The sequence below is a fragment of the Methanolapillus millepedarum genome, assembly GCF_032594115.1.
Classification (GTDB): Archaea; Halobacteriota; Methanosarcinia; order Methanosarcinales; family Methanosarcinaceae; genus Methanolapillus; species Methanolapillus millepedarum.
The window spans coordinates 1324201-1381871 of sequence record NZ_CP131060.1 but is presented as its reverse complement, the minus strand read 5'-3'; the positions used below and the strand labels follow the sequence as shown (position 1 = coordinate 1381871).

General features: G+C 41.1%; 44 protein-coding genes (1 of these 44 running past the window's edge). 32 read left to right on the top strand and 12 right to left on the bottom strand.

The window, feature by feature from the left end; translation table 11 throughout:
• On the bottom strand, nucleotides 1-1064 hold the 5' end (the start) of the coding sequence (mutS, locus tag MsAc7_RS06370) for a DNA mismatch repair protein MutS (RefSeq protein WP_338102088.1). Its footprint begins 1813 nt before the window's first position; 1064 of the gene's 2877 nt are visible here — the first part of the coding sequence; it begins with the start codon at nucleotides 1062-1064; its stop codon lies beyond the left edge, outside the window.
• A gap of 177 nt (nucleotides 1065-1241) precedes the next feature.
• Between mutS and MsAc7_RS06365 the strand changes: the two genes are divergently transcribed.
• Nucleotides 1242-1421: a hypothetical protein gene (locus tag MsAc7_RS06365; RefSeq protein ID WP_338102087.1), complete on the top strand. Its 180-nt coding sequence runs from the start codon at nucleotides 1242-1244 to the stop codon at nucleotides 1419-1421.
• A gap of 52 nt (nucleotides 1422-1473) precedes the next feature.
• Here the strand turns inward: MsAc7_RS06365 and MsAc7_RS06360 are convergent, their stop codons facing one another.
• Entirely contained in the window at nucleotides 1474-3084 is a 1611-nt protein-coding gene (locus MsAc7_RS06360; RefSeq protein WP_338102086.1) for a hypothetical protein, read from the bottom strand.
• Nucleotides 3085-3842: 758 nt separating this feature from the next.
• On the opposite strand from MsAc7_RS06360, the gene mfnA reads away from it, so the two are divergent.
• The 5 genes from mfnA (at nucleotide 3843) to MsAc7_RS06335 (ending at nucleotide 9536) form a co-directional block, all read left to right on the top strand.
• Entirely contained in the window at nucleotides 3843-5042 is a 1200-nt protein-coding gene (gene mfnA / locus MsAc7_RS06355; protein ID WP_338102085.1) for a tyrosine decarboxylase MfnA, read from the top strand.
• 165 nt (nucleotides 5043-5207) lie between these two features.
• A complete protein-coding gene (locus MsAc7_RS06350; RefSeq protein ID WP_338102084.1) occupies nucleotides 5208-6650 on the top strand; it encodes a hypothetical protein in 1443 nt (480 codons plus the stop codon).
• Between the two features lie 63 nt (nucleotides 6651-6713).
• Nucleotides 6714-8261: an ankyrin repeat domain-containing protein gene (locus MsAc7_RS06345; protein ID WP_338102083.1), complete on the top strand. Its 1548-nt coding sequence runs from the start codon at nucleotides 6714-6716 to the stop codon at nucleotides 8259-8261.
• A 35-nt stretch (nucleotides 8262-8296) separates the two neighbouring features.
• Entirely contained in the window at nucleotides 8297-9151 is an 855-nt protein-coding gene (locus MsAc7_RS06340) for a tetratricopeptide repeat protein (protein ID WP_338102082.1), read from the top strand.
• A gap of 1 nt (nucleotide 9152) precedes the next feature.
• Complete coding sequence (locus tag MsAc7_RS06335) at nucleotides 9153-9536, top strand: hypothetical protein (protein ID WP_338102081.1); 384 nt, start codon at nucleotides 9153-9155, stop codon at nucleotides 9534-9536.
• Between the two features lie 12 nt (nucleotides 9537-9548).
• On the opposite strand, the gene MsAc7_RS06330 is transcribed toward MsAc7_RS06335, so the two are convergent.
• Both MsAc7_RS06330 and MsAc7_RS06325 read right to left on the bottom strand, forming a co-directional pair.
• On the bottom strand, nucleotides 9549-10286 hold the full coding sequence (locus MsAc7_RS06330) for a hypothetical protein (RefSeq protein WP_338102080.1): 738 nt from the start codon (nucleotides 10284-10286) through the stop codon (nucleotides 9549-9551).
• A 765-nt stretch (nucleotides 10287-11051) separates the two neighbouring features.
• The gene (locus MsAc7_RS06325; protein ID WP_338102079.1) at nucleotides 11052-18602 is read right to left on the bottom strand and encodes an FG-GAP-like repeat-containing protein; all 7551 of its coding nucleotides are present in this window, start codon (nucleotides 18600-18602) and stop codon (nucleotides 11052-11054) included.
• Between the two features lie 432 nt (nucleotides 18603-19034).
• Between MsAc7_RS06325 and MsAc7_RS06320 the strand changes: the two genes are divergently transcribed.
• Nucleotides 19035-20078: a radical SAM protein gene (locus MsAc7_RS06320; protein ID WP_338102078.1), complete on the top strand. Its 1044-nt coding sequence runs from the start codon at nucleotides 19035-19037 to the stop codon at nucleotides 20076-20078.
• 126 nt (nucleotides 20079-20204) lie between these two features.
• Here MsAc7_RS06320 and dnaG read toward each other — a convergent pair whose 3' ends face one another.
• On the bottom strand, nucleotides 20205-21827 hold the full coding sequence (gene dnaG, locus MsAc7_RS06315) for a DNA primase DnaG (protein ID WP_338102077.1): 1623 nt from the start codon (nucleotides 21825-21827) through the stop codon (nucleotides 20205-20207).
• A gap of 1067 nt (nucleotides 21828-22894) precedes the next feature.
• Nucleotides 22895-23518: an RNA 2'-phosphotransferase gene (locus tag MsAc7_RS06310; RefSeq protein ID WP_338102076.1), complete on the bottom strand. Its 624-nt coding sequence runs from the start codon at nucleotides 23516-23518 to the stop codon at nucleotides 22895-22897.
• A gap of 332 nt (nucleotides 23519-23850) precedes the next feature.
• On the opposite strand from MsAc7_RS06310, the gene MsAc7_RS06305 reads away from it, so the two are divergent.
• The 3 genes from MsAc7_RS06305 (at nucleotide 23851) to MsAc7_RS06295 (ending at nucleotide 27816) form a co-directional block, all read left to right on the top strand.
• Complete coding sequence (locus MsAc7_RS06305) at nucleotides 23851-25305, top strand: OB-fold nucleic acid binding domain-containing protein (RefSeq protein WP_338102075.1); 1455 nt, start codon at nucleotides 23851-23853, stop codon at nucleotides 25303-25305.
• A 764-nt stretch (nucleotides 25306-26069) separates the two neighbouring features.
• Nucleotides 26070-26903 (top strand): CBS domain-containing protein, encoded by an 834-nt coding sequence (locus MsAc7_RS06300; RefSeq protein WP_338102074.1) that lies wholly within the window; start codon nucleotides 26070-26072, stop codon nucleotides 26901-26903.
• 130 nt (nucleotides 26904-27033) lie between these two features.
• Nucleotides 27034-27816: a CBS domain-containing protein gene (locus MsAc7_RS06295; protein WP_338102073.1), complete on the top strand. Its 783-nt coding sequence runs from the start codon at nucleotides 27034-27036 to the stop codon at nucleotides 27814-27816.
• A 160-nt stretch (nucleotides 27817-27976) separates the two neighbouring features.
• Here the strand turns inward: MsAc7_RS06295 and MsAc7_RS06290 are convergent, their stop codons facing one another.
• Nucleotides 27977-28495 carry a deoxyuridine 5'-triphosphate nucleotidohydrolase gene (locus tag MsAc7_RS06290; protein ID WP_338102072.1) on the bottom strand — a complete coding sequence of 173 codons (519 nt, stop codon included), beginning with the start codon at nucleotides 28493-28495 and terminating at the stop codon, nucleotides 27977-27979.
• 234 nt (nucleotides 28496-28729) lie between these two features.
• Between MsAc7_RS06290 and MsAc7_RS06285 the strand changes: the two genes are divergently transcribed.
• Together MsAc7_RS06285 and MsAc7_RS06280 are read left to right on the top strand one after the other, a co-directional pair.
• Nucleotides 28730-29401: a hypothetical protein gene (locus MsAc7_RS06285; RefSeq protein WP_338102071.1), complete on the top strand. Its 672-nt coding sequence runs from the start codon at nucleotides 28730-28732 to the stop codon at nucleotides 29399-29401.
• 249 nt (nucleotides 29402-29650) lie between these two features.
• The gene (locus MsAc7_RS06280; protein WP_338102070.1) at nucleotides 29651-31885 is read left to right on the top strand and encodes an ATP-dependent DNA helicase; all 2235 of its coding nucleotides are present in this window, start codon (nucleotides 29651-29653) and stop codon (nucleotides 31883-31885) included.
• 137 nt (nucleotides 31886-32022) lie between these two features.
• On the opposite strand, the gene MsAc7_RS06275 is transcribed toward MsAc7_RS06280, so the two are convergent.
• A complete protein-coding gene (locus MsAc7_RS06275) occupies nucleotides 32023-32739 on the bottom strand; it encodes a TIGR00266 family protein (protein WP_338102069.1) in 717 nt (238 codons plus the stop codon).
• 195 nt (nucleotides 32740-32934) lie between these two features.
• Here MsAc7_RS06275 and MsAc7_RS06270 point away from each other — a divergent pair, with 195 nt between their 5' ends.
• The 10 genes from MsAc7_RS06270 to pylD all read left to right on the top strand — a co-directional run bounded on the left by MsAc7_RS06270 (nucleotide 32935) and on the right by pylD (nucleotide 44429).
• Nucleotides 32935-33354, top strand: a complete 420-nt coding sequence (locus MsAc7_RS06270; protein ID WP_338102068.1) for a GerW family sporulation protein — start codon at nucleotides 32935-32937, stop codon at nucleotides 33352-33354.
• 126 nt (nucleotides 33355-33480) lie between these two features.
• On the top strand, nucleotides 33481-34857 hold the full coding sequence (locus tag MsAc7_RS06265) for a DUF2953 domain-containing protein (protein ID WP_338102067.1): 1377 nt from the start codon (nucleotides 33481-33483) through the stop codon (nucleotides 34855-34857).
• A 159-nt stretch (nucleotides 34858-35016) separates the two neighbouring features.
• Nucleotides 35017-35991: a beta-ribofuranosylaminobenzene 5'-phosphate synthase gene (locus tag MsAc7_RS06260; RefSeq protein WP_338102066.1), complete on the top strand. Its 975-nt coding sequence runs from the start codon at nucleotides 35017-35019 to the stop codon at nucleotides 35989-35991.
• A complete protein-coding gene (locus MsAc7_RS06255; RefSeq protein ID WP_338102065.1) occupies nucleotides 35984-36964 on the top strand; it encodes an NOP5/NOP56 family protein in 981 nt (326 codons plus the stop codon). Before MsAc7_RS06260 ends, MsAc7_RS06255 begins: the two co-directional genes overlap by 8 nt.
• On the top strand, nucleotides 36964-37704 hold the full coding sequence (locus tag MsAc7_RS06250) for a fibrillarin-like rRNA/tRNA 2'-O-methyltransferase (RefSeq protein ID WP_338102064.1): 741 nt from the start codon (nucleotides 36964-36966) through the stop codon (nucleotides 37702-37704). Before MsAc7_RS06255 ends, MsAc7_RS06250 begins: the two co-directional genes overlap by 1 nt.
• A gap of 44 nt (nucleotides 37705-37748) precedes the next feature.
• Nucleotides 37749-38402, top strand: a complete 654-nt coding sequence (locus MsAc7_RS06245) for an MBL fold metallo-hydrolase (protein ID WP_338102063.1) — start codon at nucleotides 37749-37751, stop codon at nucleotides 38400-38402.
• Nucleotides 38403-38420: 18 nt separating this feature from the next.
• On the top strand, nucleotides 38421-41108 hold the full coding sequence (locus MsAc7_RS06240) for a YgiQ family radical SAM protein (RefSeq protein WP_338102062.1): 2688 nt from the start codon (nucleotides 38421-38423) through the stop codon (nucleotides 41106-41108).
• 292 nt (nucleotides 41109-41400) lie between these two features.
• On the top strand, nucleotides 41401-42234 hold the full coding sequence (locus tag MsAc7_RS06235; protein WP_338102061.1) for a PAS domain-containing protein: 834 nt from the start codon (nucleotides 41401-41403) through the stop codon (nucleotides 42232-42234).
• A gap of 60 nt (nucleotides 42235-42294) precedes the next feature.
• On the top strand, nucleotides 42295-43506 hold the full coding sequence (gene pylC, locus MsAc7_RS06230) for a 3-methylornithine--L-lysine ligase PylC (RefSeq protein WP_338102060.1): 1212 nt from the start codon (nucleotides 42295-42297) through the stop codon (nucleotides 43504-43506).
• A gap of 107 nt (nucleotides 43507-43613) precedes the next feature.
• Complete coding sequence (pylD, locus tag MsAc7_RS06225; RefSeq protein ID WP_338102059.1) at nucleotides 43614-44429, top strand: 3-methylornithyl-N6-L-lysine dehydrogenase PylD; 816 nt, start codon at nucleotides 43614-43616, stop codon at nucleotides 44427-44429.
• A gap of 468 nt (nucleotides 44430-44897) precedes the next feature.
• On the opposite strand, the gene MsAc7_RS06220 is transcribed toward pylD, so the two are convergent.
• Nucleotides 44898-45683, bottom strand: coding sequence for a coenzyme F420-0:L-glutamate ligase (locus tag MsAc7_RS06220; RefSeq protein ID WP_338102058.1), 786 nt, complete (start codon nucleotides 45681-45683; stop codon nucleotides 44898-44900).
• A 284-nt stretch (nucleotides 45684-45967) separates the two neighbouring features.
• On the opposite strand from MsAc7_RS06220, the gene MsAc7_RS06215 reads away from it, so the two are divergent.
• Both MsAc7_RS06215 and MsAc7_RS08970 read left to right on the top strand, forming a co-directional pair.
• Nucleotides 45968-46315: an STAS-like domain-containing protein gene (locus tag MsAc7_RS06215; protein WP_338102057.1), complete on the top strand. Its 348-nt coding sequence runs from the start codon at nucleotides 45968-45970 to the stop codon at nucleotides 46313-46315.
• 38 nt (nucleotides 46316-46353) lie between these two features.
• A complete protein-coding gene (locus tag MsAc7_RS08970; protein WP_420847469.1) occupies nucleotides 46354-46911 on the top strand; it encodes a PIN domain-containing protein in 558 nt (185 codons plus the stop codon).
• 156 nt (nucleotides 46912-47067) lie between these two features.
• Here the strand turns inward: MsAc7_RS08970 and mutL are convergent, their stop codons facing one another.
• Together mutL and MsAc7_RS06205 are read right to left on the bottom strand one after the other, a co-directional pair.
• On the bottom strand, nucleotides 47068-49164 hold the full coding sequence (mutL, locus tag MsAc7_RS06210; protein WP_338102056.1) for a DNA mismatch repair endonuclease MutL: 2097 nt from the start codon (nucleotides 49162-49164) through the stop codon (nucleotides 47068-47070).
• Between the two features lie 143 nt (nucleotides 49165-49307).
• Complete coding sequence (locus MsAc7_RS06205; RefSeq protein WP_338102055.1) at nucleotides 49308-49862, bottom strand: hypothetical protein; 555 nt, start codon at nucleotides 49860-49862, stop codon at nucleotides 49308-49310.
• Nucleotides 49863-49929: 67 nt separating this feature from the next.
• On the opposite strand from MsAc7_RS06205, the gene MsAc7_RS06200 reads away from it, so the two are divergent.
• The 8 genes from MsAc7_RS06200 (at nucleotide 49930) to MsAc7_RS06165 (ending at nucleotide 57058) form a co-directional block, all read left to right on the top strand.
• Nucleotides 49930-50436: a PUA domain-containing protein gene (locus MsAc7_RS06200; RefSeq protein WP_338102054.1), complete on the top strand. Its 507-nt coding sequence runs from the start codon at nucleotides 49930-49932 to the stop codon at nucleotides 50434-50436.
• 312 nt (nucleotides 50437-50748) lie between these two features.
• Entirely contained in the window at nucleotides 50749-51189 is a 441-nt protein-coding gene (locus tag MsAc7_RS06195) for a hypothetical protein (protein ID WP_338102053.1), read from the top strand.
• Nucleotides 51155-51604 carry a HEPN domain-containing protein gene (locus tag MsAc7_RS06190; RefSeq protein ID WP_338102052.1) on the top strand — a complete coding sequence of 150 codons (450 nt, stop codon included), beginning with the start codon at nucleotides 51155-51157 and terminating at the stop codon, nucleotides 51602-51604. The genes MsAc7_RS06195 and MsAc7_RS06190 overlap by 35 nt, the downstream gene beginning before the upstream one ends.
• Before the next feature lie 770 nt (nucleotides 51605-52374).
• On the top strand, nucleotides 52375-53946 hold the full coding sequence (locus MsAc7_RS06185; protein WP_338102051.1) for a TraB/GumN family protein: 1572 nt from the start codon (nucleotides 52375-52377) through the stop codon (nucleotides 53944-53946).
• Nucleotides 53947-53974: 28 nt separating this feature from the next.
• Nucleotides 53975-54442, top strand: a complete 468-nt coding sequence (locus tag MsAc7_RS06180) for a gamma carbonic anhydrase family protein (RefSeq protein WP_338102050.1) — start codon at nucleotides 53975-53977, stop codon at nucleotides 54440-54442.
• Between the two features lie 262 nt (nucleotides 54443-54704).
• Nucleotides 54705-55268, top strand: a complete 564-nt coding sequence (locus MsAc7_RS06175; protein ID WP_338102049.1) for a hypothetical protein — start codon at nucleotides 54705-54707, stop codon at nucleotides 55266-55268.
• Nucleotides 55269-55290: 22 nt separating this feature from the next.
• Nucleotides 55291-55842 carry a GNAT family N-acetyltransferase gene (locus tag MsAc7_RS06170; RefSeq protein ID WP_338102048.1) on the top strand — a complete coding sequence of 184 codons (552 nt, stop codon included), beginning with the start codon at nucleotides 55291-55293 and terminating at the stop codon, nucleotides 55840-55842.
• Nucleotides 55843-56002: 160 nt separating this feature from the next.
• Entirely contained in the window at nucleotides 56003-57058 is a 1056-nt protein-coding gene (locus tag MsAc7_RS06165; RefSeq protein WP_338103477.1) for an EF-Tu/IF-2/RF-3 family GTPase, read from the top strand.
• Nucleotides 57059-57204: 146 nt separating this feature from the next.
• Here MsAc7_RS06165 and MsAc7_RS06160 read toward each other — a convergent pair whose 3' ends face one another.
• Nucleotides 57205-57498, bottom strand: coding sequence for a YgaP family membrane protein (locus tag MsAc7_RS06160; protein WP_338102047.1), 294 nt, complete (start codon nucleotides 57496-57498; stop codon nucleotides 57205-57207).
• Between the last annotated feature and the right edge of the window lie 173 nt (nucleotides 57499-57671).

Below are 57671 nucleotides of genomic sequence, written 5' to 3'. Positions count from 1 at the left end.
GAACCCATTGATGTCTTGGTTTTGTCTAAAATCCGAATGAGCGAATAGTTGGTTTCTTCGTCGCGGACGTTTTTGACAATTTCAAGATTTCGAAGCGCCATCGAATCCAAAACCATGGAATCCGATGTTGAATACGTTCGAACGGAATGAATGTGCTCAAGTTCCCGCATTTGCGTTTCCAAAGCGTAGGAAAGCGCCTTTCCGGCGGCCAGCACCGCGTAATCGTTTCCGCGAAGTCCCATTCCGTCAAGCGTGGATGTTTTGAACTGAACGTTGAGCTCTTCTTCCGCCAACTTGACTTCGGTCGCAAAGTTTTTGCTCATCAAAAACGCGTCCGTTTTGATTTTATGATCGGCAAGCCGGCTCGAAAGAACAGAATTTTTCAGGAGATTGGGTTGTAAAATGCATTCGGACGGCCGAAATTTGGCGACTTCGCTCATCACTTTTTCGTAAGGAGCGGCGTCTTCAAACTGCGCGGTTAAAAATTCCCCGGTGGAAATGTCTAAAAAAGCAATCCCGAAAGTTTCAGCAGCCGGTTCTGTTTTGCCGGTTTTCGAATCTTTCTTTTCGACTTTTTCTTTTCTTTCCGCTTCCTTTCCGTCGTCGTCTTTGTTTTCGTTTTCGCCTTTGCTTTCGCTTTTGTTTTCGTTTTTGTCTTTGAAAGATCCGGAAATCGCCATCAGATAATTGTTGGCCGAATCTGTAATAATCGATGTATCAATAGCGGTTCCGGGCGTCACAACGCGAACAATTCCTCTCTTAACAACGCCTTTTGCTTCTTTGGGATTTTCAAGCTGCTCGCAAATCGCCACTTTGTACCCTTTTTTAATCAAGCGGGGAAGGTAAGTGTCAATCGCATGATAAGGAATTCCCGCAAGAGGCATTTTTTGTCCTTCGATTGTTTTTCCACGGTTGGTCAAAGTGATTTCGAGTTCTTTTGAAATGATTTTGGCGTCGTCGCCAAACGATTCGTAAAAATCTCCCATGCGAAAGAAAACGAGCGCGTCCGGGCACTCTTTTTTCGCTTCATAATATTGGCGCATGGCCGGCGTTGATTGGTCCATTTTATCGGCCTGTTTTGTTTTGAATAATGTTCCCAATAAAATCAATAAATATTAATATTTTAAAAATAATAAATCTGTGAAAATTAAATTTAATTTTTAATGCATTCATTTTTGATTGCAGTAATTTATCTAATCTTATATTTAATTTCTGAAATGAATCCAAAAAAGGTGAAAAAAATGAAATACATTTGTCCGCAATGCGGAAGCACGGAACTTTATTTGGAAAGCGGCGGTATTATGGGAAACATTTACCACTGTAAAAAATGCAGTTATGTCGGAACCTTTGTGATAGAAGGAGAGGAAGACATGGTGAAAGAAATTCAGGAAGGGCACAAAGTCGAAACCGGAAAACCGTAAGTTTTCCGATTTTTTATTTTGGTTTTTTATTCATCTGAGGTTCGGAACTCATTTATCTTTTGCTTCTTTTCTTTTTCGCCCTGGAAATGCTGGCCGCTTCTCTTTTAGCGTCTTCCCGTTCTTTTTCGGTTTCAACTTCGCCTTTTTCCGCCGCGTCAAAAAAGCTTTTTTCGGCTTTGCTTGCATACTTTTCCAAAACCGGTTCGTTTTCCTTTGCGTCGCCGCCCACCGCCGCCACATCATCATCGCCGCCGACAGCATTTAAATAATCGTCCACAGCCGGGTCCGCCGTTTCGGACGAATCGGATTGAACATCAGCGTCGGGTTTTGGTTCCGGTTCAATTTCAATTTCAAAAATTTCAACATCAACTTCTGTTTCAACTTCGAGTTCCGATGTCGGCTCATTTTTCATTTCTTCACCGGAAAAAATATCCACGATCACTAAGTCGTCTTTCTTTGATCTCTTTTCAAAAGCAGCTCTACGATTTTGGTTCCGAGTTTTTCTTTTGGATGATTTTGAACCGGAAACACTGTCCGGAAGAGCATCATCCGTATTTGCCGCCGAGAGTTCCGATTCCGCACCGCCGGGTCCGGCATCTGCCCCAACAGCATCTGTTTCTTCAGCAATCTGTTCTTGTATTTCTGTTTCCGAATCCGATTCCGAATCCGCATCCGGTTCCGCATCAATTTGAAAGTCGTTTTCCGGTTCCGCCGGTTTTTCTTTTACGTTTGTTTTCATCCAATCAACCGATTCCGCTTTGGATAAAATTTTGGTTCCTTCCGCGTCCGGATTTTTCGGATCGAATTCGCCAAGCACGAAACGGACATTTCCGGAGGAAATTTTGCCTTCGACAAAGGAAGTTTCATGAATGAGAACGGACTTCGCCGTCAGGTTTCCGGAAACGGTAACGTTTTTATCCAAAATCAGCTTTCCGGATGTGCTGATGTTGCCGACCACTTTCGTTCCTTCCGACAAAACGACGTCGCCTCTGGCGCGAATGTCGCCGTTGAGGAGAAGATTTTTGCCGGACTCGAAATTCTTACAAATCAGTTTCCCGGACAAAACGCAATTGTTTCCGACGACTGTATTTTCCGGAACGTTAATACTGTCCGCCGAAATCTTAGATCCGATCGGAATAATCAGAAGGCGATCAAAACCGATCACTTTTGACAAATCCATCTCCGCCAGTTTTTCCAAATCAATTTCCTCGTCGTCCTCAAAAAGATCGGTGAGTGCTTTGTCGATTTCTTCACTGGTTTTCCCGAGACCGATCAGTTCGCGAATGTACAAAAAAATAAAAATCATTATCGGAAGCGGATTTCGAACGACAACCCAACCCCGAGATAAGAACCCGCCGTTTAATTTCACTTCTTTGCCGATGTCAAGATCGCCTTCAACAATGATTTTGCCGTTGATGGTTGTAAATTCGCCCAGATAAACGTCGCCGCCCGCATTGACGTCTTTTTCGAATTTGCACCAAACGTCCGCCCGGATGTCGGATTTCGAATCCACTTGACCCGAAACCTGGACGCCTTCACCGGCCATGAGCGTGTCCATTGATAAGTTGCAACCGATGACGGCGTGGTTCCCGATGACCATGCTTGCCGGCGTTTCCAATGTGCCGTTTTCAAACGTCGTGTGGTCGGGAACAATAAAAGTCATGAAGATATTTTCGGGCAGTGGCGTCAGCTCCTTTATAATGAGTGAATAAGTAAACGGATGAGTAATGGATGAAATGAATAAATTGAAATGAAAACATGTTATTTTAGTATTATTGAAACAAATAATTGAAAATATGGAATGAAATAATTCTCTGATTGACAATAAGGATGAGCATTTAGGGATTTAAAATTATTGTAAACTGTCGGAAAATTCCGTGGTTTGCCATAAAAATATTATTTTTTAATGAAAGCATTGCTGTCGCCTAATTAAGTCGGCTGTTGAAAATAAATTAATTAAGCCATTTGATCCGACAACAGCCCCACGCTATATGAAGTATATTCCAATATGGGGATAAATAATAATTTAACTTGCTTGTAACTTCCCATCAAGTTGAATAACTTTGCATATTTAATTATGTTCAACGTGAATGCCATTGTTTTTTAAAGGCTGATCTTTTGGATTTTAACTTGCTTGCAATTTGCTTATCAAGTTGAATAACTTTGTATATTTAATTATTTTCAGCGTTGTCGCCATTGTTTTTCAAAAGCTGGTTTTTGTATTATTAACTTGCTGGCAACTTGCATGCAACTTATATTGTTTGGTCAAAATCCAAATGCGTATTCTTTCAAAAACATTTTTATATGTGTATGAACCGAAAATTTTTAGAATTTTTTACACTAAGCCATTTTGCATAAAAATTCTTTATTTTTGACCTCAAGAACCAAATTTATAAATATTTCGTTTTGTTTTCTCCTGTCATGCAGGAAAAGGGAATTTCGGAAAAAGAGATCTTTTCGGAACTTGAAAAGTTCTCCGCCATGGACACCAACTTTAAAAAAGTGATGAGTTCCATGTGTACGATTCCCCATCCGATTGCGGTGAAAGCGCATCAAATGTTCATTCAATCCAACATGGGTGACCCCGGTCTGTTTCTCGGGACATGCGAAATGGAAAAGCAAGTCATTGAGATGGCCGCCTCTCTTTTGAAACATCCGAATCCAAGCGATGCGGCCGGACACTTAACCTCCGGCGGAACCGAATCTAATATCGAAGCGGTTTACCATATGAAAGCGCGCCACCCCGGCGACAAAGACACAAAACTCAATCTCGTCGTTCCGGCAACCGCTCACTTTTCTTTTGAGAAAATCGCCAATATGTTTAACATTCAACTTCGAAAAACGGATTTGGACTCCAGTTACCGTGCGCTTCCAAGATCCGTCGAATCCAAGATTGATGAAAACACCATCGGACTTATCGGAATCGCCGGCAACACGGAATTCGGCGAAATGGATCCGGTCGGCGCGCTGTCGGAAATCGCTCAAAAATATAATTTGCCGCTTCATATCGACGCCGCTTTCGGCGGTTTTGTTTATCCGTTTTTGAAAGACCAAAATGAACTCAACCAATTCGGATTCAATTTGCCGGGCGTCACTTCCGTTTCCATGGACCCGCATAAAATGGGTTTTTCCGTGATTCCGGCCGGAATTATTCTCTTTAAAGACGATTCGGTCTTGGACCATTCTTTGGACAAAATCAAAGTCAAAACGCCGTATTTGACCAGCAAGTTTCAATCCACGCTCACGGGAACACGTCCCGGATCAGCGGTCGCCGCCACCTATGCCGTGATGAAACATTTGGGACGGGAAGGTTACGAGAAAAACGTCGAGCATTGCCTGGGTTTGACGGAACATCTGTTCAAAAAATTGATCGGCATCAAACTCAAACCGAAATATCCCGCCATCAATATTTTAACCGTGGAAGTCGGCGGCGTCCAACAAACCACACACATCCGGCGGTGCCTGCGCGAGCAATTCGGCTGGTATGTGTCGGAAACCAAAACCAAAACGGCGCTTCGAATGGTTCTCATGCCGCATGTGACCATGGAAGACATCGACCAATTTGTTTTAGATTTGAAATATATTCTTGAAAACGAAGATTTGGAATGCACGTGTTGTTGACGGCGCCGCTGCGCGCACGTTATGCACCTGTTGTTGACGAATCGAGCAAAACCATTCACCGTTTTTTTCTCTGTTTTTCTATTTTTTCTATTCTTTCATTTTTATTCTATTCATGTTTATTTTTCATTGATGATATTTAAATAAGTAAAAGTGTTTTTATTAGTCATGACTGCCCAAACTTCTAAAATTCGTTTTTATCCCTCTTCCAATACTTACGTCATTCCGAAAGGCGCTTTTTTTGATGAAAGCGTCATCATTCACGGGAATATGATTGCGGGTCCCGGCGTTCACTTTTGGAAAAATGTTGCTGTGCAAGGAAACGCGCAACTCGGAAAAGGCTGTACGGTCGCCGGAACTTTAAAGGCCAAAACCGCGATTGTCGGCGCCAAATCAAAAGTGGACAAAATCAAAACGGAATGGAATGCTTCTGTTTTTCAAAACGCAACGGTTCAGTCGATCGATTGCGGCGGACATTTGGTGATTATGGACGGAAGTGTTGTCGGTTACGCCAACGCTGAAAAAACGCTTGAAATTCTCGGAAAAGCCGACATTAAAAAATTGGGACCGGTGACGAAAGTAACGGTTCGGACCGATGAAGTCCGCCTCTTTGAAGAACATGAGGAAGAAGAGGAAGACGAAAATCCGAAAAACGAAATAAAAAGTGAAGCGAAAACGGATGAAATCGCCGAAATGATTGAAATTGATGCCGTTGAAATTATCGCGGCTGAAATTGAAATCGAATCGGAAGAATCTTTTTTTGAATCGCCCGTAACGGCGGAAATAAAACCGGAAACAGAGATTGATTCCGTTTCTGCGCCGGCGGCGTCCGAAGAAGAAAAAGAAGAGGATGCTGAAATTATTGGTGACAACGCCGTGGAAACCGTCACTCAAACCGTTATTGAAACAGCTTTTGGTCCGGTTACCATTGAAGAATACAGCTATGACACCGAGTCCAAGTTTGATTTTGACATTGACGAGGAAAAAAGTGATGTAAATTCCGGCGGAGACGACGACAAAATTGAAAAACTATATGAAACCGGAACATCAAAACCCAAATTTTTAAAACACACTTCTTCTCCGAAAAAAACGATTGAACCGGAAGACGACGACGCTGAAGTCTATGAAGATGAAAAGAAAGAGAGTTCTTATGTGAATTTCAACCGGAAAAGAAAATTGGGCGGCGCTGAATTGATTTACGATATTGAACGGGACGGGGAATTTGACCCGACGATTCCGACGGACGCGGCGAAAATGTATGAGAAGAATAATTCAAACGCCTACGGAAAAAGAGACGACCCGTTTAAGAAAAATGAAAAAAGCGGAATGAAAGACGGCACGAATAAGGATGGTCCGGAAAGTGAAATGAAAAAACCGAAGGTTTATCCGGCTTACGATACCGAATTTTCGTCTCAAAAAGAAACTCGGAAGAGCTCAATAATGGTTAAAGAAGTTCAAATTTCAGAATTCATGATCAAAGAACCGGTTGTCAAAGAAAAAAGAAGGGCGATTCCGGAAAATAATGACCGGAGCGACGCAAAAAAGTGGTATGAGGAACGAGAGAGAAGCGTTTCCAAAATGAAGAAAAAAGAGTATCCGCCATACATTTGATACAACTTGCTTCATAAATAAATCGAATCAAAATAAACAATAAAAATAAAAGGGGCGTTAAAAATGGATTCGTTTAAAATTGAAAGCGCTTACCGTGACAATAACCCGAGGGATGAAATTTTAGATTTTTACCGGAATGGAAATCCGGATGATTTGGATCAAAGCGGAAACAACTTGCTTCATGTCGCCACCGAACACGCCGATTCGGAAGCCGTGGAAATTCTTCTGGCGGCCGGATTTGACCCGGCTGTCAAAAACCCGAATGAAGAAAACGCGCTGACATTGATGGCAAAAAAGCGCCCGTCTTACTTTTATCAGCCGACGCCCGGTGATGTTTACAAAACCACTGTCCGGCTTTTGGACGCCAATCCGAACCTGGCGCGCGGCAGCAAATGCTATCTGACCGCTTCCAAAGACGGAAACGGCGAATTCGTCAAGGCTCTTTATGACAAAGGCGTGAGAATCACCGGAACCGACGACAACGGAAATAACGGCCTTCATCTTGTGTTTTTCTCTCTTCAAAACCCGATGAGCGATGTCAGAAGTGCGCAAAAGCGGCTCGATGACGCCAAAACTTCCGGAAATGCGCCAAGCATCGAAATTGCCGAACGAAATTTGGCGGATTATCAGAAAAAATTGGAGACCGCACTTGAAGGGACATTCATGGCGGCAAAAGCCTTTTACGAAGCCGGCGTGGATCCGGAAGATCAAAATAATATGATGGAAAGCGCACACGTTCTGGCCAAACGTGCCGGCGCGAATAAAATCGGCGCTCTTTTGAAGGGCGAAATTACGGGTGATGAAGACGCTAATGATCCGGAAACGGAACTTAAAACACTGGCCGGCGGAAGAACGCTTCACCAAGCGATCGGCGATTTGGACGGGTTGCGCGCGATTGTGAAATTAGGCGCGGACATCAATGAAATCGCCGACATTTATGGATACGGCGAAGGAACGCCGCTCTCAGCCGCATGTTTTGCTTTTGATGCGGACTCCATCGATGTGCTTTTGGAATGCGGCGCCGACCCGAATGTCAAATCCGGAACCGGAAACACCGCGCTTTCGTGGCTCTTTTGGCGGGAAATTCCGATGAGCGTTCGCAAAGTTGAACCGGAAAGAATCATTAAAAGCATGACGGCTGCCGGACTTAATATCAACGACACGGTTGATGAGCATTACCACACGATTTTGAATTTGGCCTGTGCGACCGGCAACGGAAATTCCGATTTTGGAAACGGATCTTTCCGCCGCTTGGTGGCTGAAGCTGCTATTAAAAACGGTGCCGACGTGAACACAAAAAACAAATACGGACAAACGCCGCTCATGTTCTCCTGTATCGGCGACCGCACATTCCCGGAAGCTGAAAAGGTCCAACTCTTGTTGCTTGAAAAAGGCGCAGCACTTGACGCCAAAGACAATGCCGGAAACACGGTGCTTCATTATGCGGCGTCCAACGCGGACATGAAAAGGGCAAAAGAAATGGCGGAAATGCTCTTTGAATTCGGTGACGTGCTGCCGGACGCGGTGAACAATGCCGGCAAAACCGCGCTTGAAATCGCGACCGAGAAAAATAACGAAATGCTGGTGAAATTTTTACTCAAGAATATGTAATTTCGAAATAAAACATATTGGAGAGGAACAAATTTATGGATGAAATTTTTAAAGCGCAACTGGACCGGTGGCATGATGAGGACGATCACGTTCGAATCATTGATGCCATTCGAAAAATTCCGCCGTCGGATTGGGATTACGACTTGGTTGGCAAATTGGCCCGCGCGTACAACAATGTGGATGATTACGAGGCGGCGATTGATCTTTTGGAAAGCGTCCGCGACGAAGGAAAAGGCGATTTTTTGTGGCATTTCCGGCTCGGATACGCATACTATTATATGAGCAAATATGCCGACGCATTCCGAGAATTTGAAACGGCCAACCAAATCAATCCGGGCGATGAAGATACGGAAGTTTTCATGTATTTGTGCCTTTCCGGCATTGAAGAGCGGGTTTTTTTCAACAGCTCGTCGAACTTTATTTGTCTGAACCGGCGCAAGAACCGGACCGCAAAAACCTGGAAATTCCGGGACAACGGTTCTCAAGACATGATTCTTCTTTACGATTGCAAAATGACAAGCGTTACCGCCGCGGGAGAGGATTTGATTTTTGAATTTGAAGACGGATTTTTCGTGGATGAGGACCATTTGGAAAACCCGTATGATATGACATTAAGAACCGGAAAATCGCAGCTTATTTTGAAAAATGGAAAACTTCTGCGGGACGCCAAAACCCGGTCCGCCGATTGGGAAGATTTTGCCCGAAAGATCTCGGGAAAAAGCTTTGAAATCGTTGAAGAAAAGCGCGAATTTGAAAACGACGAAAGGATCGTCGTTTACAACGGCCGGGTTTGGTCCGGCGGCAAACCGGATTTTGAATCGGAACCGGTCTTTTCATACGAATCTTTGGTGTATGTTTGGGACGATATTCGGGAAGATGCGCCGTGGTAAAATGAAAAATTCTAATTTTTCAAATTATTTGAATCAAAAATACGAAAACGATGACAGTGAAATTCAAAAGAGAACGACCGTTATTGACGATTTTGAATCGTTTTTGAACAAAAGTCAAATTTTAAGTATTGAAGCGGCTTCCGACCGGAAAATAGAAGAATGTGCCCGACATTTTTTTTTGAATTCAAAGGAAACGGCTTATGAATCTTACCGTGTTTTGGCCGAATACGGAGAAATCACCGGAAATGAAGACCTGATGCTTTTGATGGTTTATTTTATTCATGCTGTTGGCGATGTTGATGATTATTTGATCCGGTTGAAAGAATTCAATTTTGATGTGTGGGAAAAGATTTCGTGGTCGCGGTTTTTCGGGGATGAGCGGTGAAGAAAGCTGTTTTTAATTCTTCAATATTGACTTGTGGCTTTCATTTTTGAATTTATTATTTTTATTATTGCTTGTTTTAATTTCCCCGTCTTCTGCCTTATCTGACAAAACGACCGGGACAAAATTCCATTGAGAAACACCAATTTTGTGAATGAGGACATGAACCGCTTTGTTTGACAAAATCCAATATTTTTGAGAAATGTAGGATGAATACAAAAACCGACTGTTTCCACCAAAAGATTCATGACTTCTGTTAAAATCAAGAGCGTTAGACAACACCTCTTTATCATAAAAAATGGTTCCGTCAAAAACAAGTTTTTTCGGCGAAAACTCCAATTTTAAAGTTGTTTTATTTGAAAACGGAGGCATTGTATGCATTGCCGAAAGACAATAAATTTCACTCTCATCGTTTTGAACCGGCGATACCTGAAAACCCGTTAAGTTGTTTTCATGAAACACATCAAGAGTGTCCTTTGTTATTAAAAAATCACCGAACCGTGTGAAAGCATAATCATCTATTTTTAAACGGTGTAACTTTCCGTATTTTTCTTCGGTTTCATCTCCTTCGGATTCAACGTCTCGAAGAAATCCGCTGCCAATGTCTATGTAAGGCGGAGAGAAAATATATAAATCATGTTTCATAAAATCCGGCTGAAGCTGAGGGATCGGGTCTTTTCTTAAAGCATATTTTTCGAGCAAAAGAATAGAAACGACGCTGACTAAAAAAGCTGAAATCAAATAAATATTCATGGAGCCGTTTTTAAAAAATGAACCAAGTATAACAGACAATATAAAAACATAAGAAGTAAACGGAAAAATAAAAATAAATCGAGAAACAAAGGAATTATATTTTAAATTCGGAATAACAATAAAATTTTTCTTTGTTGCCAAATAAACCGCCGGAAGCATACAGATTAAAAAATAAATCGGGTAAAAGTAGTCCATTAAATACCCTCCTTTTTTTGATATTTTCCGGAATCGGGTTCTGAAAATAAACGGTCAATCAAACCAAAAACCAGCAGAAAAACAAGACTTGAAATAAGAGTTGATAAAAAAATAAGCCATCCTCGGCCGGACATATCATTCAAAAAAGACGGGGCGATATAATCAAAAATTTCCGATAAAAGAACAAAAAAAACACCCATAAAAATAAAAGAATAAACGAAATAGACGATCAAAAAATTAATTTTAAATAACGGAATGAAAGAGCTCTTTGAATAAATATAAGCCGAGTTAAATTTGAAAAAGCAATAAACCGTCAAAAAAAGGACATAAAAAATAACCAAAGGAATCAGAAGTTCCAAGGACAAATATTCCGAAATTAAAAATGAAAGACAAAAAGTCCCAATAAGCAGGGGCAAAAACAATGCGGATCCTATTTTTCGAAGAGAGAGCATGATGAATTCCTCAATGGTAGATTAGAGAGATGATAGATATTAATTTTGATGTTTGAAAATCTTATAAGCCATGATTCAAGATAAGTTATTATGATTCTCATCATGGCTTACTTATTTTTCACTGCTTTTTTGTTCCTGTTGTTTTTTCCCACCATTTTTTAACTGAATTATATGCAGAAGCCGAATTATTTTCAACACTTTTCATTGTAGTTTTAGCAGGTTCTACAAAATTTTTGTTGACATAATCTATCCCTACACTTCGTATTTCACTAAATTTTATATCTTTCACCGAATCGGATATAGCATAACCCATAGCTGGGTCTTTGAAAGGATAAACAGCCACAGAGCTTTGCATAAAACTTGCTACAAGAGCATTTCCATCCAAAGCCGCCCCAATATTTTGGGTCGTGTTACCTCCGTTAATTAAGGACATTGAATACCGTTCATATGCAGAAGATATGACGGAAGTTGTAACATAAGTCAATCCTGTTGCAACTTCTACTTGTGCCAACGTTGCCCCAAGTACTGCCATGGTTTCAATACCAACAACTGCCGTTGCGGACCCAACAAATCCAATTCCTGACCCAAAAATAAAAGCTTCTTCCATTCGATTTGTAGAAACTTCCCAATCAAATTCGTGACCATAATAGGAATTATTTAAAGTATTGCCTATAAACATTGTTACTGAAGCCGCCGCTCCGCATAATGCGGAAACAGCTAAAACAAATAAAACCGGATGATGTCCATCCGGATCCGTATATTTCAAAGGATTATTCAAACAATATGAATACCGATTCAAAGCCTGTGGATTATAAACATTTGGAATTATCGAATCCGCCTGCGTAAACACAAACGTTTCGGGATTATAATACCGAGCGCCGTAATAATAAAGTCCGATTTCGGAATCAAACTCTTTGCCGGTGAAAGAATATTTCTCGGTTCCGCCTTCACGGTGGCTTCCAAACGGATAATAAAGCGTTCTTTCAACAAGTTCACCATTTTCGTCAATCATGACGCTCGTGGAACCCAAATGATCGTCCAAATACCAGAATTTGCCCTCAGAAGATTCCTTAGCGACACGTCTTCCGTCCGCGAAGTAATAAACCGTTTCAATATTATCTTCAACTTCATAATCGTCGGTCACATAATACGAAACAATTCCTTCCTCAATCTTTTTCACACGGTTTCCGGATTCGTCATAGAAGAATTCAGCAACGACTCTTTCTTCGGATTTTTTAACGACTTGCTTGAGATGATTGGCGTCATTGTAGACATAAACGAAAGTCTCGTCTTCGACAAGATTGCCGTTTGCATCGTAAAGAAGGTTTGAATTGCCGACTTTCGTCGGGGCGTGAATGCCGGCGCCGTTGCCGTATTCGAACAAGATGACGTCGGTGCCGTTTTTGTGACCCAAGATACTTCCGAGCGGGTTGTAAATAAATTGCTGCGAATATGTTTCGCTGCCTGCGGAAGTGAGTCGGTCTAAGTCATCGTAAGCAAACTGTTGCGTTTCACCAACGATATGATCTGCGATTGAAACGATGTTTCCTTTTTCATCAAAAGAATAATCAAGGTCTTGAAGATTCGGCGTGTTAATGTTTTGAAGACGTTTTGTCCAACCGTCGTAAGTGAGGTCGGTTGTGATGCCGTTTGCAAACTCTTTTTTGGTGATTAAATTCAGAGAGTTGTATTCAATGTTGTCAATGACTCCCGGAATCGAAGAGAGAAGGGCTTGGTTATTGTAATTGTATTGAATAACGTCGCCGTTAGGAAGAGTTTTTTGAATGACCCGGTCCATGGAATCGTAAACGTATGTTGTTGTAAAGGATGACGGATACTCAAACGGAACGTTCGGTTCCGGATCTTCGGGGTCCTCAGGATCTTGCGGGTCTTCAGGGTCTTGCGGATCTTCGGGGTCCTCAGGATTTTCAGGGTCCTCGGGATCCTCAGGGTCTTGTGGGTCTTCAGGATCCTCGGGATTTTGCGGGTCCTCGGGATCTTGCGGATCTTCTCCGTTATCAATCAGTTCGTAAAGGGCAATGTATTCGCCGCTAAGATAATTAACACCGGATTGATAACCGGCCAGATGAAGTTTCATTTCTGAAATTTCCTCTGTTGTTGCATAAGAATAGTTGTATGTCGCGTTTAAATTGCCTTTCCAATACTTTTGAACTTGAATCGACCGGTTGCCGGAATCTTCCGTGAAAGTAATGTTAAAGGTCATATTTTCATAGCCCGGATTTCCGTTAATTTTTGAAATGGTTCCGATTTGTGTGCCTTGCTCATTGTAAATGTACAAAGTGCCGCCGGCAGATGTGTCCACGAATTTGAACAATTCTTTGTTGTCGAAATAAATGCGGCCGACATCACCGGCACCCATTGAAACACGCAAATTTTTCAAATTCAATTCCTTCAATACGGCGTTTTCCTGTGCCAATGAAACGACAACTTCGTCCTCATTAACAAAATCTCCGGAGATGGTTTCCGTCGATGGTTCAGGTTCTTCCGGGTCCGGTTCATTTATTTCTTCATAGAGAACACTGTAACTGCTATTGATATAATTGGAGCCGGATTGATAGCCGATCATATAAGCCCGCATATTTGTAATCGGTGCGTTTGTCGCATAGGAATACTGATATGTTCCAAGAGATTGCCCGCTTCTTAATTTTTCGATATGAATCGTCCTCTCTGATGGATTGGACGTAAACGAAACATTGAAAACTGTGTTTTCATAACTCGGGTTTCCGTTCACACTTTGAATGATTCCGATTTGAGCACCGTTTTCATTCAAAATTTGCAGCGTTCCGCCGGAAGCAGAGTCTGTAAACCGCAGAACTTCCACACCGTTCAGATAAATAGACGCTTTATCGTTCGCATGCATCGAAACACGCAAATTCGTCAAGTTCAACTGTTTGACATTAAAACCTTCTTGTCCCAACTGAAGAGTGATGTTTTCCTCGTTGGAAAAAGAACCGGTGACCGGATTAGTCGGTAAAGTCGCTGAAGCCGGCGAATTCAAAACAACAGGGTTGGTGACTTCCAATTCAATTGTTTTTGAGCCGACAGGTTGTGAAATCAATATCGAATCAGTCTTTGATTTCAAATCCGAAATTTTGAAATCAAAAATACTGCCGCTCGTTGAATTAAACGACGACGGTTCAAAGGAAATCACTTCTTTTGTCATCGAGTCAATTTGAACAGTTTCCGCGGATTTCAAATTGACCGACACCGGATTAATCGGCGTCATTTCGATGGATTTTGAATAATAAGGCGTCGAATTAAACTCCGAAACAGCAAATGCAGAAGATTTGCCGGACATTGTCATCATCGACATCGGTTCAATTTCATTGCCAATACCATTTTCGATATCATTGTCGATGACGGTTTCTTCAATTGAAATGATTTCCTCAACCACTCTTAACCGCTGGTCATAAGAATAAGATTTAAGCGTAACGTCGGACGTGACAGACGATAAAGTTCCGATGGTTTCGGCGTCATATTCAAAAATAACGTCCAGATCATTCTCATAATCAATCTTTGTCCGCCGGTTCAGACTGTCGTATTCGTATTGTGTAACAGTTCCACGGTTGTCGGTTTGGGAGACAAGATTTCCGTTTTGATCATATTCATATGTCCAAACACCGATATCAGGGTCGTCGATTTCAACTTGCCGACCGAGAGAATCGTACTCAAAAGTTGTGTTTTGAACGCGGTAAGCATACGGATAAGAAACGGAGTCAGAAGATCCGGATTCACCCGAAAATGAAATGGACGACACCGCATAATTCTGCATCGGAATAATTTTGACCAAACGGTTCATCAAATCATATTCATATTTTGTTTCGTAAATTTCATTGCCGTTAAACTCTGTGACCTGAACAATGTTTCCATAAATGTCCTTATTGATTTGGATTTTGTTAGACCGCTCGTCAAAGTATGTTGTTTTCAACTGGTCATACGCCATTCTTCGGGTTGTGCCGTCCGGATTGGTCGTTTGAGTGATTCTTCCGAATGAGTCATAGACGTTCACCGTTTCCAAGGCCTGTTCGTTTGTTTTTCTTGGAGCGATAATCTTTGAAACGGCGCCGTAATTGTCGTAATATGTTTCTTGAATAATATTTTCGGAAACAACAGCAGATTCCGTTTCCGTTTTAATGACGCGGCCGAGACCGTCCAAGTATTTCCAAGAATCGAAATAGCCGCCATTTTCTTCTTCCTTGACAGACACCTTGATGTATTTCGGCATGGATTCGCCGATAAAATAAACATAACGAATCGTCGGCGAATCAAGCGTATCGTAAGGCCTGACAATTTTCGTCACCCGGCCAAGACCGTCATAATCCATAAACGTTTCAAATCCGTTCGGATCTGTCATCTTTTGAAGCTTTCCGAGAATCAGATTGAAATCAAAAGTTGTTGTTTGTCCGAGCGCATTTGTCGTCGAAATCGGATAAACGGCGCTGAAATCATAATCGTATTCAACGGCCTTGATATGACCTTCACCATCTTTTTGAGAAATCAAGTTTCCGTAGGAATCATAACTGAACTCATTTGTCACATCGGCTCCCAAGCTATTCCAAGCAACAGCTTTTGTGACCAAGCCTTTTGACGGTTCCGTCTCCAAATGCGCGTTTCCATCATAATAGAAAGTCTTCTCCGATAATTTTTCAAAATTCAGGCCTTCGATTTTTTCACGTTTGACGCAGTTTAAAATCCAAGCATCTGTGTTGTAAACATAATCCATAATGGCGGTTTTTTCATCTCCCATCACGGAAACGTCACCCATATTGAAAATACGAATAATGTTGCCGTAAAGATCATAAGAATACTCTGTTTCCGTTACAATCGGCGTTGTTTTCCCGTCGTACAAATATTTTGTTGACTTGTTCATGAAAACCGTGTAAACACCGGAATCGTTGACCGTGTCAAATACGTTCTCTGTTTTTGAATAAAGAACGCCACCAATCGATTTTTGGATGATCTGATATTCCTTTCCTTTCTTGGCTTCATCTTGGTGGAAATAATGGTCTGCAACAGAACGACCGTCACTGACAGTCACTTGTTTAAATCCTCTGAATTCGGATTCTCCTTTGGGTTTGATGACCATCAAACCGCCTTTGTAATCATAATTTATTGTTGAAACTGTACGTTGGTCTCCCGTCATCCCATTGTCGGTTTCAATCTTTTTAACGACACGAATCGGAACGGGAAGACCGGGTTTTCCGTCTTCTTTTGTGTTGTTGTATTTTGTGGAAACATCATATTCGATTTTTGTCGTTGCGCCAGCCGAATGATGAATTTGAGTGAGAAGATTGGGAGAAGATGGAGACATTGTTGAAGTAGACTTGTAAATGAAAGTGTGAGCGCTTTGAACATAACTGCTTTGGATAAAATCTGAAAGGCCATCGCCATTGATATCCGTAATTTCAACGCCGCTCTTCCAATTCGTATAAGATGGAGGATTTATATTTGGATCCTGAACAAAACCGGATCCTGTGTTTATAGAAATATATTTAAAATTTGTATATGAACTTGAACTTGTTGCATACCTATAGGAATGAATGACATCCGGAAGACCGTCACCATTCACATCTCCAAACCGAAATCCATAATCTTCCCCATAATGTACAATCCAGCTCGGAACTCTCCAATTTGGATCATATGTAAATCCGGTTCCATTGTTTATGTAGACGTTGTTGATTTGAGTTGTTGAGTAAGGTCCAGAATTGACATAAGAATGAACCAAATCCGACAAACCATCTCCGTTAATATCAACAAAACGGACGCCTTGATCATGTCCCCCAACTGAAAAATGAGGCAAAGATGTTGCCCAACTGTTGTCTGCTGTGAATCCATTGCCGTTATTAATCCAAGCTTTTTTTATGTTATAAGTATAATATGGAAGAGAAGCATAATAAGATTCAACAATGTCCGGAAGACCGTCACCATTTAAGTCAACGATTCGAACACCTTTGTCCTCTTCGTTGGAAACGAAGACTGTCGGAAGTGACCAATTATTGTCCAAAACAAATCCGGACCCGTTGTTGATCCATGTTTTTTTGGTCGGATTGGCATTATTTTTAAAATGGGCCGCTTGAACAATATCCGGAAGACCATCGCCGTTAATATCCACAATCTGAACACCTTGCCAATGATTAGCGCCATCATAATGAGTTGTAAAATATACCGGTGAATCCCATGTTGCATTCTTGACAAAGGTAGTGCCATTGTTTATCCAAGTGTTAACATCAATATAAGTCGGTCCGCCGGGAGGATAAAGATATGTGGATTGCATAATATCTGGAAGACCGTCACCGTTTATATCAGCAATTTGGACGCCCATGTCTCTGTTTTCATTAATAATCAAATATGTCGGAAGGATTAAATTAGAACTGACATAGCTTCGAGGTCCCGTACTATACTCAAAACTCGTCTCCGGCAAACTTTCTTCATCCATCCCAACCAATTGAATGGATTTCAAAAACACACGGCTATCGACTGTATTGTACTCAATATCATATGAATAAACAAGTTCTTCTTTGTTCCAAACCAAAACCTTAGAAAGCAAAGACTTTTCCAAAACTTGCGTTCCGTCTTTGAATTGATTAAATGTAATCGGTTTGGCGATTCTTTCAAAATCAATCACAACGTCGCCATTGTTGTAAGTGATATTTTTCAAGTAAGTTGCGCCGGCTTCGCCGGTTGCCGGATTTTCAACGTAATTGTAAACGATTAAATTACCGTTCACGTCCTCGATTTGGTCCAAACTCCATCGGACGGCATAGTCCCTCCCGGTTACGGAATTCATGAGTTCGGAATCGGCGGTATAACCGAAACGGTATGTTGTTCCACCTTTTGTTTTAAGAATCCAATAATCTCCTTTTTGATTGGATGCGCCGGTTTCTTTTTGGATGAAAAAGAAAGATTCGATTTCCGTGTGATAACGGTCTTGCGTCGCATTATAAATTAAATCGTAGCTTTGCCCGTCAAAAACCAATTTAAATTTGTCGTCGGTTGTGTTTAAGGGTGTAAAATTCACATCTCTTTGAATGTAATTGTCGTTGAGCTGCCAACCGTCCCCGAGCCATCCGTATGTGCGGCCGGCCCCCTGACTGTTGTACACCATTTCGATTTTGGGTTCAAAGCCGGCAATTCCTTTCGGAACTTGAACCGGATAAGAATAAACGGCGGCGCCGGAAAACAGGCTGGTCAAATAAGCGTCGTTGACAAAACCAAAGTCTGCAGAAGGTTTCGTATAAGTGGATAAGTTGATTTCGGGCGTCGTGTTGTTCGTCGCGGCGGCGGCCATGACCATATTTTGCTCTTGTTCCTCTTCCGTCAAAGATTGTTCTTCCAATTCGGATTCGTTCTCTTCGAGCTGACTTTGATCGGATTCATTCTCCAATTCGCTTTGATTGGACGAGTCCTTAAGATCTTTATTTTCAGACTGATTGGAATTTGACGCCGAATCTTTTCCGGACGAGTCTTTTGAATTTGAAGAGTCCGAAGGCGTGCCGGACGACTGCGTGTTGTCGCCGGAAGAATTGGAGCCGGAACCCGAACCGGAAGAGCCGGAATCGGATTCCGCAGCAAAGGCAAAAGAAGGCGTTAAAATCATCAAAGCAATGCAAACGATAATTATTTTTTTAAGGTTTCCTTTGAAATTCATTGTGTCAACTCATTCATATTAAGTATGAACCCGAATCAGTGGCGCTTATTTGAATGCCGAAAAATTATTCTTGAATTTTTATTTAAAATCTTTTATAGTAAACTGAATTTTTGAATGGAGTTTACAATACAGTGCCAACCGATATGACTTTTAAATTGTTAAACGATTATATATATTTTAAGTAGTGTAAAAATATTTGAAAAATGAATTGATTGGTTTGTCAAATATAAATTGTTTATAAAAATAATATAATTTATAAAATTTGAAAGAAAAATTAGATTGAATTAAAATCAATTGAATTTGTTTTGACTTTGCTCACTCTTTTGCTGCTACTTTTAAATACAACCAAAACGAAATTCCAAATCAAATTCAACCCATTAACAAATCCGATTCTTATCAAATCCAAAACTCAACCAATCAACGCCGAATACCATGACTCATAATTCTACGACAAAAACAGAAATCCGGCTTCCCATGACCGCCGAAAAAAAAGCGCTTTTGCTTTCCATCGGAACGGCCAACGCCGAACCCGGACTTATTCCGGTGACTCGAAAATCAACCGCCGGCCCAAGCGCGGGAAGCGGCGGTTCCGTTTTTATCAATTCGGGCGGACACCGGGTTCGTTTGTCTTTAGACGCGGATTCGCCGGTCAAAATTAAAAGAATTGAACCGATGGCAGATTCCGAACGAAACGCCGATATCATTGTCACTTATTTGGGTGAACCGATTGTGATCGGAAAAATTGAAAGCGTGCCGGCGCACTGTCCGGAACAAGCGTACATCAATCTGTCGGAAAAGTGCATTTTCAACTGCAAATACTGCACGGTTCCGCTTCTGCAAGGCCACACAAAATCCAAAAATGAAACACTCCAGATCATTCGCGAAGCGTTTGAAAAAGGAAATGTCTCCGCGATTTCAATCACGTCCGGCGTTGAAGAATCGCCGGAAGGAGAACTTGACCGCGTTCTTGAATTGATGCCGGAACTGATGAAATACGGCGTTCCGATCGGTGTTTCCATTTATGTGACAAAGGACGGCGCTCAAAAATTAAAAAATGCCGGCGTCTCCGAAGTCAAATTTAATGTAGAAGCGGCAAGCGCAAAAATCTTTGACGCGGTTTGTCCGGGACTTTCCTATGACGACATTTTCAAAGAACTGAAAAATTCGGTGTCGGTTTTTGGGAAAGGAAACGTTTACAGCAACTTGATTGTCGGCCTTGGAGAAACGAATGCGGACGTGGAAGAAACGGTGGAAAAACTGGCGAAAATCGGCGTCATTACTTGCTTGCGGCCGGTTTTTGAAAACAAACTCCGAAAAGGCAATTGTTTCATGCAAAGGCCGTCAAAAAACCGGCTGATGAAACTTTACGCGATGCAAAAGCGCATTTGTGAAAAATATGATTTGCATCCCGAAAAATCAAAAACCATGTGTTCCAAGTGCGGCGGTTGCGATTTGGTGCCGTTTGCTGACGATTGAAAAAAGCGAACCCTCTCTTTTTTAAAATCAGAAAAAATGATTGCTTTAACGCGCGCGGCGGCCGCCGAAAAAAACAAAAATGAAAAATAAATAAAAAAGAAAAGAATCAGACAAACATCTGAATCTTTACTTTTGAGCGACTAAAACTTCAATATTGGCCGGCATTTTCACAATGTTTCCGATTTTGAGCCCGACCACTTTTTCAATACCTTGTTCAGCCGCGATGTCAATAATTCTTTGCGTCACAACGCCGTCAAAAACAATCGTTTTTGCGCCATTGACTCCTTTTTTGAGCGTCGTCGCCAAATCCCGAACCGGAAGGTTGCAAAGAACGGCGTCGTTTTCATCCAAAACTTTGGAACCGAGCGTTCCGGAAAGTTCCGTCATATAATTTTCATATTGCGGCGGAAGAGAAGACTTCGGTTTCTCCTCTCTTTTTTCCCGTTCCGGCGGGCAAGAACATTCGGAATCGTCGGACGGGACATCCCGGTCTTCAAATCTTCGAGAACGGGGTTTTCTTTCCCGAGACTCAAAATCGGACTCCGGTTTTCGCGGTTCCGGGCGCACTTCTCGTTCTCGGCGTACCGGTTCACGCTCTCCTTGTTCTTCATCCAAATCAACATATTTAATGGAAATCAAACCGTCTAAATCGTCCGCCGGCTTTTTCTTGCGAACATCTCGGGGAACGCGAACCTCTCGTTCTTGAACATCCCGTTCTTCCGGCTCGTCTTCAAACACTTCATCTTCAGCTTCCTCGTCAAAATCCGATTTTTTACCGCCGACCAACATGGCCGTCTTTCGGATTTTAGCAACACGTTTGGGCGTTTTCTTTTCAAGAAGTTTACTGGCAACGCTTTTATCGGGCTCTTTCTCTCTTTCGGTTCTTGAAACAATGTTTTTACTCGGCCTTTTTGAGGGCAAAATAATACCGTATTTTTCAACATATTGATCAAGCGGCATTTTGCGCCGGAGAGACATGATGATTTCTTTTTGCACCAAGTCTTCCACCGCTTTTCCGTCCGGCGGGCGGGCCACAAAGTCCACTTTCGCCACTTGGATCAATTCGCGAATGATGAGTTCGCCGCCACGGTCACCGTCGGTGAAAACGGTCACGGTTTTTCCTTTCACCAAGTCCACGACTTCCGGCGGAATGTTGGTGCCGCCGACGCTGATTGTATTTTTAATGCCGTATTTTAACAGATTCAGCACATCGGCACGGCCTTCGACAATAATGATTTCATTCGAATCATATTCCGGACCGGCCGGAAGCTTGCCTTTACCGTAGTGGGTAATTCCTTCCACACGGACGGATTCACGGATGACGTCCGCGATTTCCTGCGCTTCCAAAAGGTCCTCGTCAAACATGGTTTTGTAAATTTCCTTGGCGCGCTCGATGATGTTTGTCCGCTTCGCGGCGCGAACGTCTTCAATTTTCATGACTTCAATCGTTGCCAAGCACGGGCCGACCCGGTCAATTGTTTCAAGAGACGCTGCCAAAACCGATGTTTTGACTTTGTCAAGGCTCGACGGAATGAAGATGTTGCCGCGGGTTTTTCCGCCTTTGGTGGTGACCATCACTTCGATTCTGCCGATCCGGCCGGTTTTTTGAAGTTCCCGCAAATCAAGATCGGTTCCGAGAAGTCCTTCCGTTTGTCCGAAAATCGCGCCGACAATATCCGGACGTTCAATGACGCCGTCAGCATTGATTTTGGTTTGGATAATATATTTGGTTGTATCTGCATTTTGCATAAATATAGCTCCTGAGAGTCAAAAAAGCAAAAGCAAATTTAAAATTCGCAAAAAAGAACAGAAATCATCAAACAGTCCTATTTACAATTGACAACGAAGAGAGAGATTTTTGATTTTTGAATCGGGTTCATCTCAACAGATTTTAAAAATAATAAAACATAAAAGGCCGGTAAAAACAACTTCAAGCGAATGAACTCAAATTGAAATGTCTGTTATTTTAACTTTATTTCATTGATTTCTTGAAAATAACTTGATGGGTCATCATGATTGATTTTTTTCGGCAAGCTTTAATTTTATTATTTATTTTATCATTTTATCTGTCAAAAGACAGTCGGGGATACGAAATCTATTGATTTTGAAACGTCGGATTGGGAAAATCAAACTTTTGAATGCATATTTTGACGCATAATATAAGATAAATTGAAACAGATAGCATCGTTGTCTTTTAAATAATAAATTTGGGGAGTGGATGATTGTGATAAGTTCTTGAAATTGCGATTTAAATTTTCCTTCTTTTAAATCTGCTTTTTTCTTTTTTGAATGAATTATTTTGTAATTAATCTAAACTTAATTAAGTAAATTAATTAAGTAAATTAATTAAGTAAATTAATTTATAATATTATTTCAGTTTAATTTTTAAACTTGTTTTAATTTTTAAACTTGTTTTAATTTTTAAATTAATCTTAGTTTTTTTTAAATGTTTTTCAAATAGAGATTTTCGGGTTTTCGTCTTAGATTTTGAGAAAAGAATCCAATCAAACCCGATTTCTGCGTGATTGAGATCAGCCAGTTTAAATTGGCTAACCTGTTCATCTGATTTGATCCGAAAACGGACGATGTGAACGGCTTTGTTTTTTTGACAAAAATGAAATTTCTAAAAACAAGCCATGATAAGGGCAAAGGTATGATATTTCCTTTTAAATTTCCTTTTGCATTACTTTTATTCAAATTCGGAAATTAAAAAGTCAAGTGATTAAATCACTTTTAAATTTAATAATTTTGTGGTGAACAATAAAAACAAATCAATTTGTCTTTGTTTCCGATGTTTTTATTTGTTTTCGATTATTTTATTCATAAATTTCCAAAATATAATCCACCGGAATTTCATCCGTGAGCAAAATGTCGTCATTTGCGACCATGACATTTAAACCGTCTTCACAAGCGGCTTTTGCATCAATTTTAAAAATGGACGGGTTTTCCGTGTGAATCATCGCCACTTCAATCGCTTTTTCAAGCGTCGTGCTCAAGTGGAGATATTTTTGTTTGACCGGATGAATGCCTTGTTCTAAAATGACATCCACTTCTTCGGGACTCACGCCATAATAAGCGAATTCACCCTCGTAAGCCGGATAATTTAAAATCACGCCAATTGAGTGTCCGTAACGGGCTCTGATCTTTCCGCCGGCGATTTCATAACGTCCCTTTTCGTCCGATTCGACCAGTGCATAGATGTGATATTTTTTCGGCCATTTGTATTTTCCGGCCGCTGCCGCCGTTAATGCGTTGATGCTGACCCATCCGTCGATGTACATCGGAAGTTCGAGTTTTTCCGGAAAGTGCCGAAGCGCTCCCGAAACAAAACGTCCCAAACGGTCTTCCCGGTCATCGTCTAAAATAAAGTCACCAACGGCACCGCAATACGGGCAAGCCTCGCCTCTAAAACAACCGTGCTCCTTGCACTTGCGAATCATAGAATCTAATAAATGGTTTTTTGATATAAATAGAATAGCATTGAAACAGGCTGAAAAAAATCGGGATTATTTCGATAAGTTTAATAAAAATGGTTTTCTTTTAGAGTTATTTCTTTATCAGAAAATTAAATTGACAAATTGAAAAAAAACTCATTGAAAAAAAGGACCGCCGAGTATTGAAATCGTTGGAATGATATCACTTTCAGCCGGCAAACAATAGAATCAAATAATAAGTACCTCTATGTTCTTTACTTCAGTTTAAATCGACAAATTAATAAATCTATTTTGATGTTAAAATTTTTTAATTTAATTTTTAGAGCCAGGTGTCGGAAATGACAGAAATGAAAGGAATTTATGAAAAAGTCAGCCATTTAATCAGTTATGACGACTTTTTGGAAAAGGTCAACGAAAGAAAAGAAGCGCTGGGCGGCCTTTGTGATGATGAAATGTGTGCCCGTTTGGTTTTAAGTGATTTAGGCGTTTCAAACACCGACAAAGAACCGGTGACCATTGATTGTATCCATGAAAACAGCGGCAACATTTCTTTTTTCGCGAAAGTTTTGGCGGCATACGAACCGCGCGAGTTTAAAAGAAATGACGGAACGGTCGGACGAGTCGCGAATGTGGTTGTCGGAGACAGCACCGGCAAAATCCGGGTTTCGGTTTGGGATTCAAAAGTGGAAGTCTTGGAATCCGGCGAAGTGGATGTCGGATCAGTCGTCGTCGTTGCCGGTTATACGAAAAAAGGTCTCAACGGAACGGAAGTCAACGTCGGAAACAACGGCGTTTTCGCGCCCAGCGACGAAGACGTGGAATACAGCACCCCGGACCGGAAAATCGAAGACATCAAAGACGGCATGAATGATATTACCGTGTCCGGAAAAGTTTTGGATTTGGGCAACGTTAAGACATTCGCCCGAAAAGACGGCGGAGAAGGACGAGTCGCCGGCATGACGCTCGGAGACTCAACCGGAACAATCCGGGTCAGCCTTTGGGATGAGCGGGCGGCACTTGTCGATCAATTAAAACCCGGCCAATCTGTCCAACTTCAGGGGGCTTACGCCAAAATCAACAATTTCTCCCAAAAAGTGGAGCTTTCCGTCGGAAACGCCGGCAGCGTCGAAATTTCCGATGAGCCGGTGGACTACGTTCTTCCGTTTACGAAAATTGTCGACGTGGCCGACAACATGAACGGTGTCAACTTAACCGGTGTCATTCTGGACATTTCCGATGTCCGAACGTTTTCCAAAAAAGACGGATCTCAAGGGACAATTGGAAACTTTGTTCTCGGCGACGAAACCGGAAAAATCAGAGTGACCCTTTGGGATGACAAAACCGCACACTTGGATGAATTCGATTTCGGGGAAACAATCGATGTCATGAACGCTTATTCCCGCGTCAACAATTTCAGCCAACAAGTGGAACTCAACGTCGGAAACCGCGGAAGCGTGGCAACGTCAACAAAAGCAATCACCTATCAGGAAAAACTGGATAAAATCAACGACATTCTCCCCGGAAAATCTTATTCAATTCAAGGCCGCGTCATTGAAATCGGCGAAATCCGCGAATTTGAGCGGGAGGACGGCACTCAAAATTCCGTCTCAAACATGGAGCTGGAAGATGAAACCGGAAAAATCAAGGTCACTCTTTGGGGAGAGCACGCCGAATTTGTGAATGACATTCAGTTCGGCATGATGGTCCGGGTGACAGACGCGTTCTCAAAATTCGGAATGAATGAAGAAATCGAACTCAGTGCCGGAAACCGAACAAAAGTCATGATCGTTTAATTTGAAATAAAGCAGCTCTTTATTTCAAATATTTCTTTCATTTTTTACGTCGGGCGGCATGCGCGCAGGTTGTGGCGATCACTTTTGTTGAGACGGCTGAAAGCCGGACACTTTCTTTTTTCCTGTTTTTAAAAAAGTTCAATGATAATAAATAATAATGATTATTTCCAATATTTTAGATTTTATTTTTTCTCTGGAATTCACTTGATTTAAAAATCATATTGCTGCCCCATTCTCTTCCATTGGAAACGGGGGGGTCTGTTGTACATAATTATACATTTAAAATTACATAAATTTACACAAAAATATATAAGTCAGAGATACCTTTCTTCTGTTATCCGGAAATATTTGGGTGAAAAAAATGATACAAAATCAATATCCCAATTTCAGAACTTTTTTGTTCGTCATTTCTGACTTTTGCAATTCGTTCCAAAGAAAAGCGCTGTTTGTTTTTATTTTAAAACCGCTTTCTTTAAAACGAGTTTGCGGAAGTGATCCCATTGCGGCTTGACCGGCAGCAAATCTCTTTCTGCACACTTTGACGAATAGGTGACGCTCTCTTTCAACGGTAAACCCGAATAAATAAACTTTCGGATTTTAACGAAATCAAAAGAGAAATAAACCGGAGACGATTTTGAATCAAAACCTGAAAAATAAAAATAAAAAAGTATTTTCGGAAAAAATGATCGATGAAAGCAAACAACAAACTCAATCAAAATCAGGACAGATTTTTGTAATTTTCAAGTCGCCCAGGAGGAATATCCATGAAGATGAAAAATATCATGAGCGCGCCGGTTTATGTCGTCAGTCCCGACGAAACGGTCGCTCGTGCCAGAAATTTGATGATGAAACATAAAGTCGGATCAATTTTAGTGGTGGACGGAGAGTCTATTGCCGGAATTTTTACGAAATCCGATTTGAAAACCAGACTGTTTGAAGAAGAAGCGGCTTGGAAACGGCGTCCGATCGATCAAATTCCAATCAAATCCATTTGCACAACCGACGTTACAACGGTTTCACCAAACACAACCGTCATAAAAGCCGCTCAAATCATGACGGAAAAATGCATTGACCACTTGCCTGTTGTCGACAAAGAAATCTTGGGCATTGTATCCAAAACCGATATCGTCCGGTTGGTTTCGGAAAATGGTATCGGATCCGAAATCATGGTTTCCGATTCCATGTCCGGAAAAGCAGTAACGGTGAACACCAACCACACCATCAATCACATCATCGGCGAAATGGAAAAGAACGATGTTCAAAAAGTGGTTGTGATGGACAACAATGAAAAGGCGGTCGGCATCGTGTCGATCAAAGACTTGTCCGCAAACGATTTGCTTGTCAACGACAGCAAGAATGAAAAGAACACAAAGACAAAAAAAGAAAAATTCCGGCGGCATTCCATTGACCTTCCGTTTGTCGCGGAAGATTTGATGACCCATATTATCACGGTAGATGTGAGCGCTTCGATTGCAACCGCCGCTAAAAAAATCATCGACAATAATGTGATGTCCCTTCCGGTCACCCGAAACGGAAAAATTGCCGGGATGATTTCAAGAGACGATATCATAAAAAGTCTTTCCCTGTTGTCGGAATGAACAACGAAAAATTTGAAAACACCGGATTTAACAAATTCAAGAAATATATAAACAAATTTGTATAGAATAAATAATTAAAACGTGTTTTAACACGTTTCATACCTTAAAAAAGAACAAAAGGTGAAAAACCATGCAGGCAAAAGACATTATGGTGTCCCCTCCAAGCATTGACAAATCCGCAAAGATCTCAAACGCTCTCGGAATTATGGAGAAAAAAAATACGCGCCGTCTTCTTGTGACGCACAACAATGACGTGGTTGGTATTTTGACAATGAGAAATTTGGCCAAGGAGCTTGGAACAAAAAAGAGAACGAAGCCGCCTTCTTCTCTTCCCGTGGTGACCGCCATTTCCGGAAATTTCACATTTGTGAAGCCTGAAACCAAGTTTTTGGTGGCCGTCAAAATCATTAAAGAAAAGGGCGGCGTGCTTTTGGTATCCGAAAACGAAAAGGACGTTCTCGGCTGGATTACGCCAAACGAACTCATCGGCGCCTACGACTTCAACGGTCAAGCCAAAGATGTCATGTTCCAAAAAACCATCATCACCATCAATTCCAGCGAACGGTTGGTTCACGCCCGTTATTTGATGTTGGAACACAATGTCGGAAGAATTCCGGTCATGGAAGACGGGAAATTGGTCGGCGTCATTTCCGAAAAAGACGTTGCCGTCGCCTTCCAAGAATTTAAAGACAGCGTTCCCGACAACCATCAGGAAGCCCGGATTAAAAATTTGCTCGTGGCCGACGTGATGACAAGAAGCCCGATTACGGCAACGCCGAATACGCCGGCTGAAGAAATTGTCAGCTTGATGGTTCACAAAAATGTGGGAATTATTCCGGTCGTCGACAACGGCAAATTGGTCGGAATCATTACCCGCAGAAGTCTGATTACAGCCATTCCGACATTGGAATAAATGAGCTGACCCATTCGGTTTGTCAGCTAAAATCATTGAGTACGGAACAAATTTGTTTCGTACTTTTTTCATTTTTTGTGCGGCGGCAACGCGCGCGTTATGGCGACCGTTTTTGTTGAAACGTCCAAAACCGAGGGACGCTTTTGCAATTAAACAAAAATTATTTTTTCAAATTTTCATTTTGGTAAACGCCGTTGTACAAATTTTCAACGCCGGTTCCGAGCCGGTAAAACAAAAGCTGCATGATGCGGGCATTTTGACGAATATCAAATCCGGCCGGATTGTGAACCACCATCAAACATTCACTGCGCCCGCGGTAGCCGGCGTCCCAAACCGCTGTTCCGAGCATCACGCCACTGCGGACCAAACTGGAACGGTGAAGCGCAATGGCGGCAATATCATTCGGAATGTTGACCACTTCATTCAAAACGACGGAATAAATGCCGGGACTCAAATGAATCCAACCGTCGCTTCCGAAAGCCAACGCGTTTTTAGAAGGTGTTTTTCGTTTGCTGTTGTCAAAATCAACGGCGCCTGCGCCGGATAATTCATATATTTCCCGAACCGTCATTTCAAAACCGTTCGGTTGAATTTGAAGATTCAAATCCGTATAATTTTCCACGAGCGGCGGATTATTTTTCATCAATTCGCGAATTTCGATATCTGATAAAAATGACATGATTCAAAAACGGCAAAAGAATATTATAATCTTTCGTCCGGACCCAAGGCGACGGTTTTTTGGAGTGGGCGGCCGCGTGCGCATTGCAGCAACATATTTTTATTATTTTTCAAAAATAGAAACGTCCGCTTTTTTTCTGTTTTTCCGTTTTTTCTTTTTTTCATCCTTAAAAAGATTCCGATTTTGAAAAAATCGATACGTTTAATTGAATCCCGGTTTTTGGTTCCGGTTGTTATGAAAAATTTTGACCAATCCGAAGACCGTTTTTTAAAATCGCGCCGTTTCAATCAAGGAATCAGCCCGGTGATTTCATCTCTGCTGCTCGTTCTTATTGTATTGCTGATGTGCGGCGGATTTTTTATTTACGCGACCGGATGGATGGGAACCAATGATTTGTCGGCCTTAAAACCAATCAAAATTGAAATTGAGAATGTTTCTTGCGGAAATCACGCCGATGATTCCGTTCGTTTTCAAAACAATATTTTAATTCTCAAAAACTCCGGTGGAAACGCTGTCCCGATTGATAACGTTTCCTTAAAAATCATTGGAAAAGGAGACGCGTACCAAGGAATTCCGGGACAAAACGGCAAAATGGTTTCCGGAGATATTGAAATATTGTACACGCATCTCAATATTTCCGATAAAAATCCGAATTACCAAAAAATGAATGCGGAAATGCTCAAAGACGGTTATTGGTCTCCCGGAGAAAAATTGATTTTAACCGGAAACGACAGCAAAAATTCAACGGTTTCAAGCGTTTTTGTGGGAATTGACGGCAATTTCTCAACGTCAAACAACTACGGACTCGCTGCCGGAGAAACAATTGAAATCACAGCCTTTCAAACAAACCCAAAAAATATTCAAAAAATCATTTTCAAAAATCGTTTTTTGATTCCGAAAAAGTAAACCGCCCGTGTTTTTGAGACTGCGTCGCTATCATTCGAATTTTTCGAATGCCGGCTTTTAAAATATCGCAATAAAAGGAAATATATAAATTCAAACCCAATCGTTATGATTCAACATTTTTCAAATCCGTCCAATTTCAACATTCAGTTTCAACATTCAGATTCAACATTCAACATCCGTTTCCACATGAATATTTTCACTCCCCACATTTCATCGTTTTATAGCTAAAACACATTTTCGGACAGAACTATGGACTGCGCACCCGTTCCGGGATTTATGAAATACTTTACCAAAGAAAGCTGCTACCCGAATCAAGCGGAAGCAATGCGGCAAATAGCCGATGCTTTGGAAAAGGGAGAAACTGTTCTTTTTGAAGGCGCCTGCGGAACGGGAAAAACACTCAGCGCTCTCGCGCCGGCGCTTGACATTGCCGCCCGCCAAAATAAAAAAGTGATCATTGTCACCAACGTTCACCAACAAATGGTCCAATTCATCAACGAAGCCCGCGACATCAAACGGCAAATCGATATCAATGCCGTTGTCATGAAAGGAAAACAAGCGATGTGCCCCCGCCGAATGGATTATGAAGAATGCCGGGCGTTTTCCGAAAACACATATGAGCTTCTTGAAATGGAACGGGAACTTCAAAAATCCAAAAAAGAGTTTTCAGACGCCACTGAAAAATACAAAGCGACCAAAGATCCGGAATATAACCGGTTGCGAGCGGAGCTTGAAAAGGAAATTCAAAATAGAGAAAGCGAAGTCCAAAGAAAACGGAATTTGTCCTGCAACCATCTCTACGAAGTTTTAAAATTGGAGTCGCCCTCTTTTAAAAATTGGCTTTTCGATGATGTGCGAAGTCCTGAAGAAATCAACGATTACGCAAACGAGCGCGGTATGTGCGGTTACGAACTGCTGAAACGCGAAATCAAACGCGCTGACTTAATTATTTGCAATTATCACCACGTTTTAAGCCAGGAAATCTTTTTGACGCTGCTCGGCTGGCTTGAAAAATTACCGGAAGATTTGATTATTATTTTTGACGAAGCGCACAACATTGAAAACGCGGCGCGGTCGCATTCGTCCATGGTGATTTCGGAAAGAACGGTTGAAAAAGCGGTCATGGAAATCGAAGACCATTCCGACAAATTTCCCGAAAAATTAAAATTGGACGCCCAAAAAATACTTTTGTGTTTTATTTCAGCGATGCGGGAAACTTATGATTTGGCGCTGGCGTTTGGCGAACGCAACCGAATCGGAAAAAACTGGAAAGACATTCGGATCAGCGACCCCTACGAACGGTTCGACGTCGTTAAAGACCGGTTGATGAAAAAAATAAAAGGATACAGTGAGGAAGAGGGCCGGAACTTGAATGAAAATTCCGTTCGGATGATTCTTGAAAATGTATCGGCGGTCGGAGACGAAATCGATTTGATTTACCATGAGCGGTACAAATCAGGCGCCGATATCGTCCGGAAAAAATCAAGCGTCAGCCTTGCGGCTGACTATTTGTCCGCCTATCTTTTGCTTTCCGAAAACCCGAATTACTATCCGATTTTAAACATCCGGCGCGACCAGCAAACCAAAGACGACGAAATTTACGGCCGAATGGAACTGTTCACTTGTATTCCCAAAAATGTAACGGCGCCGCTTTTTGATTCCCTGGGCGGATTGGTTTTGATGTCCGCCACCCTGCGTCCGTTTTCCATGATTAAAGAAACGCTTGGAATTGAGCGGCAATGCACGGAAATTGCGTTTCCCCTCACGTTTCCCTTGGAAAACCGCCGGACTTTTGCCGTCTCTGTCCCCCCCTTGTTTTCCAGTCGACGGGAGGATCCGGAAACATTAACCGCCGTCGAAAATTCAATTGTTTCCGCGATATTGGCGACGCCCGGAAACACGCTCATTTACTTCCAAAGTTTTTCGGAAGCGGAACGGTTCTTCAGCTTTTTGAAAAAACAAGATGACATCGTTTTGGAAAATATTCCGATTTTGTTTGACGAGGCCGGTATTTCTTCCAATTCCGTTCGGGAAAAATTTTTCAAAATCGGGGAGGAAGGCGGCCGAAGTGTTCTCATCAGTTACATTTTCGGAACGCTCAGCGAAGGCGTGGACTTTCAAGGCGACCGCGCTCGAACAGTGATTGTCGTCGGCGTCGGATACCCGGCGCTCAATGACCGGATTCGGGCCGTAGAAGCCGCTTATGACACCGTTTTTGGAGACGGAAAAGGTTGGGAATTCGCGATTTCCGTTCCGACCACCCGACGGATCCGGCAAGCGATGGGGCGTGTGGTCCGCTCTCCCGACGATTTCGGCGTTCGCCTGCTTTTAGACGCCCGGTTTCAGAAAAAATCAGTCGCAAAACTCCGGAAATATTCCGTTTACAATAATTTTCCGGAAGAAGAGCGGTCGGAAATCATAGATACTGATCCGGCCGGTTTGAAAAAAGAACTGGAAACGTTTTTTGAAGAAAAAGCCGGTTAACCAAACCGACGAACTCGGATTGGTTTGTCGTTTTGGTTGTTTTTTGCAGACGTCCGACCGGCGCGCGCATTATAGCGACACGTTTTTTTGAGCCGCCGCTAAAAACCGAATCCGGTTTTTATTTGATTATTTTATTTTCAGCCGTTGCTTGGCGGAATTCTTGATAAAATGATGTCAATTAAACCGGACATCGGCATCGTCTGAATCCAGACTTTTCCGGGACCGGTAACGGTTCCTAAGAAGAGGCCTTCGCCGCCGAAAACAATATTTTTGGCGCCTTTAACGGTCGCGATGTCAAAAGCAACCGTGCTTTCCATCGCCGCCAAATGACTTTGCTCAATGTACATTTTTTCGCCGGCTTTTAAATCGTATTCAACGACATCGCCGTCGATTTCCAGAAAAACGTGACCTGTTCCGGTGAACTTTTGCATGATGAATCCTTCGCCGCCGAAAAAGCCGACACCGAGTTTTTTACGGAAATGCATTTCCATGTTCACGGTCTTTTCCATAGCCAACAGGGCTTCCTTTTGAGCGATGATTGTTTTTCCGCCGTCCAAATTAAAATCCAAAATGCGACCGGGGAACGACGAAGAAAACGCGATGAACTGGCAATCGTCTTCCGCCGTATAATTGTTTAAGAAGAGAGAATTTCCGGAAAGCATTCGGCCGAGCCCTTTCATCAATCCGCCGCCGGTGTTTGTTTCCATTTTCATTCGGTCCGTCATCCAAGACATGGCCCCTTTTTCGGTGACCATGGTTTCGCCTTTCTCCAAATAGCACGTGACAACCGGAAAAGGCGTTCCTTTGATTTCATATTTCATTCTTAAAATCTCCTGAAGACTTTTTAAAGCCATTCATAAAATGAGCCACCGGGTTTTAACCTTATCTTTGTGCCGTCAGAGGGTTTAAATGGATTGAATAATATTAATAAAATATAAAAAATAAAATGCTGTTCGGATTAAATGAAACAAAATCATATGAAAATCCTTCAACGGTTTAATTCATTTTTTACATATTTATTTTCATTTTTATTTTCAGGAAGTATGAACATGACCATTCAAGATGTTATTTCAGAAGTGACGGAAGAACTTGAAAGAATCGTGAGCGCAAAAACCGTTATTGGAACACCGATTGAAGCCTGCGGGAAAACCATCATCCCGGTGACCAAAGTGTCCGTCGGATTCGCAAGCGGCGGATATGAAGGCGCCGGAAAGGATAAATCCGACAGCGCCGCAAAAAGCGCATACGGTGGCGGCGGCGGTGCCGGCGCGAAAATCGAACCGGTCGCGTTCATCATTTTGACCGCCGATTCATCCGAAATCTTAACCGTCAACAGTACCCAACTCGAAACGGAAATTCTCAAATTCCTGGAAATGGTCCCGGCTGTCATCGACAAAGTCAAAGCCATGAGAAAAGAACGGCAACCGAAATCTAAAATCATCGAAGTGGACGATGATTGCGAAATTTAAACAAAAGTGAAATAAAATTATTTCAACTTTTATTTTTATCATTGCCGCTCAAATTGATTCGCTGAACTTGAGTTCACGAATCGTTTCGCTCAAACATTCGCCAATCTTTCAACCGGTATTGTTTTCATGACGCTTCAAACAACTTTAGCCGAAATCGGACACATTCTTTTGTGGGTTTTCGCTTTTCTTTTGATTGCCGTTGTTGTTCTTTTAGCCGCAGCTTTTCTTTTGACGCTTCTCTTGCGGCTGGATGTCGATGTTTCCGTTCGAAAAGACGGGACAAAACTGAAACAGAAAATATCCGTTTTTCTGTTGCTGTTCAAATTCAACATTTATAAATTCGAAACGGACGACATGACCGGTTCGGAAAAGGAAAATAAAACGGAAGATATTCCCGAAGACTTATCCGCCGAAAATGACAGCAGCTCCGGAAATGTTTACACACTTTCGTTTGACGCGGACGGAAAAATCAATCTCAAAATTAATAAATCCAAAAAATTCGGTGAAAATTACGAAATCATTATTGTTCCGCCAAGTGAAATTGTTGAAACTGCCGAAACCGAACCGGATTGGACCGAACAGAAAACAGAATCGGAAAAGTTGGGATCGGACATTGAAGAACCGAAAGTCTGCGTTGAAGAATGGATGGTGGAAACGGAAAAGCGGGAAGAAGAAACCGAATTTTTGAATGGGTCGGGGCGGTTTTTTGATGAAAGTATGCCGATCGATGAGAGAAAAACAGATATTCGGATTGAGAACATTTTGGATGAAAGTGAAAATTTTGAAATTTGTGACGAAACGAACCGGGAAAAACCGGTGGAAGAAATTGGAAATAACATTCATGAAGATGAAGAGATTAAAAACGATAGCAATAAAGATGAAGAGTTTGATTCGGATGAGGACGGTATTGAAAAATATGTGGATTTGTCCGATCCGGTTCAGTTCGCAACCGATTCCATAACTGCCGGCATCAAAATGATTCAGCCGACAACCCGGTTTGTTTCATCAATCCTTTTGAAAATGAAAATCCGAAAAATGTCTTTGGATTTGGTTTACGGACTGGCGGACCCGGCCGATACCGCCGTTTCTTCCGGCGTCTTATATTCGTTTAAAAGTTCCATGATTGCGTATTTGGAGGACATCAAAAATCGGACAAAAAACAAAAACGTCCAAAAGAACGCCGACATTTTGATTCGGGATATTGAAGAAAATGTTCTGATTCATCCGGTTTTAACGGAAAAAGCATTCCGGTTGGACTCCGACCTGGCTTTCTCTTTTTGGGTTCGGTCGCTTTACATCCCGACGCTCAAATTTTTGTTCCACAAGAATACACGCTGGGTGATCCGGCACTACGTTTATGTTTACTTCATTCGTTTCCATTTTGTCAAAAACAAAGAGGAAAAACAGAACAAAAAAAGAAGCGAAAAGCAAGAAAAAGAAAAAAACAAATCCCAAAAAAATCAAAACCCGGATGACAGAAAATCAACTGCTTCCGGCGGTTGATCATTTTTTAATCGGTTGTATGAAATTTTCTTTTAACGATTAACTTTAAATCCGTATTCGCTTTTTTCCATTACTATTTATATGTGAACGGGTTTTATTCTGTCCGTTAATCATTTAAATAAATTTAAGACTTTTTAATTTTTTAAATTCGGTGATTTTATGTTTGAAATAACGACTCCGTCCCGTGTTCATATGACATTAATCGATATGAACGGCGGTTTTGGCCGGCAGGATGGAAGCGCCGGCTTGACGCTTCTGGAGGGCGGAATCCGCTTGCGTGCCAAAAAGTCCGATGTTATTTCAATCGCCGGTTTTGACAAAACCTGTTTCGGTCCCGGAACAGAACTTTTCGATTATATTCAAAAATCAATCTCTCCACTTCTGAAAGAAGGAGATGGAATTGAAATTCATTTGCTTTCGGATGTGAAGCAACACATCGGTCTTGGTTCCGGAACGCAGCTGGCGCTTTCGGCCGCGATGGCCCTCAATGAGCTGTACGACCTCAAAAAAAGCGTTCGGGAACTGGCTGCTCTCACCAAGCGCGGCGGAACATCCGGAATCGGCGTTCACGCTTTTGAAAAGGGTGGATTTATCGTCGATGCCGGCCACAAAACCAAGGACAAAAACGGGTTTGTGCCGTCGTCAAGAAGCACGGCGCCGCCGGCGGATTTGATTCTCCGAACAGAATTTCCGGATTGGGACGTGATTGTCGCGATTCCGCCGGATACCGGAATCAGCGGCGATACGGAAAAACATTTTTTCCAAAGCGTCTGCCCGATTCCCAAAGTTGAGGCTTTTGAAGTTTCCCACGTCATTCTTATGCAAATGGTTCCGGCAATTATCGAAAAAGATATTGCTTCACTGGGAGACGCTGTTGACCGCCTTCAAAAAGTCGGATTTAAAAAACACGAAGTTGAAATTCAGCCGCCGGAAGTGAAATCTTTGATGGAAGATTTTAAAAAATGCGGCGTTTACGGCGCCGGCGTGAGTTCTTTTGGTCCGGCGGTTTACGGATTTTCAGAAAATCGAAAGGATTCTGAAAATATCAAGTCCGCTCTCCTTGAAAAAATGCCGCCGGGAAGCGACGTCATGATCACAAAAGCAAACAACAGCGGAGCGAAATGGCATGTCTGAAATATCGGTTTGGTTCGGCGACTTGGAATTCGAAGAGGGGAAAGGTGAATTTGAAGTTGTTTTATTGGAAAAAAAAGAAATTTCCGTATTAAAGGACCGATGGTTGTCCCTTTTAAACAACCAAAAAAACGCCGGGTCGATTCAAAAATTAAGTATTTTTCCGAATTTGGTTTCAATCGCGATTGATGCCGGATTTGTTAATTCTTCCAATGAATATTATTCTCTTCTAAGGGATGTTTCAATTGCGGTTTCCCGTTTTCAAATTTCATCGTCGCTGACCGATGACAAAAAAATCATTCAGGCGGTTGAAACGCTGGATGATTTGAATGAAACCGTCAACCACTTATCAGAGCGGCTTTTTGAATGGTACGGATTTTACTATCCGGAACTGGCTTTTGATGAAAAGTTCGTGTCCCGGGTTTCAGAAACGCCGGAAATCGCGTTTGAATCCAAAATGGGCGCCGTGCCGGATTCAAAAGACATCGTTCTTTTGCAATCATTCGCAAAAGACATTTCAAATTTAAATTCTCAAAAATCAGCGATTGAAGCCTATATTTATGAAAAAATGAGTTCAGTGGCGCCAAATATTTCCGAAATCGCCGGCGTGGTTCTCGGCGCGCGCCTCATCAGCCTGTCGGGCGGTCTTAAAAATTTAGCGTCAATGCCTGCCGGAAGTATTCAAGTGATGGGCGCGGAAAAGGCGATGATGAAACACTTGCGTTCAACAGCGCCGTCTCCAAAGCACGGCATCATTTTCAGCCATCCGGTTCTGAATACAGCACCGATGCGCCTGCGCGGAAAAATCGCGCGGACGTTTGCGTCTTCCCTCAGTTTGGCGGCACGCACCGATTTTTATGCCGGAAAATTGAATCCGGATATTGAGAAAAAATTAACTCAAAAAATCGGACAAATTCACAAAAATGACGCGCAAAAACAAAAGAAAACAGCAAGTGTCAAACGGGAGGATATTTGATGACAGACGAAAAGGGTTGCGACCGTCCCGATATAAACGATTCGAAATCGAATTTAAAACAATTCTCTGACGGCGTTTTTGAAGGCCGCTTGTGGGGAAAATTCAATTTATTGACAAAAAACGCGTCGCCGGGATATTCCGTTTACGGTGAAAAAATTTATTTAAACGATGACGGCAGCGAACTTCGGGTATGGGACCCGAAAAGAAGCAAATTGGGCGCTCTATATTATAAACGGGCAAATGTCCCGATTGTTCCGGATTCCAAAATTTTGTATCTGGGCGCCGCTTCAGGAACCACTGTCAGCCATGTATCCGACATTTTAGGAATGGGGAACGGGATTGTTTACGCTGTTGAGTTTTCAGACCGTCCGATGAGAGATTTGGTTCTTTTGGCCGAGCGGCGAAAAAACATGATTCCAGTCTTGGCGGACGCGTCCCGCCCGGAACTTTATGTGCCGGCCGTCGGTCCGGTAGATTTGATTTTTCAAGACATTGCCCAAGCGAATCAGGCGGAAATCGCCTGCAAAAACGCCAAATATTTCCTCAAAGAGGGAGAACATTTGATTCTGTCCATCAAAGCGAGAAGCATTGACGTTGTTGAAAACCCGAAAAAGGTTTTTAAGGATGAAATTCGGAAATTGGAGAAAAATGATTGGGGCGCTTCATTTAGAATTTTAAAAACATTTGACTTGGCGCCGTACCATGCCGACCATTTGGGCGTGATTGCCGTCAAAAAATAAAGGGAAAAGGAACATCAAAAAGCGAACGGAGAGGAAGCAAAATTATGATTGTCGAAAGGATTGTTCCGGCTTATTACGATTCCAACATTTACGTTATTAACAAAAAGATACTCATTGACGCCGGAATGTCAACGGACTATATTTTATCTCATTTGGAAAATGTGACGCCGGTTTCCGACATTGAGTTGATTATTTTGACGCATGCGCATTATGATCATTTCGGAGCGGCGCCCGCAATCATCAAAAAAAGCGGCGCAAAACTGGCGATTTATGAAACGGAAGCGTCGGCTCTTCAGGACGAAGATCTTTCAAGCGCGCTTATGTTTGGGCACACCTGTCCGAATTTAACGCCTGACATTTTGTGTCACGACGGTGATAAAATCCCCATCGGAAAGGGAGAAAACGGGGAAGAGGAGTTTTTGGAAGTTATTCACACGCCGGGGCACACATCCGGTTGCATGTGTTTGTATGAAAAGAGCTCAAAATCACTCTTTTCGGGAGACACACTCTTTTCGGAAGGCGGAATCGGACGCGCCGATTTCGGAAATTCAGCAGCCGAAAAAATGACAAAATCCATTCAAAAATTAACAGCTCTTGACATTCAAAATTTGTATCCGGGACATGGAACGCCGACGCTCAAAAATGCCAACCGTTCCGTTGAATTGTCTTTGAAATTTTCGGAAAGAATGAATCCGTAAAGGAATAGAGGAAATAAGATGGCACACGATAGCAAAAACGGTGATTCTTTTGAGAGGGAGAAAAAATCCCGACAAACTTCAAAACCGGCCGGTATGGTTTCAAACGCGAATTTTAAAAAATCCGGTCAAAATTCATCCGACTCAGGGTCAAAACCAAATTCGGAATCAAACCCAAAATCAAATTTCAAATCAAATTCAAAACCGAATCAAAAGCCGAACATAAACTCAAATTCAAAACCAAGTTCGTCGGCACAAAAATCCGATTCAATCGCATCGAATTCAAATTTCAAGTCAACGCCGAAACCCAAACCGGTTTCCAAATCAAAACCAAAATTTAAAAAGATAAAGGTTGGAGAAGCCGGCGTTCAAAGCACGGTTGAAATCGGAAAAAAAGGAGAACGAAAACAGGTTGTTGCTTCCGAAAAATCAGTCGGGCAACTGGGTTTTCGGGGAAAAATTCCCTCTCTTGCCGAAATTGAAAAGCGGCAACAGGATTTTGAAAAACAAAAACAAATGGAAGCCAAAAGAGCACCTTCTCCCTTAGCGGAAAAAAAGGCGGACAAACACTCCCGCCTGGCCGGACGAAATATCGGACAGATGGGCGTTGTGAAACGGGCGGACAGCGCCGATAAAAAACCGGAACCGAAAGAATCGGATTTTGAAAAAAAAACGCGCCGAGAAAATTTTGAAGACAATAAAAAAAAAGATCTAAAGCCATATCATGATGGTCCAAAATCAGAATTTGACAACAGATCTAAATTCGAAAACAAACCAAAATTTGATAATAAATCAAAATTCGACAGCAAGCCGAAATCTGACAGCAAACCGGATTCAAAAGAAAAAGAAGCTGCCGGTTACCCCGCTTTTGAAGAGCGTCGCCGGAACTCAAAATTTAAAACATCCGATTTTTTACCGATGAGTCTGTCCGAAGCCCGCCAAAAAGGATGGAATGAGCTGGACATTATTTTGGTTTCGGGCGACGCTTACGTGGACCATTCCGGATTCGGAACCGCAATCATCGGACGTGTTCTTGAAAACGCGGGTTTTCGGGTCGGTATTATCGCGCAGCCGGATTGGACCAAAAAAGAATCATTTGAAGTTCTTGGAAAGCCGCGGCTCTTTTTTTCCGTGAGCGCCGGAAACACGGATTCGCTCGTCAACAATTATACTCCGCTTCTCAACAAAAGAGAATCAGACGCGTATTCACCGGGTGGAGAATCCGGTCTTCGTCCCGACCGCGCCGTGATTTCCTACGCAAACCGAATTCGTGAAGCGTATCCGGATGTTCCAATCGTTGCCGGCGGCATTGAAGCGTCTCTTCGCCGGTTTGCCGAATTTGATTATTTATCGAATCATGTCCGGCAATCTATTCTCGCGGACGCGCCAATTGATTTGATTGTTTACGGAATGGGCGAACTTCAGATGGCGGAAATCGCCAAAAGAATGGCTGACGGCGAAAAAATTGAAAGCATTCGGAACGTTCCGGGGACCGTTTGGAAAATGCCGGTCAAGGATTGGAAAAGCGATTTTGCCGGAAAATCTGATTTAAACAACGCGCCGGTTATTGAAATCCCGAGTTTCTCCGACGTCTTTGAAAGCAAAGAAAAATACGCGGCGGCTTTTAAAACAATTTACGAAAATCAGAATCCGGTTACCGGAAAAGCCATTGCTCAAGTTCATCCAAAAACCGTGGTCGTTCAAAATCCGCCGATGCGTCCGCTGACGGAAACGGAAATGGATTTTGTGTACGAACTTCCCTATGCCCGAATGGAACATCCGTCTTATACAAAACCCGTTCCGGGTCTTGATGTTGTCCGGTTTTCGATTACAAGCCACCGCGGCTGTTTCGGCGGTTGTTCGTTTTGCGCCATTACCCAACATCAAGGGCGTGCCATCAGCAACCGGAGCGGAGAATCCATCGTTCGGGAAGCCCGCTTGATTTCAAAAATGGACGGATTTCACGGAATCATTACCGGTGTCGGCGGTCCGAGCGCCAACATGTACAAAATGACCTGTGCCAACTGGGAAAAGCGGGGCGCTTGCACCCATAAAAACTGTTTGGTTCCGTCAATCTGTCCGTCTCTTGAAGCAGACCACCGTCCATTGCTTTCTCTTTTAAAAGAGCTGCGGGGAATTCCGGGCATCAAAAAGGTTTTCACCGGATACGGCGTCCGCTTCGATTTGGCGGTTTTAGATGACGAATATTTGGAAACGCTTTGCAAATACCATGTCGGTGGACAGCTTAAAGTCGCACCGGAACACTTTTGCGATAATGTTACCGCTGTTATGCGAAAACCGGACCGAAAAACATTTGAAACATTTGAAACCAAATTCAAGGAAATCAATCAGCGTTTCAACCTGAATCAATTTTTGGTCACGTTCCAAATTTCCGGGCATCCGGGATGTACCGTTGAAAACGCGATTGAGATGGCGGAATACATTCGAGACAACAACCGCTATACCGAGCAAGTTCAAGATTTTACGCCGACGCCGATGACAATTTCTACCTGCATGTTCCACACGGGACTGGACCCGTTTACCATGGAAAAAATACATGTACCGGTCACCCGGACGGAAAAAAAGATTCAGCGGTCGCTTCTCCAGTTCAGAAATCCGGATCATCAGGAAATTATTAAAGAAACACTCATTAAAGCCGGACGGGAAGACTTAATCGGAAATGAATGGAAATGCTTGGTAAAAAAATAAATGAAAGACATTAACAAACCAAAAGGCAAAATGGCAGAAGAGTAAAGTTAATGAACAAAGTTATCATAAAATTATGAAAAATAAGAGTTCAAAAAATTAGTAATTTAAATAAAGGTTTAAAAATTAACAATTAAATAATAATTTAAATAAAAATTTAAAATTAACAAAAATAATAATTTAAAAAATTAGTAATTTGAATAAAAATTTAAAAATTAACAATTTAAATAAAAATAAGAATTGAATAATTTAAAAAAACAAACCAAAAACAATTAAAAACAAAATCGTGATTCCCATGAAACTACAATATAAAGTCATTATTTTATCCGTCTTGATCGGATTTTTATTTTTGCTGGCGGAATCTTTTTCACGATTGGTTGCGGACTCTGATCCACCGATTACGATTTTGGATTTCCTGTTTTCGCCTCTGACCACAAACGAAAACATTTTCTTTAGCGTATCCGTCCTTTTGTTGTGTCTTGTTTTCGGTATTTTGCTGGCGCACGTCACTTCCCGGATTTTAAAAGCGAAGGAAATCATTCAGGAACAAGATGTTCAAAGAAATACGACACTTAACGCCATTCCGGAAATTTTGGTTTATTTTGACAAAAATAAAGAAATCCAATGGGGGAACCCGGCTTTTTACAAAGAACTTAATATTTTGGCAAAAAACCTTATCGGCAAAAAAATGAACGACCTTCAATATGATTTTTTCCCGCAAGAAGTCATTGAAGAAGCGCTTCGCTTTGGAGAAAAACGATCCATTGAAATCAGAACAGAAAACGGAAGGTATTGGTACGTGACTGTAAACCCGGCAAAAGACAATCTGGGTGCCGGTATTGGTTGTGTTTTGATGGCGATTGACATTACCAACGAAAAAATCGCGGAAGAAGCCCGGCGAAAATCATACATGCAAATCGAAAGCAACATTGAGCAATTCGCAACTATTGTGGACAATATACGAAACCCTTTGACGTCCATTGTTCTTTTGACCGAGCAAGTTGCCGATAAAAACGTCGCCGGACAAATTTCAGCGGAATGCGACCGGATCGAAGACGTTATTTCTGAACTGGATTCCGGATGGGAAAGTTCGGAAGAAATTAAAAATTTCCTTAAAAAACACACTTAAATAAAACAGACTAAAAACGCGTCATAAAACTAAAATGTAAAAAATGATATGGGCATTACTATGTGTTTATCCGATAAATCAGTAAAACCTCAAGAACAGATGACTGTTTTTCGTCCGGACTTTCAAAAATCCGGCAAACGTATTTGTTTAATCGGCGGAAAACTTCAAGGCGTCGAAGCCGCTTATTTATCTCAAAAAGCCGGTCTTTACGTGATTTTAATCGACAAAAACAAAGACGCTTTGGCCCGTGAATTCGCCGACGAATTCCATTGTTTTGACGTGACGAAAGACAAAAAGGCGTTCATTGAAATTTCCGAAAAATCGGATTTTATGCTTCCGGTCAACGAAAACCAGGAAACGATTGATTTTTTGGAATCGGTTCAACACGAAATCAATCCTCGTTGTGCCCTTCTTTTTGATTTTGACGCTTACCGCATCAGTTGCGACAAAAATAAATCCAAAAAATATTTCCGTTCCGTGAACGTTCCGACGCCAACCGACCGGCCGACAGAACCGCCATTTTTTGTCAAACCGCCAAATGAAAGCGGAAGTTCAAACGCCCGAATCGTGAAAACCGAAAAAGAATTGGAATCCGTTCCGGCCGATTACTTGATTGAGGAATATGTGGAAGGTCCCGTTTGGTCTCTTGAAGTTATCGGTGACGGAAAACACTATGAAGTGGTTAAAGAAACGTATATTCATTTGGATGATGTGTACGATTGCAATCAAGTAACACCGCTCCCGAAAAATCCGGATCTTCGAAAAATCACATTGGATTTGGCAAGCGGTCTTTCGTTGAAAGGAATCATGGATGTCGAGGCGATTGAAAGCAAAAAGGGTTTTAAAGTTTTGGAAATTGACGCGCGTTTCCCGAGTCAGACGCCGATTTGCGTTTACTTCTCATCCGGCGTGAACTTGATTTCCCTGTTGATTGACGCCTTTGAAAAACCGTTCGATGCCGACAGCTTGAAGCGGGCGACGAATGAAAAATACAAAAATCATTATGGTATTTTGGAACACTTCCTCTACGAAGAAACAAAAACCGCGCCTCTTTACGGAAAATTAACATCCGGCGGCGAACATTTGGTGTCCAAAGGAAAGAAGTTAACACCGGTATTCGTGAGCGAAAACATCGAAATTTATGAATTTGCCGACCAAAAATACAAAGCTTACACAATCATCAGCCACAGCAAATCTCAAGAAGAAGCTGAAAAATACCATCAGGCGGCTCAATTAATGGTCCTCGAAAAAAACGCCCCTTGCGAGTCATAACATTTGAAATGAAAATGAAAGCCAAAAACAAAAATGAAACTTAAAGTGAAAAGACATTTCAAATAAACACCCCATCTCAATTTTAATTCAACTCAAAGGACAAATTTATGGCACTTTTAACTCCCGACGACTTACAAAACATGACCGATGCTTTGGTCGAAAACGACAACTTGGTTCGCGAATTGACCGGCTTTTCTCTGGACCGGTTATGCGCCGACGTTTACAAAACAGAAAAGAAAAATGAAAAAATCGCGATTATCCCGGTGACAGCCGGCTGCGGAATTATCGGCCGCTTTTCCGAATCTCTGCTTTTTACAGTCAAACACTTCGGAATGAACGGGTTCATTACAAAAAATACGGATGTTGCCGGTTTTTATGAAGCGGTGACCGGCGGCGCCGATATTATTTTGATGGCCGACGATTTGGCCTTTATCGCCTATAATTTGAGAAATCAAAAAATCGCGCACAATCAAATTTGTACGGGCCGTGTGTACGCCGAAATTTTATGCCGCACCAAAATCTCAAACTTAATGTCGAAAAAAGAAGTTTTGGTCATCGGCCTTGGAAAAGTCGGAACACCCGCCCTTGAAACTTTTTTGATTGAAGGATATTCTGTTTCCGTTTTTGATGCGGATTCCAATCGGTTAAATGAAGTGGTCGCGGATCATGCCGACTGCTCTTCCGGAAAAGTGAAACCATACGATCCAAATTCCAACAGTCAATTTGATAAAATTTTTGAAGCGACCCCGGCAGCCAATACCGTTCCGGAAAGTTGCTTGAAAAACAATTCAGTTTTATCGACACCGGGGATTCCATGCGGGCTTTCAAAAGCGCTTCAGGAAAAATACGGCGTCAAAATTGTTCAAGAACCGCTTGGAATCGGAACATTAAGTATGCTCTATGCGGTTTTTGATGAGAAATAATCAAAACACACCAATATTTGGTTTTGAATGATTTTTTATTTAAAATATTTTGATTTTTAAAAAAGGACTCTCCAACAAGAAAAAAATGAAACGAAAAACAGATTATCGGCGGGAACGACACCGCCGATATTGATTCAACGTTTTTAATCATTCGTTATTTTCGATTTTAATTTTATTCGGGGTCTGACTATGTCTTAATGGAGGTCTTTATTGTTTTTATTGACAATTATTTCTAAAATATTACTTTTAAAATAATTGTTATTTTTTCAAAGGCATTAAAAATATATATAGTTTTTGTAATATAATTTTTATTTAATAAATGAAAGATGAAATAATGATGAAATTATCATGATATCTTTAAAAAGTGATGAAAAAGCGAGAAAAGTTTAAAATTAAAAATGTGAGGATTTTAATAAAATATTTTTTTATTTTTGTTTTTTTGTTTTTTTTATTTTTGTTTTTTTATTTTTATTTTTTTATTTTTTTCCGATTATCTTGTTTCTTAATTTCTAAAAGTCCTTTGACAATGACATCGTCTTCTTTTTTCCGATAAAATTCCATGATGCTTGTTTTTTCCGGTGTATAAAGATCCAGTCCCCGAACAATAACAACCGGATAACCGTTTGCCCCTTCGCCCATAATCAGATTGGCGGCTCCCGCAATTTCATCAACGACCGCTTCTTCCGAAATTTCCAAAACATAGCCGAACAAATCTTTTTCGCCGATCCAAGTTCGAAGTGCTTTAATTTTGTAAAGACCAATGGCAACGTTGGTTTGCCCTTCTTTGAAAGCCCGCCCGTTTGTATCGGTGATGATGACACTGATTTTTTTACCGGTCAGTTTTTCGAGTTTTTCACCGATAGCAGTTGCGCAACCGTCCGGATTGTTCGGAAGTTTTAAAAGCCGGCCTCCGCCAACATTGGACCCGTCGATACCGGCGTTAATGCAAATATGACGATTTTTGTTTCGGACCAGCATAAACGGTGTTTCGACAAAAACTTCCAAACTTTCGTCCAAAACCGCTTGAACAAATTCCGGCTCTTTTTGATTGAGGCGGGCAATCCGTTTGGCTTCTTTTCCCGGAACAATGTCCGACAAATAAAAAGTAAGTCCGAGAGACTTTGAAACAATGGTAGACGCTATGACCACAATATCATTATCATAAAGGTCAGCTTCTTTAAAAATCAAATCTGCCAAATCGTCTCCTTTTTGAATCAGAGGAATGTTGTCAACCGCTTTAAACGTCAATTCCAAAGTAAGATCTCCTTTTGCTCCTTACAGGCAGTAATCATAAATAAGGCCATCCATATAAGGACAAACGGCGAATGATGAGAGTTACCCCACCTTGAGCAAAGAATGAAGATAACGATAGACTGACGCCGATTTGTTTTTAATGGATAGACTGCTTTTCTATGCGTCATTTTAAATTTCCAAGATATATAGTTTTACTTTTTAATATTTTCGTCAATTTTTTATAGATTGTTGTTTTCAATTCTTTTTGCGAATGCATTCCGCAATCATCAAACGGAGGAAACAATATGAACAAGCTAAATGTTCGTCAAATCGTCAACGATGGCATGGGTGTTATGTCAACGGATGGAAAAAAAGTATATGCTGAAATTAAACGGGAGATTGAAAAAAATGGAAAGGCCATTGTTTCTTTTAAGGATTTTGAAATTGTTACCGGCAATTTCCTCAACGGGATTGTATGGAAATTTCCGGAAGATTTTAACGGAAAAAACATCAACGATCTGATCGAATTTGTTGATATTTCTGATGGTAACCGAAAGTTGATCTGTTCCGCACTTCGGGATGCCGAACTTTGTTACCGATATCCCAAAGAATATGAAGAGATTATGAACCAATTTTGGGAGGAGTTTTATTGAAAGTTTTCAAATCGGAAGAAATCAACAGAAATTTCACCATGAATATTTTTGTTGATACCAACGTTTTTCTTTCCGTTTACTTTTCCCAAAACAATTATTTTTCGGAGATCTGTGAGAAAGATTATCATAATTTTTTAAAAAATAAAACAAATTTGTATACGGATTTCACCGTCATTTCCGAGCTGTTCAATCGAATATTGAAAAAATCATGGAAAGATTATTGTCTGGAAAACAACGTTAATCTAACCCGGTTTTCTTACAAAAAGTATCGGGAAACAAAGGACTTTTCATCTTCCATTGACGATGTTTGTCAAAAGGTTTGTCAAATCTTGTCCAAAGTCAATCTTGTCAATTTTGAATATGATTCAAAAGATTTGAGTTTGAAAATCGGCGAAAATCAATTCAACACGATTGATTTTAATGATTTTCATATTATCAATGTCTGTCAAAGATATGATTTTTGCTTGTGGACGAACGATATTGATTTCAAAAATAAAAATATCAAAATATTCACTGAAAACGGAAAATATTTCGATCAAAAAATGAATTTGGAAGAACTGTTCAGGAAAAATAATACAAAGTCATGCAATTCATAAAATTACATTGGCTTCAAATCTACATTGCTTCGGTTTTTTCATCATTTGTCTTTTTAGATTGCTCCCTACTTTTCACTATTTGTTCTTCATATCTTCTCTGTTTTTCATATCCTTTTGCTTTTCATATCCTTTTCATTACTTTCATACTTTCATATTTCAAGTCCGCTCAAACATTTTTTCGATTTCTTTCTTTGAAAAAGCCAGAATCGTCGGTCTTCCATGCGGGCATGAATACGGATTTTCCGTCATTTTAAGTTGAGCGATTAAACTTTCCATTTGCGCCATCGTGCAGCCGGCGCCGGCTTTAATCGCCGCGCGGCAAGCCATTCTTTTGATAATATTTTCCCGGGCGCCGGATTCATCCTTGATTTTGCCAAACGACAAAATGTCTGAAATGAGTTCGGAAACGACAGACATATCTTCCATCCGGCCGAAAATAAGCGGCACAAAACTGATGGCATAAGAGTTGTCGCCGAATTCGGAAATGCCGAAACCGACCTCTTCAAGCAACGGAATGTATTCTTCCATCAGAACTTTCTCTTTGAGCGACAAATGAATGACGGCCGGCGAAATCAATTCCTGGACGGATTTGTTGTCCATAATTTTGAACAAATCATAAAAAATACGTTCATGAGCGGCATGTTGATCAATCATCAAAAGACCGCCATCCTTTTCGGCCAAGATGTAAAGATTGGAAATCTGACCGACAATCCGAATGTTTTCAAGCAAATCAATTTCAGACGGGGACTTTTTGCTTTTTGTGTCAAAACCGGATGTTGATTTTGAGGGAAGCGGACCGGCTGCTGATCCGGTCTTTTGCATTTCTTTTTCAGCGTTTTTCATCAAAAGCCGTTCCGTTGCTTTGAGCCTTTTTTCCGTATCTTTGGCAGGCGCAACATATGGTTTTTCAGATTTGGTTTCCGGCGCGTTTTTAGAAATAACATATTCGGAAACGGATTCCTTAACATAAAGGGCTGAGTCGGACGCCGGATCCGATACCGGATTTAGTGCCAAATCTTTTGGAACAGAAATTGAAACGGATTCGGATTTTGTTTTTTCCGCTTCTTTTGCGAAAGGTGGCGACGCTGTTTTTTCTGTTTTGGCGGTCGCCGTCGGCGGCAAAGAAGATGATCCGGGTTTTAATTCGGGTTTTTGGCCGAAATCCGAAAACGATTTTTCAATGACTTTTTTCGTATTTTCCGCTTTGATTTGCGGCGCCAACTCAAAGGCTTTCAATGTTCTTTCAACCGTTTCCGAGACCAATTTCAAAAGAGCTTTTTCATTTTGGAAACGCACTTCAATTTTTCGCGGATGAACGTTGATGTCGACGGTTTTCGGATCGACTGTGATACAAATAACAACGGCCGGATAACGGTTGTTCGGGATTTTTGTGTAATAACCCAACCGAACGGCTTTAATCAATTCTTTGGATGAAATCGGGCGGTCATTGACAATAAAATACATATTGTCCGCTGCCGAACGTGTGTATTCCGGCTTTGACATGAAGCCTGAAATTTGAATGTCGGCTTCATCTTCGGATTTTGGATCCGGCTGAAGCGGAATCATCGCTCGGGCAACGTCGTGACCCAAAATGTTAACAATGGAGTTGAACAAATCGGCGGAAGCGCTTTTGAGAACGGTCCGGTTGTTATTGACCAATGTTATGGAGATGCCGGCGTTCGCCAAAATCAAATCTCCGACGATGGAAACGACATGTGACAATTCTGTTGTGTCGCTTTTGAGATATTTAAGCCGTGCCGGTGTGTTGTAAAAAAGATCGGTTGCGCAAACGGTTGTTCCGACCGGGGCGCCAATGTCTGAAATTTCCGGATCGTGTCCTTCTTCCAGATTGATGCGGGTTCCGACCGCATCTGTTTTTCTTTTGGTGATGAGTTCAAATTTGGAAACGGCGCTGATGGACGAAAGAGCTTCGCCGCGGAATCCGAGCGTTAATATGTTTTCCAAATCGGAGGCGTCTTTCAGTTTGCTTGTGGCGTGTTTCGTGTAGGACAAAATCGCGTCGTTTCGGGACATTCCTTTTCCGTCGTCCCGGACCAGAATCATCTTCTTGCCGCTGTCTTTTAACTCAACATAAATGTTTTTGGCGCCGGCGTCAATCGCATTGTCAACCAATTCTTTGACGACAGATGCCGGTTTTTCAATGACTTCTCCGGCTGCGATTTTGTTGATGGTGTCCTTATCCAAAACGTGAATGATGGAATCGGAATCAGTTGGCGATTTTTTCGGATTCATATGTGTTCCCGCTTTGATTTTAATCAATTTAAAATGGATTGGAATTGAACTTAATTTGAATTGAACAATTGAACCTAATCTGAATGTGAAATTTAGATGATTGAATCTGATAATAGAATTGAATGAATTTGACTTGATTTGATTTATATTTTTACTTCCGGATGGGCCAGAACTGACTCAAAATATTCCTTTGATAAAAATTCGTGAATGGATGACAATATAATTTCTCCTTTTCCAAAAGAGATTGAAATATGAACGGGTCGATTCGAGTTGTCCGTTTCAATGACGGATAAAGGAAATTTTGTCAAATTGCCCGGTATTTCAAAAAATCCATCACAGAAGAACTCATCTTGATTGACAAGTTGTGTTTTCTTGGATACGGTAATATCTTCTTTCCTGTAAAAAATTGGAAAGCCGCAATTGAGCCATGAAAAATCCGAATCTTTGAGGGGTGAAAAAATCAAGAGTTTTCCACCGTTTTCGACGAAAGCCAACAGTTTTTTGACGGTTTTTTCCTTGAACAGCGATGATTTGAAATCAGAATCGGCATATTCGGACAAAAATCCGGCCGGAATGAGAACCATCTTGGCTGTTCCGATATGCGGCGTGTTGAGAGAATCCGGCATTGCTGTTCGGCAGCTGATTTTGTATTCCTTGAACAAATTTTCGAGAAAAACCGATTGATTCCAAAGAATCATTACATCCGTCATAGAGATGATTTTATTTGCGAAATGAATTTAAATGTATGGGCGCTTTCTAAATCTCATGAACGCAACAACTTCCACAAACCCAAACATGAGACTTCGGCGCGTCCGCATGATGGCGGATTATCAATTCGGAAAAGGTGCCGGAATTGCTCTTTTCGATGACAATGTCACTTTTTTGTTATCTAAAACAAAGAGAATTCGCCAAGTTCGAACGGCTGACGGCGAACGGATTGCAACAATCCGAGCCAAAGACGGATTTTTTACGCTCAGCATGAAAGGCGCCGAGAGAATTCACACACATCTGAAAGCACCAAGGCTTCGCGCAATCATCTGTGAAGATGCTGTGCCTTTTGTTTCCAAAGGAAAAACCGCTTTTGCAAAACATATTATTTCCATTGATCCGGACGTGCGCGCCAAAGAAGAAATATTGGTTACCGACAAAAATGACCGGCTGCTTGCAACCGGACAGCTGGCGCTTTCACCGGATGAAATTTTAGCCGGTAATTACGGCGTCGGTGTTTTTGTCAGGAACGGAATTGAAAAAGAAGACAATCCGGAAGAGTGAAATTTTCTAATACAGGTCTTTTCTCCCTTATTTTTCACTTTTTATTTTTTTCATTCCGTTCTCTTTTCTTACTTTTCTTCATCTTTTCTTACTTTTCTTCATCTTTTCTTCATCTTTTCTTATATTTTCTCATCTCTTCTCATCTTTTTATTGAATATTTTTAACCTGCTTATTCTTAATAATTATGTTCACCGATTCTGTTTTTATTTCCGAACATATATTTTTTGTGTTTTTATTTTTTTCGAAAGTCATATATACTGTACAAACATTTCTTTTTTTTGTAAATTTAATTAGCTAAAACAGGAGATATTTATGGGAAATTACATTTCTAAATTTTCAAACATCATTAAGATGCCAAATGTTTTTGGAAAAATAAAATATCATCGTCGTACTTCAAAAATTGAAACAGCCTTAACCAAACTTAAAGAAGCGGAGCTTTATGACTTAAAAGATATGGATGAGATTAAAGAACGTTTTTTAAGACAACCACAGGTTGCAGAAGCTTTGCTGTTTACAACAACCATTTTAGAAAAAAATTATGCTTCTTCTTTGGTATTCAAAATAGAAATTGAATATGATTGGGAAGATGAATGTATTATTGTCTTGGTTCCGATCGAGACAAGCAATCCTGATATGGATCATGATTTTTTTAAAATCAGTCAATCTACCCGAAAAAAGTTTGGAATAGCCTCAGAACATGTTTTCTTAATGAACTACATTGCAGCTGACGATAAAGTTAGAGACAAGATATAAACAACGAGAAGGAAGAAATATGGCTTTTCCGGAAGATTTTATAGATATTTCAAAATGGTTAAATCAAAAGGGAAACCAGAAGGATTGCTCTTTTTCGGAAGCTGCTTACCGCTCTGCAATCAATCGGGCTTACTATGCCGCATTTCTCTACGCGGAAAGTTATGCTATCAAATATTTCAACTATCAGGTACCAAAAGGAAAAAATTCACATCTAAATCTGGTCAAAGAATATGGAAAATCAGAATCAGATACACATCAAAAAATTGGAAAAAGCCTTGAAAGGATGAAGCAGCTTCGAAAGAGATGCGATTACGAAAAAAAAGTCATGATCAATCTCAAAAGTGAAGCCAAAAAAACAATTCAAGAAGCTGAAGAAATCATTGTAGAACTCAAGAAGGTCATAAAAGACTTTTGATAATTTGGAAACCCCACCCTGCAATTTCGTCTGGAAAGATTTAAAAAATCCAACCAAAAAAATCCGGCGGCAAAAATGACTTTAATTTGCCAATCATTTATTTTTTAATGGTGATCGACATTTATTTTTTCTGATTTTACATAAAATTATCAATTTTTTAACGCTTTCTTTAAAAATATTTTCATTTTTCATAAAATTTTTAAAAAACTATAAATACAAAAAATTCCATAACACAACAACATTGAATTTTCATTAAAAAATAAAATTTATTTTCATTTTTTCTTTTTCTGTGTTTGATTTTTCAATTCTGAATCTTTTCAGAGGAAATCATAGGGGTTGGTCTCTTTATATACTTTCCAGACGAAATGAAGGGGTTATAAATCAAATCAAAATTATAAAAAATAAAAATTTAAAATAAAGATATGTCAATTGATTTTGAAGTTAAGGTAAATTATTAAAATGAGGAGCAAAAATATAATCTCAGAAAATATCTGAAATTGGAAGTTAAGATCTTCCAATGGATTGAAATTTCGGCAACTTAATAAATTAGAATAAAATACTTGGTTTAAATATTGTCAGATAAAATGCTTGATTTAAATATTATCAGATAAAATATTTGATTTAAACATTATCAGAATAAAATACTTGATTTAAATATTAGAAGGAACATCTAAGATAAAAATCAATTAATTAATACAATTTATATAATCAAATTAATCGGCGTATCGCCAATCAAATGAATGATCCATTATGACGTTTGTGACATTATTATGAAAAACGAATCTGAAAAATCTTCTTCTTTCAATCAACCCGAGGATTCTCCCGAAAGCATTGTTGAGAAGAGTGAAAACATTATAACCGTTTCATCGTCCGAAACATCACCCAATCAGTTTTCTGTTTCTTCGACGAACATAACAACCTCAATTGACCCGGCTCACTTCGCAACGAATTCAGATCATTCCAAACCGGAGTCTGAACCTGGATTGGAACCGAATTCGTCGTTGGAAATTTCGGATGTTTTAGTTCCGGTTGTTTCCGATGAGGTTTTGTCGGAATATCCGGAGGATTCGGAATCTTCCGATCTATCCGGAATCCCGCTTTCAACTCAAAAAGCAGTTGAGCCGACGAAAATTATTATCATTGGAACAGCACACGTTTCCGAAAAAAGTGTCAAGGAAGTTAAAGAAACGATTGAGCGTGAAAAACCCGATATCGTTGCCGTTGAACTTTGCGCCAATCGTTACAAAAGCATTATGGAGCCGGAACAAAATAAGGAAATCTCTTTTCGGGATATTCTGTCTCCCGGTCAGACTTTTTACTATTTGCTTTATGGTCTTTTGTCTTATATCCAAAAGAAAATGGGTGAAGAACTGGGCGTTCCGCCGGGAACGGAAATGTTTGCGGCCATTGATGGCGCACAGGAAATCGGCGCGGATTTGGCGCTCATCGACCGCGATATCCAAGTGACGTTCAAGCGGTTCATTGCGAAAATGAGCTTTTGGGAAAAAGTAAAAATGGTTTATGCGTTGGTCACCGGCTACCTTGGAATCGGCGGCAAAGAGGATATGGTTGAGTTCAGCATGGATTCGATGACTGACCAAGATGTCGTTTCCGCTTTGATTGAAGAATTCAGAAAGTTTTCACCGACAGCCGCTTCTGTTTTGATTGACGAAAGAGATGCTTATTTGGCCGGAAGCATTGTTCGGACCATTAAAGCTGCCGGCCCCGGCAAAAAAATCGTTGTCGTCATCGGTGCCGGACACCGCCAAGGCGTGATCAATTATCTTCAAAATCCCGCCAAAATTCCGGAATTGTCCACGTTGGTTACTATTCCCAAAAAAAGATTCGGTCTGCTTAAAATCATCAGCTATACCTTTATCGGATTGGTGCTTCTGGCATTTTTGTACATTATTTACAGCATCATCACCTATCCCGAAATGACGCCGGAAACCCTTATCATTGCCTTTGCCAGCTGGTTTTTGATTAACGGCACTCTCAGCGGTCTCGGAGTCCTTTTGGCCGGCGGAAAGCTCAAATCCGCAGCAGTTGCATTCCTTTTGGCTTGGTTCACATCTCTAAACCCGCTCGTTGCGGCCGGTTGGTTTGCAGGCATTACAGAAGCGGCAATCAGAAAGCCGACAACAAACGATTTAAAAAAGATGATGAACGCTGAAACGTTCAAAGAAATGAACAGCAATCCGTTTTTCAAAGTCATTCTCGTCGCTGCGCTCGCCAATGTCGGAAGCATTATCGGAACGTTCATCGGAACATATGTTGTTTTACAAATTTCAGGAATCGATATCGTTGGAATTATTAAAGATATCATCGCCGGTTTATTTTGATTGGAATAACAAATAAGGGAGACAGAATATGCTTAGAATTGCGAAGAATGCGACGGTTGTCGGCGACGTTGAGTTTGAAGAAAACACAAGCGTTTGGTATGGTGCGGTCATTCGGGCGGATGCCGCCAAGATGAAAATCGGTGAAAACAGCAACATCCAAGACAATTGCGTTCTTCACAGCGCTTTTGACACCCCGGTCATCATCGGCAAAAACGTGACGATCGGGCACTGCGCAGTGGTCCACGGCTGCATCATTGAAGACAACGTTCTCATCGGCATGAATTCCACCGTTTTGGACAAAGCTGTTATCGGAGAAGGCAGCATTGTCGGCGCAAACGCCTTGGTACCGGCCGGCAAAATCATTCCGCCAAGAAGTTTGGTGCTGGGCGTTCCCGGAAAAGTGATTCGGCAAGTCACGGATCAGGAAGTTGAGGAAACCATTAAAAATGCGGCTTGGTACGTTGATTTATCTAAAACGCTGGAAAACCAGAGATAAAATCAAAAATAAAATCAGAAATAAAGTCAAAGACAAAATCAGATGAAAAATCAAGCTTATTGGTCATGATTTTATTTTATGTTTTATTTTATGTTTTATTTTATGTTTTATTTTATGTTTTATTTTATGTTTTATTTTGCAGCATTATCATTTTTTCATTTCATATTTTTTTTCGCTGGACCACTCAAAACCGGAAGCCATAATAATGAATTTCAAACGATTGAATTGGTTTTTGACATCGTGTTTTGTTTTTTTGCTTTTTTTGTCTTTAGTTCCCGCTTCGGTTGCGGAAGAAGTCAGTTTGAATGAATCCGAGTATGAAAACATATCGATTTCTCAACCAGACGATCCACTTCCGCGCCTTTATCCGGAAACTGACCGCTCCGCATTCAAAAATCTGGAAAAAGCCGATGGTGTTTTAAAAACATCCGGTGAGGTTCCGCGAAAATCGGAAGGGGCCGATGCTCAAAGCTGGAATGAAGATTTGGAAAAAATTGTATCCGGTTTGCAATCCGATTCCGAATTTGAAAAGTATTTGTCCGAAAATGGCGGTCTGATCGACATGTTTTTTGTTAATTATGATTACATTTCCATCGTTTTGTCCGGCGAATCTAAACTGACGAATCAGGAACTGGATAATATCATTCAAATGATAACAGTTGCCGGAGAAGAAAACGGCATACGTAATATTCCGATTGCGGTTTATGGAAACAGTACCAATATTGAAAGTGAAAATGAACAACAAATTCCGGGGTTTGAGTTTTTGGTAACCGGTGTGGTTTTTGCAGTTCTTTGTGTTTTTCTCTTCCGGAAGAAATCTTTATAAATTAAAAATCCGACTCATTCGTATGGAAAACAGCCCGACCGTTTTAATCCGTAAAGCCGTTCCAAGCGATATTGATGCCATCATGGATATTGAAAAATATTCGTTTCATTCGAAAATTATGGAGTCAAGAGATGTTTTTGAAGACCGGATTTCTATTTTTGCGAACGGATTTTTGGTGGCGGAAACAGGCGGCCGGGTTGTCGGTTACATTTCTTCCGAACTTTGGGATTATTCCGATGAAATTCCGTATTTTCATTTCAGTATCAATCACTCCATTAGTGACACGCACAAACCTATGGGAAATGAAATTTACATTTCTTCCGTTGCGGTTTATCCGAATGTCCGCGGTGAAAAAATCGGCAAAAAACTTTTTTTAGCACTTTTGGAATCGCTCAGATCGGAATATGATATCGTCAGCTCTATTTTAATCGTCAACAGCGATTGGAAAAACGCACATGGGATGTATCAAAAGGAAGGATTTGCCGAAATCGGACAAATCGACGGGTTTTTTCCGAAAATCAGCTCGGATCCGAAATCGGGAACCGGGATTATTATGAGAAAATCGATGAAATAAATAGAAGAAATCGGTTCTTAAAAATCATTCCCTCATAAAATTAATAAAACTCATATATCTGAAAACCGATTAAATCAACAAATTTATGAAATTATTCAGTTTGCTTCAATCAAAATTCAAATCAAATGACATTTTAAATCAGGTATAAGGATTGAAAATTATGACCAATATCGCGATTATCGGGGATGAGAAAACCGGACGAACGTCTTTGGCGTCCAAACTCGGAAAAAAAGGAACGGATTCGGACATCACGCTTTTTGACGATGACCGTCACGAACGAAAATATGTTTATGTTGACGCGAAATCTTATCCAAAATCCATTAAATCCATTATGGCCGCTCTCAATTTGGCGGACATGGCGCTCCTTTGCGTGACGCCAAACGGCATGACGCCGCATACCGGCGAATGTATCATCGCGCTTGACCTTCTCGGTATGAAACATGGCGTGATCGTCATTACCAAATCGGATACCAGTTACCCGATGGAAATTGACGCGTTTTCGCAAAAACTTCGAAAAATGATTGTCGGAACCGTTCTTGAAAAATGGGACATCCAAGTCATAAACACCAACAAAGACGCACCCAACGCGTTTGAAGGTCTTGAAGAGCTTAAAAATAAAATTCATGACTTGGCCGACATCATTGAACCGGAACAAAAAACAAAAGACAACCTTCCGCCACGCGTTGTTATCGACCATTTCTTCAACGTCACCGGAATCGGAATCGTTGTTCTCGGGAAAGTCCTTCAAGGAACGATTCACACGCACGATAAAATCGGGCTTTGGCCGGTTGATAAGAAAGTAGATATCCGCTCCATTCAGACGCATGACATTGATGTCAAATCGGCGGCAACCGGCGCTCGCGTCGGTCTTGCGCTAAAAGGCCTTTTAGAACGTGAACTTGACCGCGGTTATTTGTTGTCCAACGATGAAATCGTGGCGACAGAATTTGAAATCAATTGCACGCTTTCCAAATTCGCAAAAGGCGGCATTGAGCTTGAAGATGTTGTTCACATGTTTGTCGGACTTCAGTCCGAACCGGTTCGTGTCAAAAAAATAATTGTCGGCGGCGCTGAAAAGGAAAAAGTTGGCCCCGGTGAATCGTGTATTTTGAAACTTCTCAGTTCCAAAAAAATCGCTTACAACAAAGATGATCAATTCTTGTTTGCCGGACTTGAAGACAATCAGCGGTTTACAGCGGTCGGAAAACCGGTTTAAAACGGCTCAATCTTTGAAAATTTGTAAAAACAGAACGGTTGTTTTTGACGACTTATAAAAAACGGATGCTATAACGCGCGTGCCGGCCGGCGCCAAAAACAAAAAAAGCAACAGATGTTAAAAATAGAAAAGGTTGGAAAAACAAATCATTTGTTTTTCTTCTTTCCTTTTTTAGCGGTGTTTTCGCCAATGAGCGCGTAAACCGGTGAAAATTTTGTGTAAGCGGTCACCAGTCCGGCCAAAGCCGCAAGACCAAGAACATACCGAAGAAGGAATCCTTTCCGGACAAAAATCAAAGCGATCAATGAGATTGAGCCGATAATCGCTCTTCTGAGCCGGTCTTCTTTTCCGATATTTCTTTCAAATTTAAAGGGCGATTTTTTATCTAACGTCCGAAGTCCGCCGACTCCTAAAAGGTGTTCCGCAATCATCCAAAACATGTTATGCCTCTGTTTTCCGGTTTATTATTTTTAAATTATTCTGAATTGTTTGCAGTTGCTTTTAATTCAAAATTGAATTATAAATATATAATTCTGAATATACAACGTAATTTCAACTATAAAAATACAATCCATTCCAAAATCGGATTTTTAAGATATTATATTTGGTTACA

Bases quoted from the DNA above. Each gene is read 5' to 3' on its own strand.
- MsAc7_RS06180 (WP_338102050.1), top strand. From the start codon at position 53,975: ATGCTTAGAATTGCGAAGAATGCGACGGTTGTCGGCGACGTTGAGTTT.
- MsAc7_RS06245 (WP_338102063.1), top strand. From the start codon at position 37,749: ATGATTGTCGAAAGGATTGTTCCGGCTTATTACGATTCCAACATTTAC.
- mutL (WP_338102056.1), bottom strand. From the start codon at position 49,164: ATGAATCCGAAAAAATCGCCAACTGATTCCGATTCCATCATTCACGTT.
- MsAc7_RS06290 (WP_338102072.1), bottom strand. From the start codon at position 28,495: ATGTCATTTTTATCAGATATCGAAATTCGCGAATTGATGAAAAATAAT.
- MsAc7_RS08970 (WP_420847469.1), top strand. From the start codon at position 46,354: ATGAATATTTTTGTTGATACCAACGTTTTTCTTTCCGTTTACTTTTCC.
- MsAc7_RS06310 (WP_338102076.1), bottom strand. From the start codon at position 23,518: ATGATTCGCAAGTGCAAGGAGCACGGTTGTTTTAGAGGCGAGGCTTGC.
- MsAc7_RS06365 (WP_338102087.1), top strand. From the start codon at position 1,242: ATGAAATACATTTGTCCGCAATGCGGAAGCACGGAACTTTATTTGGAA.
- MsAc7_RS06160 (WP_338102047.1), bottom strand. From the start codon at position 57,498: ATGTTTTGGATGATTGCGGAACACCTTTTAGGAGTCGGCGGACTTCGG.
- MsAc7_RS06215 (WP_338102057.1), top strand. From the start codon at position 45,968: ATGAACAAGCTAAATGTTCGTCAAATCGTCAACGATGGCATGGGTGTT.
- MsAc7_RS06165 (WP_338103477.1), top strand. From the start codon at position 56,003: ATGACCAATATCGCGATTATCGGGGATGAGAAAACCGGACGAACGTCT.
- MsAc7_RS06170 (WP_338102048.1), top strand. From the start codon at position 55,291: ATGGAAAACAGCCCGACCGTTTTAATCCGTAAAGCCGTTCCAAGCGAT.
- MsAc7_RS06305 (WP_338102075.1), top strand. From the start codon at position 23,851: ATGACAGAAATGAAAGGAATTTATGAAAAAGTCAGCCATTTAATCAGT.
- MsAc7_RS06195 (WP_338102053.1), top strand. From the start codon at position 50,749: ATGGGAAATTACATTTCTAAATTTTCAAACATCATTAAGATGCCAAAT.
- MsAc7_RS06265 (WP_338102067.1), top strand. From the start codon at position 33,481: ATGACGCTTCAAACAACTTTAGCCGAAATCGGACACATTCTTTTGTGG.
- mfnA (WP_338102085.1), top strand. From the start codon at position 3,843: ATGCAGGAAAAGGGAATTTCGGAAAAAGAGATCTTTTCGGAACTTGAA.
- MsAc7_RS06340 (WP_338102082.1), top strand. From the start codon at position 8,297: ATGGATGAAATTTTTAAAGCGCAACTGGACCGGTGGCATGATGAGGAC.
- pylD (WP_338102059.1), top strand. From the start codon at position 43,614: ATGGCACTTTTAACTCCCGACGACTTACAAAACATGACCGATGCTTTG.
- MsAc7_RS06270 (WP_338102068.1), top strand. From the start codon at position 32,935: ATGACCATTCAAGATGTTATTTCAGAAGTGACGGAAGAACTTGAAAGA.
- MsAc7_RS06260 (WP_338102066.1), top strand. From the start codon at position 35,017: ATGTTTGAAATAACGACTCCGTCCCGTGTTCATATGACATTAATCGAT.
- MsAc7_RS06345 (WP_338102083.1), top strand. From the start codon at position 6,714: ATGGATTCGTTTAAAATTGAAAGCGCTTACCGTGACAATAACCCGAGG.
- MsAc7_RS06285 (WP_338102071.1), top strand. From the start codon at position 28,730: ATGAAAAATTTTGACCAATCCGAAGACCGTTTTTTAAAATCGCGCCGT.
- MsAc7_RS06200 (WP_338102054.1), top strand. From the start codon at position 49,930: ATGAACGCAACAACTTCCACAAACCCAAACATGAGACTTCGGCGCGTC.
- MsAc7_RS06335 (WP_338102081.1), top strand. From the start codon at position 9,153: ATGAAAAATTCTAATTTTTCAAATTATTTGAATCAAAAATACGAAAAC.
- MsAc7_RS06330 (WP_338102080.1), bottom strand. From the start codon at position 10,286: ATGAATATTTATTTGATTTCAGCTTTTTTAGTCAGCGTCGTTTCTATT.
- MsAc7_RS06275 (WP_338102069.1), bottom strand. From the start codon at position 32,739: ATGGCTTTAAAAAGTCTTCAGGAGATTTTAAGAATGAAATATGAAATC.
- pylC (WP_338102060.1), top strand. From the start codon at position 42,295: ATGTGTTTATCCGATAAATCAGTAAAACCTCAAGAACAGATGACTGTT.
- MsAc7_RS06300 (WP_338102074.1), top strand. From the start codon at position 26,070: ATGAAGATGAAAAATATCATGAGCGCGCCGGTTTATGTCGTCAGTCCC.
- MsAc7_RS06205 (WP_338102055.1), bottom strand. From the start codon at position 49,862: ATGATTCTTTGGAATCAATCGGTTTTTCTCGAAAATTTGTTCAAGGAA.
- MsAc7_RS06325 (WP_338102079.1), bottom strand. From the start codon at position 18,602: ATGAATTTCAAAGGAAACCTTAAAAAAATAATTATCGTTTGCATTGCT.
- MsAc7_RS06185 (WP_338102051.1), top strand. From the start codon at position 52,375: ATGAAAAACGAATCTGAAAAATCTTCTTCTTTCAATCAACCCGAGGAT.
- MsAc7_RS06350 (WP_338102084.1), top strand. From the start codon at position 5,208: ATGACTGCCCAAACTTCTAAAATTCGTTTTTATCCCTCTTCCAATACT.
- MsAc7_RS06240 (WP_338102062.1), top strand. From the start codon at position 38,421: ATGGCACACGATAGCAAAAACGGTGATTCTTTTGAGAGGGAGAAAAAA.
- MsAc7_RS06280 (WP_338102070.1), top strand. From the start codon at position 29,651: ATGGACTGCGCACCCGTTCCGGGATTTATGAAATACTTTACCAAAGAA.
- MsAc7_RS06235 (WP_338102061.1), top strand. From the start codon at position 41,401: ATGAAACTACAATATAAAGTCATTATTTTATCCGTCTTGATCGGATTT.
- MsAc7_RS06250 (WP_338102064.1), top strand. From the start codon at position 36,964: ATGACAGACGAAAAGGGTTGCGACCGTCCCGATATAAACGATTCGAAA.
- MsAc7_RS06255 (WP_338102065.1), top strand. From the start codon at position 35,984: ATGTCTGAAATATCGGTTTGGTTCGGCGACTTGGAATTCGAAGAGGGG.
- dnaG (WP_338102077.1), bottom strand. From the start codon at position 21,827: ATGCAAAATGCAGATACAACCAAATATATTATCCAAACCAAAATCAAT.
- MsAc7_RS06320 (WP_338102078.1), top strand. From the start codon at position 19,035: ATGACTCATAATTCTACGACAAAAACAGAAATCCGGCTTCCCATGACC.
- MsAc7_RS06360 (WP_338102086.1), bottom strand. From the start codon at position 3,084: ATGACTTTTATTGTTCCCGACCACACGACGTTTGAAAACGGCACATTG.
- MsAc7_RS06295 (WP_338102073.1), top strand. From the start codon at position 27,034: ATGCAGGCAAAAGACATTATGGTGTCCCCTCCAAGCATTGACAAATCC.